We start from the raw sequence: 57,490 nt of genomic DNA, 5'->3' as shown, positions 1-57,490 counted from the left end.
CGTTGGCGGCCACGGTCTGCGAGCGCCGGGAATATTCCATAGAGTGACCTTATGGATCAGGTCTCTCCGGCACCGGAGCCCAAGCCCGAACACACCACTGACCTGACCATGGCTGACTTCCGAGCAGCCACCGCCACCCAGTGGCGAGACTCGGTGCTCCGCGGGGAGGTCTCCTGCGTGGAGCTGACCACCACTGCGCTGACCGCCGCGGTCACCATGCCCGGACTCGGCGCCTTCTTGAACCTGGACCCCGAGTTTGCGCTGGCGCGGGCCGAACAGCAGGACGCCACACTGAAGGTCTTGGCGAAGACAGCCACCCCTCAGCAGCTGACAGCTGCCGCACCCCTGCTCGGTCTGCCCACCGCCTTCAAGGACCTGGTGCCGGTGGCCGGGCTCCCGCTGACCTTCGGCACTCGCTCCGCCCCGGCCGTGTTGCCGGCCAAGGATGCCCCGCTGGCCCGCAGAGTGCACCGGTCCGGGGCGATCAGCGTGGGCAAGACCCAGGTCCCGGAGTTCGGCCTGCCCTGTTATTCGGAGAATCAGCTGGGCGAACCGGCTCGCAATCCCCTGGATCTCAGCCGGACCTCAGGCGGCTCCACCGGGGGCAGTGCCACTGCCGTGGCCGCGGGGATCTTGCCCTTCGCCCCGGGCAATGACGGCGGAGGTTCGGTGCGGATCCCTGCTGCGGCCTGCGGACTGGTAGGCCTGAAACCCGGGCGGGGACGGATCCCGGACGACGACGCCGCCCCCTCAGTACGCAATCTGCTCACCTCCGGCCCCATCGCCAGTACCGCCGAGGATGCCGCCCTGCTCTTTGACGTAATGGCTGGTCAGCGGGGCGAGCGCAGTGGCAGCGCCCAGCAGACGGTGCATCGGGCCCTGGCTTCAAGCACCGAGCCGCTGAGTGTGGGGGTGACCACGGAGTCGCCCTTCTCCCCTGATCTGGACATTGTGCTGGCCGAGGACGCGCTGCTGGCCGTGGAGAAGGGGATCTCCGCTCTGGCGAGGGCAGGCCACCATATCCAGGGCTCGGTGGACTGCACCGGTCCGGAACGGTTCTGGGTGCAGAACTACCACCAGGATTTCCAGGCACTCTGGACTGCGCGGCTGGGTGAGCTGGAGTTCGCCGAGCATCAGCTCGAGCAGATGGAGCCACTGACCCAGTACTTTGTGGAGCTGGCCCGCTCCCGGCCGCCGGAGCAGACTGCGGGAGCGATCGCCTCGCTTCAGGACTTCTCAGACCATGCGCTGGCGATCTTTGGCCCTTGGGATATGCTGCTGACTCCTATGCTGGCCACTGCGCCGCCGGAGATCGGTTGGTTCGCCGGCTTGGATCCGGAACAGAACTACATCGAACAGTGCCGCTTCACCCCGTACAGCTCAGTGGTCAATGTGCTTGGCCTGCCGGCGCTCAATGTGCCGGTTCACACCTCGCAGGACGGGTTGAGCTGGTCGGTGCAGCTGATCGGCAAGCCTGGCACCGAGGAGCAGCTGCTGGCCTTGGCCGCCACTATGCTGCGCGGCTGATTCGGGCTGGCGCGGGGCAGCCGGCACCGGTTTTGTTCCCCCGATTAACGCACTGATGCCGGGTGCACCCAATAGCGGAATGCACCCGGCATCAGTACGTGAGGCAGCTGCTACCGCCCGTCGTCCTTATTTCCGGTGAAGCCCTTGATTTGGTCCTTGGCGTCGGAGGCCGCGTCCTTGACAGACTCCTTAGCGTCTTTGAACTTGCCCTGGGTCTTATCGGCCTTGCCCTCGCCCTCCAGCTGAGAATCGCCGGTGGCCTTGCCTGCGGTCTCCTTGGTTGAACCGCTGACCTTGTCCTTGGCAGCGTCAAACTTTTCTCCGAGTCCCATGGGGAACTCCTTTCTGGTTGGGAAACCTTCCGTATCTGACACTACCGAGGACAGGACCCCATGTCACCAGGCTTCCGGGGAACTCCCAGGGATTCGTTACGGGGCACTCAGGCCCGGTAGCCCTGCGCTGAGAACTGCCCGAGCCTCGGTAAGCTCAGAAACATGCTGATCGCTGCGCAACGGGCACTGAGACCCGACGGGAGCATCGGACCGTACTGGCTGCGGACTGCGGGTGAGCTGATCACCCAGTCCGGTGCAGGCCCAGCCCCGCAGGTTCCGGACCTGCAGCTGGCTGATGACCAGCTGCTGAGCCCCGGGTTCATTGATGTGCACTGCCACGGAGGCGGTGGGGCCAACTTCTCGGCGGGCCCTGAGGCGGCGCGCACCGCTATCGCCACGCATCGGGCACATGGAACGACGACGCTGCTGGCTTCCCTGGTCACCGATACCGTGGCTGCCCTTGGCGCCCAGATTGAGCAGCTGCGCCCGCTGACGGATTCCGGGGAGCTGGCCGGCATCCACCTGGAGGGCCCCTGGCTGAGCCGGGAGTATCACGGGGCCCATGATCCACAGCTGCTGCAGAGCCCGAAGACCGAGGACCTGGCCTTCCTTCTGCAGACCGGAACCCTCAGGATGGTCACCTTGGCCCCGGAGCTGCCGGGTGGGATCGAGGCCGTAGGCAAACTCCGGGCCGCCGGGGCGGTGGCTGCCCTGGGCCACACCGCCGCCAGTTATGAGCAGACTCGGCAGGCTCTGCAGGCCGGAGCAGCTGCGGCGACCCATCTGTTCAACGCGATGCGCCGCTTCGATCACCGGGCGCCCGGTCCGGTTCCTGCACTTCTTGAGCACCCAGAAGCGTTCCTCGAGCTGATAGCAGATGGGGTGCACCTGCACCCGGCGGTGCTGCGCAGCACCTTCACCCAGGCTCCGGGGCGGGCGCTCTTAGTCTCTGATGCGATGGCGGCCGCTGGCGCCGGGGACGGACACTACCGGTTGGGCCAGCTGGAGGTGCAGGTCAGCGGCGGAACCGCCCGGATCCTTGAAGAGGATGGCACCCTGGGCCCGGTGGCCGGCTCCACGCTGACCCTCCAGCATGCCGTGCAGCACGCCGTGCAGCAGGCCGGGGTCCCCCTGGAGCAGGCGCTGGCGGCAGTCACGCTGAACCCGGCCCGAATGCTGGGTGAGCCCAGCATTGGCCACCTGGGGGCAGGGGCGCGGGCAGACGTCGTCGTACTCTCCGCGGGTTTGGAAGTCACCGCGGTGCTGCACGGCGGCTCGCCGGTGGCACACGCCGGGCACTGACCCGCTGCGGGACTATCTGCCGGAGAGGTCGTCGTCGAGGCTGCCGCCTGATTCCAGGTGGTCGATATCCCGGCGGTTGATCGGGGTGGCGATGGACTCGGGGTCAGTGTCCGCATAGCCGGCGTCGGTACCGCGCCAGCGGGCGATCGCGCTCATCCCATGGTGGATGGCCAGTGCGGCGAAGCTGCCGATGGCGATACCGGTGAAGATGATCTGGCCGAAAACCATGGTGTAGTCCGCGATCGCGATGATCAGCGGCACCCCGGCCACTGCGAGGTTGACCGGGTTGGAGAAGTCCACCGAGTTCTGCACCCAGATACGCACCCCGAGGATGCCGATCATCCCGTAGAGCACGGTGCCGGCCCCGCCCAGCACGCCTTCGGGGACGGTGTTGACCAGGGCGCCGAACTTCGGCAGCAGTGCCAGCAGGATCGCGAAGAGCCCGGCCACCCAGTAGGCGGCGGTGGAATAGACCTTCGAGGAGGCCATCACCCCGATGTTCTCCGCGTAGGTGGTGGTGCCGGAGCCTCCGCCGGCCCCGGCGAGCATAGTGGCTGCCCCATCAGCGATCAGGGCCCGCCCGGTCACCGGGTCCAGGTCCCGCTTGGTCATCAGGGCCACCGATTTCACATGCCCGACGTTCTCGGCCACCAGCACCAGCACCACCGGAATGAACAGCGCGACCACCCCAAGGTGGAAGCTCGGGGCCGTGAACTCGGGCAGACCCACCCAACCGGCCTCGCCGATTTCGGAGTACTCCACCTCACCGCGGACTGCCGCGAAGGCATAGCCGATCACCACACCGACCAGGATCGAGAGCCGGCCGAGCATGCCGCGGAAGAGCACCCCGGCCACCAGCATCGCCACAATGGTCACCGTGGCAGTCGCTGGGGCGGCGTTGACGTTGTTCCAGGCCGCCGGGGCCAGGTTCAGCCCGATCAGCGCGACGATGGAGCCGGTCACCACCGGGGGCATCAGCCGCTGGATCCAGCGCGCTCCGGCGAAGTGTACGACGACGCCGAGGATGGTCAGGGCCAGCCCGGCCAGGAAGATCCCGCCCAGCGCCCCGGACATCCCATATTGTGCGGTGGCCGCGCCCACCGGGGCGAGGAAGGCGAAGGATGAGCCCAGGTAGCTGGGTACCCGCCCGGCGGTGATGATCAGGAACAGCAGGGTGCCGATCCCGGAGAACAGCAGGGTGGTCGAGGGCGGGAAACCGGTAATCACCGGCACTAGGAAGGTCGCCCCGAACATGGCCACCACATGCTGCATGCCCACCCCGGTGGTCTGGAACCAGCTCAGTCGCTCATCGGGGGCGACCACAGCGCCGGGTCGGATGGTCTTGCCGTCTCCGTGCAGGCGCCAGCCGAAGCCGGGCAGGATGCGTGATGTCATGGACAAGTACCTTATCGGCATCCGGGCCCGATTCCGGCAACCCGGACCCGGTGCCCCCTATACCTGGCCGGTCCGCCTCAGGCAAGCTTAAGGCAACCCCCGGGGTGCCGGGAGCTTGAGCTTGCTAGTGTGGAGAGAGATGACTGAGGAACTGATCATTCTGCGTGCGCCCACAGTGGCCGACGGTGCTGACCTCTGGCGGATCGCCAAGGGGACCGGGGTGCTGGACACCAACACCCCCTATGCGTATCTGCTCTGGGCGCGGGACTTCGCCGCCACCAGTGTGATCGCCGAGGTGGAGGCTGAGCCGGCCGGGTTCATCTCCGGCTACCTCAAACCAAGCGATCCGGAAACGCTCTTCATCTGGCAGGTGGCGGTGGATGCGAACTTCCGCGGCCGCGGGCTGGCCAAGAAGATGCTCTTCGAGCTGGTGGAGCGCGCCGGCGCCGCCCGCCTGGAGACCACCATCACTGAGGATAACGCCGCCTCGATCGCACTGTTCACAGCCCTGGCGCGGAAGCACGGCACCGAGATCGCGCGCCGGCCGCTCTTCAGTGCAGACCTGTTCCCCTCCGCTGAAGAGTCCGGCGAGGCCCACGCGGCCGAGGACCTCTACGTGGTGGAGCCGCTGGCCCGTCAGAGCGCCTGATCCCCCAGCCCTGTCCCATACCCAACTGTTCACCCCAAGCAATCGCAAGGATAAGAAACCCCCATGGCTACTGACATTTTTGAGACCCGCGAGTCCCAGGTACGCAGCTACTGCATGAACTGGCCGGCAGTATTCGAGCGCGCCGAAGGCCCTTACCAGTACACCGAGGACGGCTCCCGGTACCTGGACTTCTTCTCCGGAGCAGGTGCGCTGAATTACGGGCACAACCATCCCGAACTGCGTGACCTGGTGGTCGAGTACGTGGCCAACTCCGGCGTGACCCACTCCATGGATATGAAGACCCCGGCCAAGCGGCGGTTCCTGGAGACTTTCGAGCGGATCATCCTGGAGCCGCGCAACCTGGACTACAAGGTGATGTTCCCCGGCCCCACCGGCACCAACACTGTGGAGGCCGCACTGAAGCTGGCCCGCAAAGTCACCGGCCGCCAGCACATCCTGTCCTTCACCAACGCCTTCCACGGCATGACCCTGGGTGCACTCTCGGTCACCGGCAACTCGATGAAGCGCAAGGGTGCGGGCATCCCGCTGACCAACTCCTCCAAGATCCCCTACGACGACTACTTCGACGGTGATCTGCCCGACTTCATCTGGTTGGAGAAGGTCCTGGAGGACTCCGGCTCCGGTGTGGACAAGCCCGCCGCCGTGATCGTGGAGACCGTACAGGGAGAGGGCGGGCTCAACGCCGCCCGCATGGAGTGGCTCAAGGAGCTGCACAACCTGCTGCGCCGGCACAAGATCCTGCTGATCGTCGACGACGTCCAGGCAGGCTGCGGCCGCACCGGCACCTTCTTCAGCTTCGAGCCGGCCGGGATCACCCCAGACATCGTCTGCGTCTCCAAGTCCATCTCCGGCTACGGTCTGGCCATGGCGCTGACCCTGTTCAAGCCCGAGCTGGACGTCTGGGAGCCCGGGGAGCACAACGGCACCTTCCGCGGCAACAACCTCGGCTTTGTCACCGCCGCCCGGGCCCTGGAGCTGTTCTGGTCCGATGACAGCTTCCAGAAGGAGCTGGCAGGCAAGATCGAGGCCCTGCATTCCGGTATGGAGAAGGTCACCGAGCATGTGAAGGGCTCCTATGTGAAGGGGCGCGGGTTCCTCTCCGGAATCGCCTTCCCCGAGCCGGACACTGCGGGCAAGGTCGCCGCTGAGGCCTATAAGCGCAACCTACTGGTGGAGACCTCCGGCCCGCAGGACGAGGTGGTCAAGCTCATGCCGCCGCTGAACATCCCGGATCAGGACCTGCTGAAGGGCCTGGGCATCTTGGAGGAAGCGGTACTGGCAGCCACCGGGCAGCTCGGTGAGCCCAGCCGCCTGCGCCCACCTCACTGACAGTGCTGATCCCGGCGGCGGGCAGAGCCCGCCCGCCTCTCGGAACCCCTCACGAGGGCGTAGGATTGTCAACAATGCGGACTGTGGTCGCGCATACTCTGACTGAACTCAGGAAAGCGAGCTTCTATGTACACCCTGCACATCGATGACCTCAACGGTACCGACCGCGACGTCAAGGACGGCCACTGGCGCTCACGCCGGATGATCCTGGCCAAGGAGAAGGTTGGCTTCTCCCTGCACGAGACCACCCTCTACGCCGGGCAGACCTCCGAGTTCTGGTACGCCAACCATGTGGAGGCCGTGTACTGCGTAGGCGGCAAAGGCACCCTGACCAACCTGGAGACCGGTGAGAAGCACCAGATCACTGACGGGTTCCTCTACCTGCTGGACGGTCACGAGAAGCATCGCCTGGAGATCGAGGAGGAGTGCCGGATGATCTGCGTGTTCAACCCCCCGGTCACCGGCCGCGAGGTCCACGACGAGAACGGGGTCTACCCCGTCATCATCGAGGATGATGACGCCTAAGCAAGCGTGCGGGGGCGGGTTCCCTGTGCAGTGGGACAGGCCCCGCTGCACAGGGCCGCAGGCGAGCGTCATCGAGGATGATGACGCCTGACTTTCCGACATTTCGACCTTAACTTGGGCCCGATCACCACGGTGACCGGGGCCAAGTCGTATCGTAGTGCTCGTGCCACAAGGGGACGCCGTGCCGAAGGCCGCTCAGCAGACAACGCTGTGGGGTGCCTTCAAGCGTGCCATCAGCACGATGGCCCAGTCCTCCCCACCACGGCTGGCGCTGATCATCTTCGCTGCGGTCATCGCGTTGTTCACCACTCTGCTGATGATGCCCTGGGCCACGCCTGGCGGGAGATCTGCGGCATTCCATGACGCCCTGTTCGTAGCCACCTCTGCGGTGACCGTGACCGGTCTGACTCCCGTCAACACCGCAGACGACTGGTCCCTGGCCGGCCAGATAGTGATCCTGATCGGTATTCAGGTCGGCGGACTGGGCATCATCACCATGGCGGCGCTGCTCGCAGTCTCGGTGACCCGCCACCTGGGCCTGCGCACCCGTCTGGTCGCCCAGGAGGGTATCTCCACGGGCCGCCTGGGCGAGGTGGGGCATCTGCTCAAGACGGTCATCATCTGCTCCGTTGTGGTGCAGGCCGCCCTGGCTGCCGTCCTCATCCCCCGTCTGATAATGCTCGAGGGTGACGCACTGCAGGGCGCCTGGTACGGGCTCTTCTATGCCGTGAGCTCCTTCAACAACGCCGGCTTTGTCATCCACTCCGATGGGCTGGCCGGAGTGGGGAATGACCCGGCAGTCGTGTGGACTGTCATGATCGGAGTGTTCCTGGGCAGCCTGGGCTTCCCGGTCCTCTATGTCCTGTGGAAGCACCGCTGGCACATCAAGCAGTGGTCTCTGCACTCCAAGCTGACCATGGAGGTCACCACCATCCTGCTGTTCGCAGGGGCCGCGATCTACGCCTTCATGGAGTGGAACAACTCTTCGACCATCGGCGAGATGGACCTCTGGGAGAAGCTGCAGAATTCACTCTTCGCCTCAGCCAATATGCGCTCCGGCGGGTTCTCTGTGGTGGAGTCCAACTTGGAGCACTCGGAGACGATGCTGGTGTCCGACGCTCTGATGTTCGCCGGCGGCGGTTCAGCCTCCACCGCCGGGGGCATCAAGGTCACTACGCTGGCAGTCATCTTCCTGGCCTTCCTCGCCGAGGCTCGCGGACACGAGGAGTCCTCGGCCCACGGCCGCACCATTCCTGCCCAGGCCGTGCGCGTGGCCGTCTCGGTGGTCGCCATGGGCGCCACCGCGGTGCTGCTGTCCACCCTGGCGCTGATGACCATCAGCGACCTGGACGTCGGGCGCCCGCTCTATGAGTCCATCTCCGCCTTCGCCACGGTGGGCCTGACCTCAGGGCTCACCGCTGAGCTTCCACCTTCGGGACTCTATGTCCTGACCCTATTGATGTTCACCGGACGTGTCGGCATCATCACTTTCGCCGCTGCTCTGACCGTGCGTCAGCGCCGCGTCCGCTACCGCTATCCAGAAGGAAGGCCGCTCATTGGCTAAGAAACAGCAGACCAATAAGCCCGTTCTAGTGGTCGGGCTGGGCCGCTTCGGCATCGCATTGGCCCAGCAGCTTGTGGACCAGGACAAAGAGGTCCTGGCGGTGGACAGGCACCGCAGTCTGGTGCAGAAATACGCCGACGCCTTCACCCACACTGTTGAGGCCGATGCCACCGATATGGAGGCGCTGCGCCAGCTCGGCGCCGAGGAGTTCGACGCCGCAGTGGTGGGTGTGGGCACCTCCATCGAGTCCAGTGTGCTGGTGGCAGCGAACCTAGTTGATCTCGGGGTCAGCCAGGTCTGGGCCAAGGCCATCAACCCCACCCACGGCAAAATCCTCACCCGTATCGGCTGCCACCACGTGATCTATCCTGAGCATGACGCCGGAGTGCGTGCCGCACACCTGGTGAGCGGGCAGATGATGGATTTCATCAAGTTCGACGACGATTTCGCGATCGTCAAGATGCGCCCGCCCAAGGCCCTGCAGGGCAAGTCCATCGACCAGTCCCAGCCGCGCAAGCGCCACCAGGTCAACGTGGTGGGCGTGAAATCACCGGGCAAGGAGTTCGTCTACGCCCAGCCGGACACCGTAGTCAATCCCGGGGACACGATCGTCGTCTCCGGCGACGTCTCCCAGCTCGAATGGTTCGCTGACCACGCCTAGGGGGAACTCGCACGCCTGGCGGTGGCCAGGAACGCCTGGCCGGCCCCGTGGAATGCCAGCGGACCCGGGCTGGTGTGCAGGAGGAACTGGCCGCGGCTGGCAGTCTGTGCCGCGGCGTCGTCGTTGTCTGTGCTGAGTGTGAACTCTCCCTGCATCACCGCAACCACACTGGGGCTCTGGGTGCTGATCTCGGCATCGCCCGTGATCTCCAGCAGCTCGAAGGGTGCCCCGCGGTCATCCGGTCCCGCCTCGGTGCGGTAGCTGCGCAGCGCCCCCTGCTGCGGCTCAGGCTGCAGCCGTTCCGGGGCACCGAAACTGATGTCCAGGACGTTCAGCAGCTCGGGAACATCAATGTGTTTTCCGGTCAGCCCGCCACGCAGCACATTGTCGCTGGGGCCCATCAGTTCAATTCCAGTCCCGTGCAGGTAGGCGTGGATGTTCCCTGCGGGCAGCCATAGGGCTTCCCCGGCGGCCAGCACCTCGTAGTTGAGCATCAGGGCCACTGCCGCCCCCGGGTCCCCCGGGTACTGAGCCAGCAGCCGGGAGGCCAGTCCCAGCTGCTCAGGGTGGCGTTCGGCCGCGGCTCCCAGCTGGTCCACCAGCAGAGGAATCTCCGCATCCTCGCCGAGCAGCCAGCGCACAGTGCGCGCGATCCCCTGCTCCGCCAGGGTATAGGCCCAGGTCCGCAGCAGAGCCCCGGAGGAGCCTGCACCCTGAGCCACCTGCTCCAGCAGCTCCACGGTCTCTGCCGGGTCACGGAATCCACAGAGCGCCTCGAACCCGTCGGTCAGCGCAACAATCATCTCCGGTTTGGGCCGGGGGTCGCGGTAGTTCCGGCGCGGGGCATCGATCGGAATGCCCGCACTCTGCTCACGCTCAAAGCCCTGTACCGCCTGCTGGGCAGAGGGGTGGGCCTGCAGCGAGAGCGGAGCGGCGGCGTCGAGGATCTTCAGCAGGAAGGGCAGCCGCTGGCCGGTCTGCTGCTCCCACTGGTGCAGATCGTCCCATTCGGACTGCTCATTGAGCACGCGGCTGGGCGATTTCGGATGCGCGCCGAGCCACAGCTCAGCCTCCGGCCCGCCGCTGGGTTCGCGTCCCAGCAGCGCGGAGATGCCGCCCGCTGCGCCCCACGGGTAGGGCATGGAGGCGTTATCGATTCTGATCAGAGCGCTCACTGAATTCATCATCTCATCCTGGGCTGCTGCCCGGTATCGGCAGCCGGTAGGCTTGAGAATTGTGACCCGCCCCTCCCCTGTGCCGCCGCCCACCACAGTGGTCTGGGATCCTGCGCTGCTGGGATACCGGTTCACCGCTACCCATCCCATGGACCCGGTGCGCCTGGAGCTCACCGAGCGGCTGGCCCGTGATCTGGGGGTCTTCGATGCGCCAAACCTGACTGAGGTCTCCCCGGAGATCGCTGAGGACACCGCCCTGGCCGCAGTGCACACCGAGGAGTACATCTGCGCAGTGCACGCCGCCTCCGAGTCTGGCACGGCCTCCCTGGAGCACGGTCTGGGCACCGAGGACACCCCGGTGTTCGAAGGCATCCACACCGGGGCGGCCCGGATCGCCGGCGGCACCCTGCACCTGGCTCAGTCGCTGGTGGCCGGCACCGCGGTGCGCGGGGTGAACTTCGCCGGCGGGATGCATCACGCCGGAATCGCCAAGGCCGGCGGGTTCTGCGTCTACAACGATGCCGCCCTAGCCATCCAGCACCTCCTGGACACCGGTACCCGAAAGGTGGTCTACATCGATGTGGATGCCCACCACGGCGACGGCACCCAGGAGATCTTCTACTCTGATCCCCGGGTGATGACCATCTCGGTCCACCAGTCCGGCACCACTCTCTATCCAGGAACCGGTTTCCCCAATGAGATCGGCGCAGGGCCCGCCGATGGCACCGCAGTGAACATCTCGCTGCCGCCGGGCACCGGCGACGCCGGGTTCCTGCGCGCCTTCCACGCGATCATCCCTCAGGTGGTCCGGACCTTCGAGCCGGAGGTGATCGTCTCTCAGCACGGCTGCGACTCCCATGCCGATGATCCGCTCAGCGATCTGCAGCTGAGCATCGAGGGGCAGCGTCAGCTGGCCCTGGACATCGGGCACCTGGCCGAGGAGCTCACCGAGAACCGCTGGATCGCCACCGGGGGCGGGGGCTACAGCATCCACCAGGTGGTGCCGCGGGCCTGGGCACACCTGACTGCGGTGGCCGCCGGCTCACCCATTCCGCTCAACACTGCGGTCCCAGGCAGCTGGCGGGAGTATGTCCGCAACACCTATGAGGTCAACGCCCCGGAGCAGATGCACGATGATGCCGAACTGTGGTGGAGGACCTGGGAGCTGGGCTACGATCCCGAGGACGCGGTAGACCGTGCGGTCATCCAGACCCGCAAAGAGATCTTCCCGCTCCATGGATTAGACCCGTGGTTTGACTGAGCTTGTCCCACCGCGGCGCGCTCCGCTTGCCGCTGAACCCGCCAGTTCGCCGTCTTTCCGCAGAATCGGTAGACTCTTCCAAGACCTTTTTGGCCTATCCCCTATAGACAAGGACTGTGACCCTATGGGTTCTGTGATCAAGAAGCGCCGCAAGCGCATGGCGAAGAAGAAGCACCGCAAGCGTCTTCGCAAGACTCGCCACCAGCGGCGCAACAAGAAGTGACCCACTTCTTGCACGTACAGTGGACCCCGGTTCTGATACCGGGGTCTTTCTGTGTCCGGAGGAAAAATGTCTGATCATGTCCACGTTGAGGTGCTCACCAAGCCCGGCTGCCACCTGTGCGCCGAGGCCCTGGCCACCACGGAGGCTGCCTGCGCCGAGTTTGGCCTGAGCTACACCGAAACCAATATAGAGAACGACGCCGCCCTCCTCACCCAATTCGCCGAGGAGATCCCGGTGCTGCGCATCAACGGCACCGTCCGGGACTTCTGGAAGTTCGACCCAGCCCGGCTGCGCCGGCTGCTGGCGGAGGCTACTGGCCCCTCAGCTGGCCGGTGATCTCGGCAGCACGGGCCGCGGCCGCCGCGGCGCCGGCCCGGATGGTCTGGCCCATATCTGCGGCATCGAAGGTGCTGATCGCCTGCTCAGTAGTGCCATTGGGGCTGGTGACGTTTCGGCGCAGCTGGGCGGCATCGGCCTTCCCCTGGTTTTCCAGAAGCATCTTTCCGGCACCGTAGATCGTCTCAGCGGCCAGGCCTGCCGCCAGCTCGGGATCCAGGCCCAGTTCAGCCCCCGCTGCGGCCATCTGCTCGGCGAGGTAGAAGGCATAGGCGGGCCCGGAGCCGGCGATGGCGGAGAGCGCATCGATCTGCTCCTCCGGGATCACATGCACCGAGCCTGAGGCGCCGAGCAGCTCGGCCACCAGTTCTACCTGCTGCTGGCTGGTGTGGGTGCCCGCGCTGAGCCCCACCACGCCGGCTCCTACGGAGAGGGGAGTGTTGGGCATAGTGCGGATCACCGGCTGGCCCTCTGCGAGCGCGGCTTCCATCATCTCCAGGGTCACCGCAGCAGCCACCGAGACCACTACCGCACCGGGCTTGAGCGCGTCCTTGATACCGGCACACAGATCGGTGATCTGATAGGGTTTCACGCCCAAAAACACGATCTCAGCCTGGGCAGCTGCGGTGCGGTTGGCGGCGTCGTCGTTCTCCTCAGCCAATACCTGCACACCGTAGTGCTGCGAGCGTCGCTGCGCAGACTCCGAGGAGCGGGAGGTTGCCACGACCTGCTCAGGGCTCACCCCGGAGCTCAGCAGCCCCGTCAGAATGGCCCCGTTCATGGAACCCAGGCCCAGCATCGCAATCTTCGGTCCGGTCATGATCCTCCTTGATTGGCGGCAGTCAGCTGCGCCTGTTCCAGCACCAGCTCAATAGCCTGTTCCTGATGGTCGGGCGGGTATCCATGGATGGCCAGAAGTCTTCGCAGCCTAGAACGCATGCCGGCCTTCACTGAGTCTCGGCTGTGCCAGTCGATGGTGACGGAGTTCTGCACGGAGTGGACCAGATCTACTGTGATGTCGCGCAATTTCTGGTCGCCCATCTCGGTCACAGCGGCACCGTTCTGGGTCAGTGCGTCGTAGAAGGCCAGCTCCCCGATAGAGAGGTTGAGGTCCTGAGCACGCTGCTGCTGGCTCTTCATCTCTTTGGCGACCTTCACCAGCTCAGCGATCACTTCGGCTGCGGTGAGCGCCTGGTTGGTGTACTTCTTCACCGCCGAATCCAGCATTTCGGAGAACTTTTTGCCCGTGACCACATTGGTGCGGCGCACGGTCTTGATCTCATCGTTGAGCAGCTTGCGCAGCATCGCCAGGTGGATGTGCTCTTTGTCTTTCTGGGCGGCGAGCCGGTTGAGGAATTCCTCGTCCAGCAGGGAAAGCTCCGGTTTCTCACGGCCTTCGAACCCGTAGATGTCAATGACCTTATCCGCAGTGATGGCCTCGTTGACGATCTGGCCGATGGCGGTATCCATATCTACTGCCCCGGACCCGCCGTCGCCGGACTCGGGGGCCTGGAATTTGAGGATGGCGGTGCGCACAGCGGTGAGGAGCGCGACGTCGTCCCGAATCTTGGCTGCCTCGTCAGTGGCTCCGCACAGAGCGAAGGCTTTGATGAGAGCCAGGGTCTCATCGAGGAACCGGTCGGTGAGGCTCTTACCCTCCGAGGCGCCATCAGCACCCTGCTCGAGCACATGGTTCATGACGTTCTGGTAGACGCTGATCCGCTCAGCGTCACTCCTCTCCGGGGTCACCCGGTGGTCCACTCCGTGCAGCATGGCGGTGACCACCTCGTACTTCTCCTGCATCACCGCGACCATCTCTTCGATGGGCACCCCCGTAGTGTCCCGGTCAGAGGGAGAGTACTCAGCGAGGGCGTCCTGCAGCCGGGTGAAAATGCCGATGTAGTCCACGATCAGCCCGCCGGTCTTGTCCATGTACCGCCTGTTGACCCGGGCGATGGCTTGCATGAGGCCGGCTCCCTGCATGGTCTTGTCCACGTACATGGTGTGCATGGAAGGAGAGTCGAAGCCGGTGAGCCACATATCCCTGACAATCACCAGTTCCAGAGGGTCAGCGGGGTTTTTGGCCCGGGCTTTGAGCTGATTGCGCTGCTTCTTGTCGTAGAGGTGGGGTTGGAATGCTGCCGGGTCGGAGGCGGAGCCGGTCATCACTACTTTGATTCGGCCTTCGGTGAGGTCCTCGGAATGCCAGTCCGGGCGTAAGGTGGTGATCTTGTTGTAGAGCTCAACGGCGATCCGCCGGCTCATGGTCACAATCATGGCTTTGCCGACCAGCTCGGCGCGCCGGGCCTCCCAGTGCGTTACGATATCCGCGGCGACCAAGTTCAACCGGGCGTCGGATCCCACCACTGCTTCCAGGCGCGCCCACCTGTTCTTGGCTTTCTGCGCCTCGGTCTCCTCTGCCTCACCCACAGCTTGGTCGGCGAGTTTGTCCAGCTCTTCAAGGTCGTCCTTGTCCAGGCCGATCTTCGCCAGCCGGGATTCGTAGAAAATCTTGACTGTGGCACCATCATCCACCGCCCGGGAGAGGTCATAGACGTCGATGTAGTCACCGAAGACCGCTTTGGTGGACTTGTCAGTGGATTCGATCGGTGTGCCGGTGAAGCCCAAGTAGGTGGCGTTGGGCAGGGCATCTCGCATGTACTTGGCGAGCCCGCCACGCAGCTGACCGTCTTTGGTGAACGTGGTCTCCAACCCGTACTGGGAGCGGTGGGCCTCATCAGCGATCACCACCACATTGCGGCGGTCGGTAAGCAGCCGGTCTCCTTCGACGTTCCCGCCGAACTTCTGCAGGGTGGTGAAGATAATGCCCCCGGAGGTCCGCCGTAGCTTATCCCGCAGGTCCTCCCGGGTCTCGGCCTGGATGGGCCGTTCGGGCAGAACAGAGGCCGGGGCGAAGACCTCCTCGTAGAGCTGGTTGTCCAGATCCTGCCGGTCGGTGAGGAACACCAGGGTGGGGTTTCCCATCCGAGGGTCGGTCATGATCTTCCCCGCGAAGAAGACCATTTCGAAGCTCTTGCCTGAGCCCTGCGTGTGCCAGACCACGCCTCCGCGCTTATCGCCTTCAGGGCTTGACGCTGTCACCACAGACTCCACTGCCTTGTTGACCGCCCAGTACTGGTGGTACTTCGCCACACGCTTCACGATGACGTTCTTGGCCTGGCCGCTGGCAGTGGTGGTGGATTCCTCAGAGAACACGATGAAGTTGGCCATCAGATCCAGGAAGCGCTCCGGGGCGAAAACTCCTTGGATCAGCACATCGAGTGAGGGCGTGCCTTTGACGGTGTCGGTGCCGTCGGTGGTTTTCCACGGGGCGTAGTGCTCGAATCCTGCGCTGAAGGTGGCCATCGCGGAGGAGGACCAGTCACTGAGTACTGTGAGCGCGTTAGTCGCGAAGAGCGAGGGGATGTCCTGCCGGTAGGTCTGGACCTGGTTCCAGGCTGATTTGAGGCTGGCGCCAGAGACCGAGGGGCTCTTGAGCTCGAACAATGCCACGGGTATTCCGTTGATGAAGGTCAGAATATCCGGGCGGCGGTCCCGGTTCTCGATGACAGTGAACTGGTTAGCTGCGGCCCAATCATTGATGCCCGGGGTGTCAAAATCGATGAGCTTCAGCCGCTTGGTGCGCTGCTGGCCTGAGTCGCTGTAGGTCACCGGGACCCCGTGGATGAGGAACTCGTGCCGGCGCATGTTCTCCAAGAGGATGTCCTGGTGCTCGGTGCGCTGGAACCGTTTGACTGCCTCGGCCTGCTGTTCGGGGTCGGCGCCGGGGTTGAGCCGAGCCACGGCATCGCGGAGTCGGCCGGTCAGGAAGCTCTGGGACCAGTCTTCACGTTCACTTGTCGGGGAGTCAGGGGCAATATCGGGACCATGCAGGATCTGATAGCCGAGTTGGCGGAGGTGATCCAGGGCGGCCTTCTCTATCGTCTCCTCATCGAATGCCAGCACAGCAGGCCCTCCCTCAACCAGCGCGAGCGATATCCCACCACCCTACAAGCTGGCGGGCCGGGACCTTACAATCGGTCCTCCAAGCGAAGCCTGATCTCGACATCACTCATCGAGGAGTGGTGTACCTCTAGTACGGTAACCACGCCTTCTGAGTACCGATAGACCACCTGATAGCGCTTTCGGAATGTACGCACCTGGAGTTCAGCCCCAGCAACTCTCTGAGACCTCCCGGCGTTGGGATAGACGCCGATGTCCTCGCAGAACTCAATGAGCTCGTCCAGATACATGGCGGCCGCGTTGGCACCCATGTATTCGCATTGGAAAGCTTCGATCTCGGCGAGGTCGTCTTCGGCATCCTCATGGAACGTCACCGGCACCATGATTACGCCGCCTTGACCCGTGCCTCCCTGCGCTGTTGTAGGCGCCGGCGCATCTCGTCTGCAGAAATAGCCTTGGTGGGGTCTTCGTCAAGCTCTTTGAGCCGAGGAATGATGATGTTCTCCACGCGGCGTTCGAAGTCCAATTGTTCGATCACTACGTTGCGGTAGCCGAGCTCGATGGCGTGCTCCATGCTGTCGACAGTGTTGCTCTCCACCGCGCGTTCAAGGACCGCCTGGTCCTCCGGCGAAACCTCGACGGTGTGCTTATAAGGGACTGTCATGGCTGCACCTCCTGCAATTCAGTGTACGACCAGCCCCGGACATGCGGAATGTCAGCCACTTGCCCCGGAGGAGGGCTACCCGCTCCGAGGCGGTTATAGCCGCCCGCTGATCCGTTTCTCGACGCTCTCCTCGCTCATCCACGTTGCGTGCACCTCCAGGACTTTGACGACAGCGTCCTCGTGAACGTAGACCACCACGTGCCGCTTCCGGAACGTGCGCGTCTGCACTTCGACCGAACCGTACCGCCTGTTGCGGCCAGCCTCCGGACAAACACCGATGTCATCAATGAAGTCGTAGATGCTCTCGCCCTAGGCTTCAGCAGCTGCCACTCCGCTGACCTCTGCTCGGTAAAGGACAACATCCCGGAGGTCACGATGGACACCGGGGTGGTATTCCACCGGTGTCATGGCCAGGCGGCTTCTGCGCGCCGTGCGTGCAATTCCTCCCGCATCTTGGCCCGCATCTGCTCTGAGGTGAGAGCGATGGAGGGATTCTCTCGCATCTCCTGGAGCCGGGGAATGATCTTCTCTTCCATACGCGCTTCAAAGTCGAGCTGCTCGGCAACCACGTTCTCGAATCCGAGGTTGGCCGCTTCTGCAAGGTCCTCCACCGTTCCACTCTCGACGGCGCGGTCCAGCACTTCAGCGTGCTCCTCTGGAACCTCGACAGTGATCTGCTTGGTGGTGCCCATAATTCAACCTCCTAAAACTCAGTGTACGCCGCAGCCCGGACACAGGGATCGGCACCCAGCGACGCCGACTCGGCACCCGCTGGGCAGTCGCCTACGACAAGCCGCAGCAAGTACGGTCACACCGTGCTCTACTGCCCAGTCATCGCGCCGCATCCGTCAAACTCGGGCAGTTCCCTACGATGGCACACCCCGTAATCCAATTCGTCGACACGTATTGCCCAGTAAGTCCGGACATGCGAAAAAGGTAGAGGCGCACCCCAGTCGAACGCCCGACACGCCAAACGTCCCGCTCACTCCCGAAGAGTCTCCGCATCGGGAATCCTGCTCAGGAGAGCGACTCAGGCAGAACTGACCACCTCTGCAGCTTCGGGGACCCGGATGCGGCCGGAGAGCAGCTCCGGTAGGAGCGCATCGCGCAGAGCCGCCAGCTTCTGGTTCTCGTCGGTAAGTTGATTCATGCGTTCAATGAGGGGGTTGCACCGCTCGGAGAGACCCTCGCGCTGTCCCAAGGTCAAGGCTGGAACTGGCCATTCAGAGAGGTCCTTCCACGACGCGCGAGGCATTCTCGTGCCAGTGGCCGATGCGGAAACGGAGTCGATCAGCTCCTGGGAAGATGCCACGGTGGCCACTAACGCGAGATCGATGGTCTCGTAGGGACGCAAAACAAGTATGTCCGTGGAACAGACTCCGTCCAAAGGCGCGATTCCCACCTTGCGGAAGTAAGGACGGAGCTTCCCGAATAACACGTCATTCTGCTCAAACGCCGCTTTCTGACTACCGACGTCTTCTGCGGAGTCCCAACTGTCTAAGGCGATCGAACCCCGTGGCATATGCTCCAACCCGATATATGCGTCCTCGGCCGACATCTGTTCCGGAGCAACCTTGTCCTTGACCAGGAAGCACAAATCCCCCAGCTTCATGTCATCAGGGAAAGACGCCTGTAGCTCTGCGTTCACCGTGGCGCGCAATAGTTCTTGAGACAGATGTTGAAGGCGGCGGTTTGAGTCGATCTTGTCGTCCAGGGCACCCAGCGTTGCTGCGATCCCCCGCTGCTCCTCGAGGGGTGGGAGACGCAAGGGGAACTCGGGGAACTCTTTGAGCATGATGCGGTCAACTGTCGAGCCATGCACTGTGCGTTGCCGAATCTCTTCTTGAAACTCTGGCCCCAGATAGGCGAAAAGGAGGAACTGCGGGTCGACTAGTTGTGTATTCGGTCGAATCAGTGCGAGCCTACGCCCGAGGCAACACCGCAACCCCGCAGGAACGATAGCCGCTTCACCAATCCTAGTCTCGTAGGAAAACACCACGTCTCTCGCTCGCGGAGTCACCCGCCGAGTCCACTGGGCGAAGTCCTCTTCGCTAAGGTGAGCACTCTTCGCGAGGTCAAGACGCCCATTTTCTATACTCGAGATGCCTAAGAAGACTGGTCCGCTCGTCGCAGTCTTAGTGGATTTTGGAGTGGCGTGAGGACCATCGAATACTTCGCCGATTTCACCAATCGGCACTGTTCGCCAGTGACCACTCACCCCAGACCCTCCAATCTCTCCCGGATGGTCTGCTCCAGTTCGCGGCCGCGGTCGAACTCGGCGTACAGCTCCGCGGTAAGCCGTTCAATCTTCTCCTGGATCGGTTCACCGTCGTCCTCGACCTCCTCGGCACCCACGTACCGACCAGGGGTGAGCACAAAGTCGTGGTGGGCAATCTCCTCAGCTGTTGCCGCTTTCACGAAGCCTGGGACGTCGCGGTACCCTCCATCCTTATTCCTCCAGGCGTGGTAAGTATCCGCGATCTTGGCGACGTCGTCATCATCTAGCACGCGCAGCTTGCGGGACTCCATGCGGCCCAGCTTGCGGGCGTCGATGAACAGCACCTCGCCCTTGCGCTCCCGGTGCCCGTTGCCGTGCCGGTTGCGGCTGAAGAACCAGAGGCTGACCGGGATGCCGGTGTTGAAGAACAGCCGGTCGGGCATCGCCACAATACAGTCCACCAGGTCAGCCTTCACCAGGTTCCGGCGGATCTCTCCCTCGCCCCCGGACTTGGAGGACAACGACCCGTTGGCCAGCACAATCCCGGCCGTGCCGTTGGGCGCCAGGTGGTGGATGAAGTGCTGCACCCAGGCGAAGTTGGAGTTCCCCTTGGGCGGCAGGCCGAACTCCCAGCGGGGGTCGTCAGCCAGTTTGGCATCGAACCAGTCGTCCTGGTTGAACGGCGGGTTCGCGATCACGAAGTCCGCCTTCAGGTCCGGGTGCAGGTCCTCGGTGAAGGAGTCCGCAGACTTGTTCCCCAGGTCGGCCTCAATGCCGCGGATGGCCAAGTTCATCTTGGCCAGCTTCCATGTGGTGTGGGTGTACTCCTGGCCATAGATCGAGATGTCAGTCTGCGCGCCGCCATGAGCCTTCACGAACTCAGCCGACTGCACAAACATGCCGCCGGAACCGCAGGCAGGGTCAAACACCCGGCCCGCGTACGGCTCCAGCATCTCCACCAGGGTCTTGACCACCGAGCGCGGCGTGTAGAACGCCCCGGCGTCCTTCCCGGTCTCCTTTCCAGCGAACTGGCCCAGGAAGTATTCATAGACCCGGCCTAGCACGTCGTCGGACCCGTGGTCATCGGTGGTGGTAAAGCCGATATTGCCGACCAAGTCCACCAGCTGCCCGAGCCGCCCCTGGTCCAGACCCTCACGGGCGTAGTTGCGCGGCAGCACTCCGCGCAGGGTGGGGTTCTCCTTCTCGATCAGATCCATGGCCGAGTCGATCAGTTCGCCAATTGCCGGGGTCTTGGCCCGTTCCTGAAGGAACTGCCAGCGAGCCTCCTCCGGCACCCAGAACACATGGTGGGAGGCATACTCATCCCGGTGCTCAAGGAACTGGGGGATCTGCTCCGCGGGGATGCCCTCGGTGCGCAGTTCAACCTCAAGCTGCTCACGGCGCTCGGTGAACCGGTCGGAGATGTACTTCAGGAAGATCAGGCCCAGCACTACGTGCTTGTACTCGCTGGGCTCCTGGTTGCCGCGCAGGAGGTCCGCGGCCTCCCAGAGCCGCTGCTCCAAGGTCTTCTGCTTGGCCGCGGCAGACTTCTTGGCCCGTTGTGCGGTGCCGGGGGCAGAAGGTGCTGGTGCGGTTTCAGTGGTGTTTGGCGGCGGCGTCCCCATGAGTGTTTACCCTACCGGGCGGCAGGGAGTTCCTCGGAATAGCCGAGGAACCGGGACCGGGCGTCGAAGATCGCTTGGACAACTGCTGGCCGCAGGGAAGCAGGCACCCGGTGGGCATCCTCCCCGCCCTGAAGGATGCCCAGGCGGGCGAGAGCAGCCATCAACATCCTCGGCCGGACAGCCAGCAGGTTCATCTCAGGAGGTGCAGTCTCTGCGGCCGGGTCATCCTCCCGGTGCAGAGCATCCACGAGCAAACCGATGATGACCGGAATGCTGCGCTGCCCCAGCATGGCAAGGAAACCATCCCGCTGGAACGGTTCAGCCTCCTCCTGCAGAGCTGCACCAATGAACGCAGTGACGAAGTCCTCCCGAAGCTCCAGGGCCACCAGCGGATGAGAAGACATCCAGTCATCGGCGGCCGGACCCGGATAGACCTTAGTGGAGCCCAGTTCAATGATCTCCATCTCCAGGAGCGCCTTCCACCAGGCCGCCAGCTCCGGGAGCTCCCACATGCTCAGCACCTTGGTCTTCGCCGTGCTCTGCTGGATAGTGAGCCCCTCGCCGCTGAACAGGGCACCTTCGGTAACTTCCGGCGGGACGGCGTCGTCCCTCTTGTTGACCCCTTCAGCAGGAATGCCCAGCATGGCGGCAACCGGTTCGACATCCTTCCTGCGCAGCCCGCCCTTCTGGGTCGCCGGGGCGCTGGGGCCCATCCAATAGAGAAAACTGTCTACTGCGGACACCACTGTGGTGGCACGAAGGTCCTGAAGGCGGGTTTCGGCGCTGGGGCGTGAGTCCTCTGCGAGGAACCGGGTGAGCAGGAAAGCGGGGTCGTGGATCCGGTCCAGCTCGTCATGCACCACTGACATCGCCTGGATCAGCGCCCCAGAATCTACGGCTGCACCCGGGTATTCCTGGAGGAAGTGCAGGTAGTCATGGAGAGTTTCGACTACTGGCAGGTAGATGTCCTCCTGCTGCTCCCGGCTGCTGCCCAGCATCTCTGCCAGAAAGTCAGGGTCCGGTGGAAGGACGGGCGTGGCACCGTTGGGCGATCGGGCCTCCAGCAGCATCTGCAGCACGGCCACGACGTCGTCCGGCTCACCACCGGCACTGCCATGCCCCTCATGGAGCCAGGTCCTGAAATCCAGGAGAAGGTCGTCGACCCTGCGGCGCGAGGCGGACTTTGCGGAGGCCTGACGAGCTGGGTTGCCTCGAGACTTCTTCCTACGCTTCGACATACGCCTAGCCTATGCGGCATTCCGGTCGGCGTGAGCCAGGACGTGCATCAGCATGAGTGGACGTTCAGCGTCTCCGGGGGTGCCGCTAATGTGAGTTTATTCGGACAGGAAGGACCAGACAGCTGAGGCAAATGCAAGGAGGGCAGTCTCAATGCTGGCAGGCATGAATGCAGCCACTTATGCCACCCCGGAGGATCATGCTGACCTGCTGCGGCTGCGTGGACTGCGGGATGTGGAACAGCACCTGGACCAGGTGCGCGGCACCGGATGGTTCAGGCCCAGCCGGTACTGGCGCGCCTAGAAGCTTGATGCCGACACCACTCCCGACGGCACCTCACTATTCCGTGACGGGGCTACGTTGGGAGACGTGCTGGCGCTGAACCAGTTCGACCAGCAGTTGCGCACCGCACTCGGCGGACTGTTCGGCAGTGTAGAGATTGCTCAGCGTGCACGGATCGGTGAAACCTTGGGGCGGCGCGATCCGCAGGCCCATCTGCGCCCTGATTTCCTCCAGGGCGGCCTGGATCCTGCTGCCCATAAGCACTTCCACACGGAGTACAAGAACGTGGTGAAGTGGACCAAGGACCCTGTGATCCAACGCTACGCCAAGGAATACGGGACTGACGAGCTGCCGCTCTGGATTGGGCTGGAGGGTCTGAACCTGGGGCTGCTGATACAGCTGTACCGTTTCATGTCGCGGCCATTGCGGCAAGAAGTCGCTGACGCCTTCGACGCCTCAGCCAAAGAACTGGGCTCCTGGCTCCGGCGGATTCGTGAACTGCGCAATCTCAGCGCCCATCACCAGGTGATCTGGAATGCACGGACGCCGTCACCGGTACGCACCACGGAACGGCGGCACTGCTTGGTGCTCCAGCACCTGGAGCAGGGAGACACCCGCACCTACCTCACAGTGGCTGTGGCCAACTTTCTGGCCAAGCAGGTCCAGGACTTCGCCGCCGTGGAGGCAACCCGCTCTGCGCTGCTGCAGTTCCCCGATGTACTTCAGTTCGACGTGCACAGCCTGGGCGCTCCCTACGGCTGGGAACATACGAGCCTCTGGCATGTGTAAGCTGTGTGCCGACGGCTCATTGCCTGGGGATTGCTGCATCGGATCGGGAGCATGTCCGGACCTAATCCTAGAATGGGAACATGACTTCGAACACAGTCTCTGCGACCCCGGCGGCACCGACGGATAAGTCCGCACCCGCGGTGAGCGCTGAGCCCGTGACCGCACCGGTGCTGCCTGAGGCGTATGAGGACCTGGCCGGGCAGCCGGAGCTGGCCGCCGCCTGGGAGGCGGAGGTGGCTGCCCGCCGAGCGGAGGCTGTGAAGCTGCAGGCTCTGTTGGAGTACCAGGAACGGCGGCTGGCCGAGGAGGACACTGAGCGTCCCTTCGCCAAGGAGTCGCTGCTGAAGCGGATTCGCCGGGATGCTGCGCTGATGCTCGGAGTCCCTGAGGCTGAGGTGCGGCGGTTGCTCTCAGCTGCTGCCACAGCCCTGGACTGGGTGCCGAGGACATGGGAGTTGTACCGGGACGGGCAGATCGATTTCACCCGACTTGCCAAGGTCGCCTCCGGAGCCTCAGCGCTGGTGGAGACCAACAGCGGGCACCAGGAGCTGCAGAAGCAGCTCACCTGCGCCTTGGACCAGTCCGCGGCAGCCGCAGCACCGCAGGAGAACGTCAATACTCTGGGCCGGATTGTCCGCGACACTGTCAACCACTTGGACGCTGAGGGGCACCAACGGCGCTGCGAGCGAGCCCGGGGACTGCGGTCCGTGACGGTCACACACCATGACTATGGGATGTCCACGCTGCGCGCATATCTGCCCACCGAGGTGATCGCACCCCTGGAGGAGGACCTCCACACTGCGGCGAAGTCCATGTCCCGCCGGCCGAAGCCTACTCCTGCACTTCAGGACGATGAGACTCCGCCAGCTGGTCTTGACCAGGCAGGTTCCGCCGATGCTGACGCTGCAGGCCCGGAACCGGCCGGGGCTGCCTACGGCAACCGGATGGCCGACGCGCTGGCGGCCTGGCTGAGCGATGCCGCGGCCGCCCAGAGCAGTTCTGCAGCCCGCGCCGTTCAGCCTCCGAGCACTGCCGCCGCAGAGGGAGCTCGCAGCACAGTGCCGCCGCGGGCTGGTGCCACGATCAACATCACTGTTCCCCTGGACACTGTGACCGGTACTGGCGATGCTCCGGCTGTCAGCGTCGATGGGCGGTTCTCAATCCCGGCCTCTCAGGTCCGGGCCATGGCCAGCGACTCAGATGCCCAGCACTGCTATTACCTCACCGGAACAGAAACCAAGGGCGAGGATGAGTCCCCGAGGGTTGTGCGGATAGTCAAAGCAGGCAAGACCAATCCGGTGGCCGCCGCGATCCGGAAGCTCGGCACCGGTTCCGCGGAGAGGGCAGAGCCGGAGCTTCTGCACCAGCAGCTGGTGGAGCAGATCATGGCCGGGACCAACCTGTTGGAGAACAGGTCAGGGGCGCGGTTCGTCACCGGGCGCCTCAGGGAGGGTATCCTGCTGCGTGATGGTCAGTGCCAAGCCGTCGGATGCACTGCACCCGGATACGCCTCCGAGATCGACCACAAGACCAGTTTCGAGTCCGGCGGGAGCACTGACGCCGCGAACTCCTGGGTGCTGTGCCGCACTCATCACGACCTCAAAGGCCGCGGGCTCCTGCCCGAAGCCGGAAACTCCTCCGGAACAGCAACAGGCAGTGGTTCACCGGAACCTGACCCGCCCGGCAGCTCCTCGCGTGGACAGCGGCGCCCACCACAGCGGGCCCGCCTGCCGGACTTCGACTCCGCCCCACCACCAGCGTGGGCCAGCGGAGGCGAACCCTGAGAGCCCGCAGGTGCGACCCCTGAGAGTCCACAGCCGAACCCTAAGAGCCATCGGTGATCAGGCTGCCCGGCAGCTCCTCGGCCCCCTCAGAGATGAAGCTCAGCGCTGGGCAATAATCAGAGGCCGGCAATGACAGAGCTGGGCAAAAATCAGAGCTGAGCAATGATCTCGGCACGCTTGGCCTGGTACTCGGACTCCATCAGCATGCCCTGGTCATAGAGCTCCCGCAGGGCTCTGAGCCGCTGGGCGGCATCGGGGTGCGGCTCTGCACGTGACATCCCGCCGTAAGGCGCGGGGGCATCGGCGTAAGGCAGCGGGGACCCGTGGCCGTATTGGCCGTATTCGGCGTCATCACCCGGCCAGGCCAGAGCCGCCCGAATCCGGGCCTCCATCCGCGCGGCGTCCTCGGCCTCCATTGCGCTGAACTTCAGGGAACCGGTCAGGCTTTCAATGGTCAAGGTGTTGTTGATCCAGCCACGCTTACTGTGAACAGCGGTGATCGTCTCCGCGGGCCGTTCCTGGAACTCCCGGCCACCCATCCCCGCACGCAGGCCGAAGACCCGATGCGTGGTCAGCACCGCGATCCCCTGCCCGCCATTGAAGGAGGCCGAGGCGATCTCCAGGACGGCCTCCTGGGGCTGCAGCACCTTCGGCAGTGCCCGGAACTCCGCCCAGGTCCAGAATCGGCTGGCCATCCGCTCTCGCGCCTCGGCGATCTGCTGCTTGTGACCCATAGGTCCAGAATATCCTCAGCCCTGCTGGCCCAGGTGCTCGCGGGCGAAGGCCAGGGACTCCGCGAGCATCCGCTCCCGCTCGCCGACCTTATTGCGGGCGGCACGGGTGGATACCTCCACAGCCACCGCACCCTGGAAACCGCCGTCACCGAACTCCGGGTCGGCGATCAGCTGCATGGCCTCCTGAACCCGCTGGTTGCCGTGGCCCGGTACCAGGTGGTCATCCTTGAACCCGTTGGACCAACCGTCGGTCAGGTGCACATGCCGCAGCCGGGAGCCCAGGGCTTTCATGTTCTCGTAGGAATCGTCCTCCGCGGTGGCAGCATGGGAGAAGTCCCAGGTCACATGGCGGTAGCCGAAGGGCACCGGGTTCCAGTGCGGTAAGTACATCTTGGCCTCACGCCCGCCGGCCCGCCAGGGGTACATATTCTCCACCGCGATCACCACGCCGGTGCGCTCCTCGATCTCATCCACCAGTTCGGGGAACCGTACGGCATAGTTGCCCTGCCAGCGGAAGGGCGGATGGGCTACGACGACGCCGCACTCCACTCCCCGTGCCAGCTCGGCTGACTTCCAGAGCTTGTCCTCCGCGGAGCCCCAAACCTGCTGGGTCAACAGCAGGGTGGGTGCGTGGATGGAGAGCACCGGCAGGCCGAACCGCCAGGAATGCTCGTTGAGCACACTGGCCTGCTGAGTCTCAGCACGGTGGGTGACCATGATTTCCACCCCGTCATAGCCGAGGTCCTCAGCCGTGGAGAAGGTCTCCGCCACGCCCAGGGGATAGACCGATGACGAACTCAGCGCCACCGGGATTCGCGGGAGGTGATGCTCAGGCACGGGCATGCTCCACGTGGATGGCCTTCACATCCTTATGGGTGGGCCGGCGCAGCTCGCGGGCCAGGTCTACCTGCCCCACCGCAGGGGCGTGGGCGATCTCCACTGACCCCTCCCGGGAGAGGGTGTCCAGTCTGCGCAGGATCAGGCCCTCCCGCAGCGCCCAGGGGCAGATGGTCAGCTCCTCGATCCCGAAGGTCTTCATGGCTGTCTCTGCCACCAGGGCACCGGCGAACACCTGCGCAGCGCGCATCTCGGAGACTCCGGGCAGCTTGGCCCGCTCGTTGGGTGAGATCTCGCCCAGCTGTTTGACCAGGGGTTTGAGGTCCTTCAGGCTCAGCGTGCGCTTCACATAGGGGCCCTCCGCCGAGGGCGCCGAACCGGTCAGCCGGGCCAGGGACCGGAAGGTCTTGGAGGTGGCGGTGACCTCCAGCTGCTCCTTCAGCTGCGGGAACTCCCGCCGAGCTGCCTCGATCTCCTCGCGCACATAGGACTTCAGCTCCTTGATCTCGGTCTTGGCCGGAGCTGTGTCCTCATCCAATGTGCTGGGCAGGAAGTCCCGGGTCAGGCGACCGGCACCCAGCGGCACCGAGAGCGCGGTGGAGGGCAGCTCGTCCTGGCCGTAGGCAAGCTCCAGAGAGCCGCCGCCGATGTCGAAGTTCAGGATGTGCCCGGCGGACCAGCCCCGCCAGCGGCGCACCGCGAAGAATGTCATGGCTGACTCCTGGGCCCCGCTGAGCTCGGTGAGCTCCACCTGGGTCTCGGACTGGACCCGGGCGATGACCTCGGCCCCGTTGGCGGCGTCACGGACTGCGGAGGTGCAGAAGCTGAGCATGTCCTCGGCCCGGTGCCGGGCGGCGAACCGTACCGCCTCGGAGATGAACCCGATCAGCTCATCCTGGCCGGCCTCGGTGATCGCGCCCTCGGAGTCCAGGTACTTCACCAAGGACAGCGGGCGCTTATGAGAGGCGAAGGCTTCCGGCTTGGCCCCGATGTGGGCATCCACCAGCAGTAGGTGCACTGTGTTGGAACCGATGTCCAGAACGCCTAGGCGCATGGGACTCCCCCTGTCCGGCTATGCCTTCGACGCGGTCTTGCGCCGCCCGCCGGACTTCTTGGGAGCGGGCCCCTTGGCACGCTTCTCCGCCAGCAGGGAGAAGGCCTGTTCCTTGGTCAGCTGCTCCAGGGTCACCGAACGGGGCACGGTGACATTGGTCTGCCCGTCGGTGATGTATGGGCCGAACCTGCCCTCCTTGACCACTACCGGCTTCTCGGTGATCGGGTCGGTGCCGAACTCCGCAAGCGGCGGCTTGGCCGCCCCCCGTCCGCGCTGCTTGGGCTGGGCGTAGATCTTCCGCGCCTCCTCCTCGGTGATGCTGAACAGCTGCTCCTCATCCTGCAGCGGACGAGTGTCAGTGCCCTTCTTCAGATAGGGCCCGAACCGCCCGTTGAGCGCCAGGATCTCCTCGCCGTCCTCACCAGTGCCCACGGTGCGGGGCAGCGAGAGCAGCTTGAGGGCATCCTCGAGAGTCACCGTCTCCAGGGACATCGACTTGAAGAGGCTGCCGGTGCGCGGCTTGGGCTTGGGCGGCTTCTTCTTGGGCTTGGGCTTGCCGTTCTTGTAGTACTCGGTGGGCTGAGCGTCCAGATGGGCCTGGATCTCCTCCTCTGTGGGCTCCGGAATCACCTCGGCGACGTAGGGGCCGTAGCGGCCGTCCTTCGCCACGATCTCCCGGCCGGTCTCCGGGTCAGTGCCCAGCACCCGCCCGGAGAGGGAAGCCTGTTCGAAAAGCTCCTCGGCCTTAGCCTTGGTCAGCTCGTCGGGGGCCAGCTCGGCAGGGATATTGGCCCGGTCGAGTTTGATCTCACCGTTCTCATCGGCCTCGCCATCGGGGTTGGGGCGCTCCAGGTAGGGACCGTAGCGGCCTACCCGGACCTCCACGCCCTCGGTCACCTCAATGGTGTTCACGGCCCGGGCATCGATCTCCCCGAGGTTCTCCACCACGTTCTTCAGGCCCTCCTCGGCGCTGGAGGCGCCCAGGTAGAAGCCCTGCAGCCAGGCCTCACGCTCGATCTCACCGCGGGCGATCTGGTCCAGATCATCCTCCAGCCGGGCGGTGAAGTCATAGTCCACGTAGCGGCCGAAATGTTCCTCCAGCAGACTGATCACACTGAATGCCGTCCAGGATGGCACCAGGGCGGAGCCGCGCTTGGTGACATAACCGCGGTCCATGATCACTGAGATGGTGGGCGCATAGGTGGAGGGCCGGCCGATCTCCCGCTTCTCCAGTTCGGCCACGATGGTGGCCTCGGTGTAGCGGGCCGGTGGGGAGGTCTCGTGGCCCTTGGCCTCGATGTCCTCACCGGTCAGCGCGTCGCCCTCAGCCAGCTTGGGCAGCCGCTTATCCGAGGCCTTCTCCGGTTTGTCACTGGAGCCGGCGTCGTCGTTGTCTCTGATCTCCTCATAGGCGGCCAGGAACCCGGGGAAGGTGATCACCGTGCCGGAGGCCCCAAAGGTGGCCTTCCGCCCGTCGGATGCCTGCCCGGTCAGCCGCACACTGGCGGTGAAGCCCTTGGCATCGGCCATCTGGGAGGCCACCGTGCGCTTCCAGATCAGCTCGTAGAGCTTGAACTCGTCAGCGGTGAGTTCGTTCTTGACCTGGCGCGGGGTGCGGAAGGAGTCCCCGGCCGGGCGGATCGCCTCATGGGCTTCCTGGGCGGTCTCATTGCGCCGGGCGTAGAACCGGGGCTTCTCGGGCACCGACTCGGCCCCGTAGAGCTCACTGGCCTGTTTGCGCGCGGCGTTGAGCGCCTGGCTGGAGAGCGTGGTGGAGTCGGTACGCATATAGGTGATGTAGCCGTTCTCATACAGCCGCTGCGCCACCTGCATCGTGGTGCGGGAGGAGAAGCGCAGCCGGCGGGCCGCATCCTGCTGCAGGGTGGAGGTGATGAACGGCGGCTGCGGGCGGCGCGAGTACGGCTTGTCCTCCACTGAGTCCACACTGAAGGCGGCACCGGTGAGCCCTTCAGCCAGCGACTCTGCATCCTCCTTATCGAGAACGACGACGCCGCGGCGGGACTCTTTCAGCTCACCTTTGTCCGTGAAGTCGGAGCCGGCAGCAATCCGCTGCCCGTCGACCGAATGCAGCTTAGCGGTGAAGGTCTCCTGGGATTCGGTGGCGAAGCTGCCGGTCAGATCCCAGTAGCCGGCGGGAATGAACGCCATCCGCTCACGCTCGCGGTCCACCACCATCCGGGTGGCCACCGACTGCACACGGCCGGCCGAGAGCCCCTTGCCGACCTTGCGCCAGAGCACCGGGGAGATCTCGTAGCCGTAGAGCCGGTCCAGGATGCGCCGGGTCTCCTGGGCGTCCACCAGGTCATTGTCGATCTCCCGGGGGTTCTCCATGGCCCGGGTGATGGCCTCTTTGGTGATCTCAGTGAAGCTGAGCCGGTAGGTGGGGACCTTGGGCTTGAGCACCTCATAGAGGTGCCAGGCGATGGCCTCACCCTCGCGATCGGCATCGGTGGCCAGGTAGAGCTCGTCGGCTTCCTTGAGCTGCCTCTTCAGCTCACGGACCTTGGACTTCTTGGACTCGGAGACCACGTAGTAGGGCTCGAACCCGTTGTCCGGGTCCACTGCGAACTTGCCGAAGGGGCCCTTCTTCATGTCCGCGGGCAGATCCGAGGGCTGCGGGAGGTCACGGATATGGCCCGCGGAGGCGTCCACGATGAAGTCATCGCCCAGGTACTTGGCGATGGAACGGGACTTGGCCGGGGACTCAACAATGACCAACTTCTTGCCTGACACGGAACTCCTTGGGCTCTACAGTGCGGTGCGGTGCTCACTATAACAGCGGCACGACAGCCCACGACGCCGCCCGTCTCGCCTTCGGCGGCTGCGGGAGCCGCCGCGCAGCCCTAGCGCCATGCCCTGAGGTGGCCCGCACAGTCGCCAACGCCTCTGCCTGGGTCCCTGAGGGCACAGTTCCTTGGGTCGCCTGAGGGCATAGGTGCCTGAGCTCACGGTTCCCGAAGCTCACCCTTCCCTGAGGGCACAGATCCCTGAGGGCACAGTTCCCTGAGCTCACGGTTCCCCGCTCGCGCTTACCCGCACACCGTTCCCACCTACACGCCAGGTGAACCTCGGCTCCGCGCACTCCTCCGTGGCCTACTGCTCCACATACCCCTCCACATACCCCTCTATATAGAGGTCCAGGACCTCCTGGGTGAGGGTGTCCTCCTCGGTCTCAGTGAGCGAGCACACGGCGGTGATGAGCTGGGCGGCGGTGAACTCACCGTCGGCCGCGGCAAGGAAGCCGGCTGCGGCCGAGCTGATCGGGCGGGACCGGCGCAGGCCTGTGCCCTGACGGGCGATGATCACCTCGGGGTGCTCGGCGCCGAAGCGCTGATAGCGCTCCTCGGTGATGGTCTCCGGTGTGTGCAGCGCCTTCTGGAGGACGCCGGCCTCATCGGTGTGCGCTGCCAGCGCCCGCTGTACGGTCTGCCCGATCACCGGGCCCAGCGGCTGCTGGATCTCCCCGGTGAGCTGTTCGAACCGCAGCCAGGGGGTAGTGTCTTCCTGCTGCTCCGCAGGCTTCTGCAGCCAGATCAGGCCGAAGCCGATCTGCTGCACCCCGCGGGAGGCGAAGTCGGCGATGTACTGGCCATAGCGGCGTCGGTAGTCCTGGATGCTGCGTTCCTCGGATGCATCGCGCAGCCAGGTCTCGGCGTATTCGGCGGGGGTCTGCTCATCGCGCTGAATGAACCAGGCGCTCAGGCCGGCCTGGGATACCCAGCTTCGCGGGCGGGCATCCCAGGCCTCATCAGCAGAAGATTCCCAGTTGCCCAGCATCTGGGCGGTGCCGCTGGGGTTGAGCACCGCGGGCAGCCCGGCGATCAGCTCCTGCATCAGCGCATCACCTTCCCGGCCGCCGTCGCGGTAGGTGTACCGGTCGGACTCGGTCTCCCCGGCCTGCCGCGGGGTGATCACGAACGGCGGGTTGGAGACGACCAGGTCGAAGGTTCGCCCGGCCACCGGCTCCAGCAGGGACCCTTCCAGCAGCTCCACTCGGTCTTCCAGGTTCCGCGGATCCAACTCCAGGGCGGGGGCGTTGAGCAGCAGGTTGAACCGCGCGAAGTCCAGGGCTCGCGGGGAGAGGTCGGTGCCGGTGACATGTTCTGCGTGGTCCAACAGGTGCAGCAGCTGAATCCCGCAGCCGGTGCCGATGTCCAGTGCGGTCTGCACTGGCCGGCGGTGGGTGATTCCAGCCAAGGTCAGGCTGGCCTGACCCACCCCGAGCACATGATCCTTGGGCAGGGCACCGGTGACCTGATGCGAGGAGAGGTCGCTGGTGACCCACAGGTCCCTGCTGCCGGCCCTGGTCTCCACCAGGTAGGGGCGCAGATCGCAGGCGGGCCAGACGGCCTCCGGGCCCAGGACTGCCAGGCCGAGCTGCCGCAGGCCTTCCACCCCGGTGCGCGGCAGAGCCTTCTGGACCTGGTGATAGGTCACCGGCACCGCGACCAGCCATAGCGCGGTCAGCACTGCACAGCGCTGGCTCTGGCTGAGGGTTTCCGCCTCCGCTGCAGGCCCTCCCGTACTGTCGGCTTCGGCACTGGGCATCTGCTGAGAGAGTTCGGACTGCACCCGCAGCTGACCGGGTACCACCTGCTCCCGGTCCAGGGCTGCTACTGCCTCAGCACCGAGCAGCTCGGCCACCCCATCATTGGTGAACCCGGCCTCGATAAAGTCCTCACGCAGTGCCTCGATCAGCTCAATGTTCTGCGCGGAGGGTGGGCCAGGGACGGGCGGGAAAGCAGTCATGACCCCCAGCTTAGAGGCCCGCCACTGGGCCGCAGTCACCCCAGCACAGGGAACTCCCCACGGTGCACCCCCATAGACTGGGTGCCATGGCATTGCACGCGGCGGTGGTGGGCTCGGGGCCCAACGGCCTGACTGCTGCCTGCCGGCTGGCCCGCGCTGGTTGGCAGGTCACCGTCTATGAGTCGGCCGAGGCCCCCGGCGGCGCGGCCCGCTCCGCTGAGGTGTTTGGACCCGGGCTGATCAGTGACCTCGGGGCAAGTGTGCTGCCCTTTGCCTCCCCCGCCTATGAGGCGCTGCTGCCCGCCGATTCCCTGGAGTACGCGCAGCCGCCGATCCCTGCCGGACACCCCCTGGAGAACATCCCTGACTCAGCCCCGGCCCTGCTGCACCGCAGCCTGGAGCAGACCGCAGCTGAGTTGGGCCCCGACGGCGAGCTCTGGCGCTGGGTCATCGGCCCCCTGGTGCACAACTGGGATGCGGTGCGGCAGACTTTCCTCAGCCCCCGGGGCCTGCTGGAAGGCATCGGCAGTGCCGACCGGCCGGCAGATGCGCTGCGCGGGGCGGCGCGGCGCGCGGCATCGTTGCTGCAGATCGGTGCACATGGATCGATGCCGGCCCGGAACCTGATGCGCAGCTTCCGGACTGCCCGGGCCCGCGCACTGTTTGCCGGACTGGCGGCACATTCCACGGGGCCGCTGAGCCATCCTCTGACCTCTGCCTTCGGAGTGCTCTTTGCGGCAGCCGGCCATGCCGGCGGCTGGCCCGTGATCCGCGGCGGCACCCAACAACTGGTCAACGCCCTGGTGGCGGAGCTCGAGGCACATGGGGGGCAGGTCGTCACCGACTTCACCGTGGCGGGCCTCAAGGAGGTCCCACTGCCCGGGCTGCGGCAAGGGGTGCGGAAGAGCCTGAAACGCCGCGGCTACCGGATCGACGGGCTCCACCACCGCAGCCGGGGGCACCGGCGTCGCTTTGGTGATGAGGTGGCTGACGTCGTCGTACTGGATCTGACCCCGGCGCAGCTCCTCCGGCTTGAGGGCCTGCGGCTCACCGAGCGGGCACGGAGCCGGATGGCGGGTTGGAGCTACGGCCCCGGTGTGGTGAAGATCGACTACCTGGTGGACGGGCCCATCCCCTGGGAGCAGCCGGAACTGGCCCGCGCCGGGACCGTGCACCTGGGCGGCAGCGCCGAGCAGATCACCGCCAGTGAGGCGGCCGCAAACCGGGGGGTGCTGCCCGGGCGGCCCTATGTGCTGCTGGCTCAGCCCAGCGCCGCCGATGAGACCCGAACCCCGGACCACCGGACCCTCTGCTGGGCCTATGCCCATGTTCCCTTCGGGCTTGATGCCTCCGGGACGGCGCGGGCGGCCAAGCTCATCGAGGCGGAGATCAGCAGGTTCGCCCCGCAGTTCCGCGAGGCGGTGCTTCAGCGAAAGGTCTGGGGCACCGCAGAGCTGGAGACCTGGAACCCCAATCTGGTGGGAGGCAGCCTCAGCGGTGGGCTGGCCACCCCTAGCCAGATCTTCGCCGGGCCGGCACAGCTGCGCAGACCCTACTCCGTAGGCCCGGAGGGGATCTACGTGTGTTCTGCGGCCGCACCGCCCGGCGGCGGCGCGCATGGGATGCCCGGCTTCAACGCCGCTGCCGCTGTGCTGCGCGACTCCGAAGCGCGGTGAGGGTGATGGTGAGGCTCACCCGGCACCCTGATACTGCCCCCTGCCAGCTCCCGGCAGTTTCGCGTAGTGCTCTGCGCTCTGCAGCGCGTTATTTCCCTATGCGATGCGCAAAGGACTACGCACAGTGGATCCGGAAGACCTGGCTCCCCCGCCGACCCGGGTAGGATCCCCGGGCGGCAGGAGTACGAGTAACCCCGGAGGACTTAGCTCCCCCCGCCGGTCCGGCTGAAAACGGAGTCAGGCTCAGAACCCGCTGAAGGCGAGCACTCCGGCAACAATCAGCATGGTCACACCGACCACGATGTCGATGATCTGCCAGGTGCGCGGCTTATTGAGCACCTTGGCCAAGACCGCTGAGCCGCCGGCCAGGGCCGAGAGCCAGATGACCGAGGCCAGCACTGCTCCGAGGGCGAACCACCATTTCTCCGGGCCGAAGGCATTGGCCATAGTGCCCAGCACCACCAGCGAGTCCACCCATGCGTGGGGGTTGAGGACAGAGAGCATCAGTCCGGTTCCCGCCACTGTGGAGATCTTGGAGACATTGGTGACCTTGACCTGCTGCTTGGTCTTCACCGCGGCGGTCTGCTCCTGCGGATCCACCACGGGCAACTGGGAGGTCATGGCCACATGGACGGTCTCTTCAGTGCGCCGCTCAGGCAGCACTTCGCCACCGCCCCCGGGGAAATGCGGCCCTGCGGCCTCATGGTCTTTTGCCCCGCTGAGCACCGCAGTGTTCTGCGGACGGGCCGCGGAGCGGAAGGACTTCACGGCGAACCAGGTCAGGTAGGCCACGCCCAGCCAACGGATCACATCCAGCAGCCAGGGCGCGTAGTCCAGGATGGCCCCCACTCCGGCCACCCCAGCGGCGATCAGCACGATATCGCCGATCAGGCAGCAGGAAGCGGCCAGGACCACCCGGTCACGGCGAAGTCCCTGGCGCAGCAGGAAAGCGCTCTGCGGGCCGATGGCAACGATGAGCGCCATAGTGGTCAGCAGTCCGGTGAGCAGCACAGTGAGCATGTACCTCATTCTGTGCCGCCAGCACCTGTCCGCACCAGCGCATGATTCTTCACTCTGTGAAGGTATGCTTCAGATATGGCGGGGTACGACGACGCGGCACCACACTGGGTCACAGAAAGGGCACCTCGGATGAACACTGATCACCTCAGAGCGTTCGTGCTGGCAGTGGACGAGGGAACCTTTGAGGCCGCCGCCGCCCTGCTGCGGATCTCCGGATCCGCCTTCTCCCAGCGGATCAAAGCTCTGGAGAAAGAGGTGGGCCAGGTGCTGCTGACCCGTACCATTCCGGTGAAGCCCACGGAGTCGGGTGAGCAGCTGCTGCGAATTGCCCGGCAGACCATACTGCTGGAGGATGAGGCCCGGCGCAGCCTGGGCTTCCGCGGCTCGTCCGTGAACTTCCGGCCCACCATCACCCTGGCAGTGGCGATCAACGCCGATTCCCTGGCCAGCTGGTTCATCCGGGTGCTGCAGGAGGCCGCCACCTGGGACGACGTGGAGATCCACGTGCACGCCGAGGACCAGCAGCATACTGATGAGCTGCTGCGCAACGGCACAGTCTCTGCGGCGGTGACGGAGAATCCGGCGCCGGTGACCGGCTGCCGGGCCGAGCCCCTGGGCGTGATCCGCTATTGGCCAGTGGCCAGCGCCGAACTGCTGGACCGCCACCGTGACGAGCAAGGGGCCGTGGACTGGCAGCGGGTGCCGCAGATCGACTACAGCATCCGTGATGCCACCCAGCGCACCGCGCTCTCCCGGCTGGGCGTCAGCACACCCACGATCACCCACCTGCTTCCCTCAGTCCAGGCGTATAACGCTGCGGTGGGCCACGGGCTGGGCTGGGGGCTGATCCCAGAGTTCATGCTCCCGGAGGGTGTGCTCGGCGGCCAGCACCCGGATCTGGTGGTGATCTCCGAGATCGGCCCTGAGGACATCCAGCTGCACTGGCAGCACTGGAGCACCACTACCCCAGCCCTGGACCGGCTCACCGAAGCAGTGCACCGGGCCGCCAGCCGGGATCTGCTCTGAGCCGGGCAGTCACCCCTCCTGAAACTGCTTGACCCGCTCCACCAGGGCAGCGATGTTCCGGATGAACACCACCAGCCAGGCAAACAGGATGGCGGCGCCGATCAGCTCCAGTGAGGTGAGGTTCCAGTAGCCGATGGGCATCCAGAGCAGAAAACTGAACACCAGTGCGCAGGCGGCCAGGAAGCTCAGCAGGTAGAAGGAGCGCGGGAAGCCGGGCAGCAGGTAGGGCACAGCCAGCAGGATGAGCAAGAAGCTGAGCCCGAACATGGCGGTGACCAGAGTGTGCAGGTCATGGTGCAGACTCATCGGAATCAGCCCCACTGCTGCCAGGGAGAGTCCCATGACGATCATCGTTACCCGCACCACCATGATCCGCGGGGTACGGAAGTGCCCGGCAAGGGCATTGACCAACCGGATGCGCACCGGCAGCCGGCCGCTGGAGGTCCTCCGCTGCTCGGCCCGTTCCGACAGCCGATCAGCGACCCGGCCGCGTTCGAACTCCCCCCAGATCTCTAGGTCACGGGCTATGAATGCGGTCAGCGTGGTGATGATGACCCCGGAGACCACCAGGGTGGTGTTGAAGGTCCAGAAGCTGGTCAGCCCGGCCTGCCCGGTGCCCAGCTCGGAGAACATCACATGCCACCAGAAGGGGTTCTCGGCGAAGATCATCGAGACCAGCACCCCGGAGGCCATGAAGATCGCCAGCAGGGTGGAGAGGCTGAAAGCAGTGATTCGGGCTCCGGAGTTGAAGCTGAAATAGGCGGCCACCCCGCCCACGATGGCCACCAGCACCGATCCGGCTATATGGTCCACGGTCAGGCCGATGAATGCTTCCTGGAATACCCGGAAGATGCCCAGAGTGCCCATTACCGCAATGGAGGAGTGCACCACCAGCAGGGCCATGGTGTCCACCAGCTGGCGCAGCCGGGGCCGCTGGCCCAGCCAGATATTCGCCATCCGGGCGTTGAGCGAATAGCCCAGCAGAAACGCTATACCGGCGGTGACTCCGCCGACCACGGAGCCGTAGAACTGGATGGAGTCATCCCCGGCCAGAACCGGCCGCTGCTGGTAGAACACCACCAGCCCCACCAACAGGCCCAGCAGCCCCCCGCCCAGGGCGGACCAGATGGCCCTGGACTCCACCATCACCTGCAGCCGGGCCAGGCTCTGCACCTGGTGCGGGGTGGTGGTACTGGGGTGGGCAGCCTCCTCCTGCGCCACGGTGGCGGCCAGCGTCCTTGCGCGGCCTGGTCTGCGGATGCTGCTCACACACCAGACCTATCAGATTGACGCCTGAGTTTTAAGCCCAGCATTCAGCTGCCGGTTAGGCTTCAGATGACCTCAGGTTACCGCCGTTGACCCCGCTCAGACCGCTTCTCCCCAGGTCAGCGCCGCTAAGGCTACACTGGGAGACCTGAGCGGCTGACACTGTTGTCCATCCCCACGACCGTGTAGAGTGCCGCTCAACGTTGCACCCACCCACGCCTTCAGCTGCCGTTCCAGTATGAGGGCGTGAACCAAATTCGGCAGGAGAAACTGCATGTTCAACGCAGAAGTCAATCGTGCTCTGATATCGGCCGCTGATCTGATCAACACGGCCGGAGGGCTCAAGAGCGCCAAAACCACCCCGGATGTCCTGGACTCCGTAGAAGGTCTGAAGGCCTTTCTGGCCCAGCGCGAGCCTGAGCTGGAGTGGCCCAGCAGCAAGGCTACCCGCAAGCAGCTCGAGAAGGTGCGCGAGCTGCGTGAGGCGCTGCACAGGGTCTGGCAGTCGGCCCCGATCACCAAGCCGGAGGAACTGGCCCTCATCAACGACCTGCTGGAGGGGGTCGGCACCCGGCTGGTGCCTGCAGAAGAGGGCGAGACCGCCTTCCGGGAACGTCCCATCCCGGTTTCGGACCAGATCAGCGATCTGATCACCGCCACAGTGGCTGCGGCCCTGGCCCATCTGGTCACCCGAGATGAGACCAGCCGGCTGCGGATCTGCCGCGGGGATGACTGTGAGGCTGCGATTGTGGACCTCACCCGGAACCGCTCCAAGCTGTTCTGCGACTACGGCAACTGCGCCAACCGCGCCCATGTGCGGGCCTACCGTGCCCGGCAGGCCGCCAAACGCAACGGCAGAACCAACGACGCCGCCGGCTCACCAGAGAGTTCGGCACCACGGCTGACTAAGCCCTCTGCCGCGGAGAAGGCCGATCAGCTGAACCGGCCCACCTCGGCCTCAGCGATCGCGGCCAAGGAGTTCCGCGACCGGATGCGTGCCGAGCTGATGGACAAGCGGCAGAAGAAGGCCAAGAAGTAGTAGTTCAGCGCTAAACCATCGTGAGGACGAGTTTGCCGGTGGTACGGCCAGTTTCCCCGGCCTCGTGGGCACGGGCAACCTGAGTCAGAGGGAAGGTATCCGAGACCTCCGCCTTCAGCCGGCCCTCATTCACTAATTGAGTCAGCGCCTGCATGCCTGCCTGGTCGGCCTCGACCAGGATCAGCTCGGCGCGCACCCCCAACTCCGCCGCGCGATCCCACAGCCCTTCGGCGGGTCGCGGCAGGGTGGATACCAGAACACCCCCCGGCCGGAGGCTCTGCAGTGAACGGAGCTGGTATTCCCCTCCGATGGTATCCAAGACAACATCGGCACCTTTGACTGCCTCGGTGAAGTCGACCTCGCGGTAATCGACCATCTCATCGGCACCGAGGTTCTGCACAAAGCTGTGCTTGGCCGCGCTGGCAGTGCCAATGACATAGGCGCCCCGAGCCTTGGCTATCTGAACTGCGGCGTGGCCAACTCCCCCGGCGGCAGCATGGATCAGCACACGATCACCGGCGCTGATGCCGGCGGTGTCCACCAATGATTGCCACGCTGTGAGCCCAACGAGGGGAAGCGCACCAGCCTGGACGTGGCTCAGCGCAGCAGGCTTGGGCACGAGTGCGCGGGCCGGAGCCGTTACATACTCCGCATGGGACCCCGCCCCATATGGGTATGGAAGCATACCGTAGACCTCATCACCTGGCTTGTGCAGGGTGACTCCGAGTCCTACCTCCTCCACCACGCCAGAGACATCCCAGCCCAGGGTGTAGGGAGGATCTCCGAGGAACCGGCGTCCGGCGCGGTGCTTCCAGTCCGTCGGGTTGACCCCGGCCGCGTGCACCCGGACGAGAACCTCTCCGATATCAGGCCGGGGCCGCGGCACCGTGGTAATCCGGAGCACCTCTGGGCCGCCGAACTCCTCCTGTCTCACAGCCTGCATCAGAGGCTTCACCGAGGATTCTGCATTGCTGTCTGACATGTGCCATCCTTTCTCTGCCGCAGTGCCGCTCAGTATCTCACCTGGGTTTACATTCTCACTACCGTACGACCGTAGCCACGCTCGGGACCTGCCGGATCCAGCGCTGCCGGTGCCTCGCCGAGGCTGATGGTCCGTCCGATGGCCTGGTCAGGGTTCAGCTTCCCCTCCGCCATCTTCTGCAGGACGTAGGAGATGTCCTCATCAGTGAAAGCGTAACTGCCAGTGACTGTCTTCTCGTCGCGCACTAGGGAATTGTCCATCTGAACAGTCATCGGTCCGCCTAGCCCGACAACGCTGAGCTGACCCCCGGCTGGCAGCAGCTCCAACAGGCTGCTTATCGTCTCCGAGATACCTACGAAGTCGAAGATATGCGGCAGGAGCGGCGGGTCCTGGAGCTCACTTACCTTCGCCGACACATTGTCGGCACCCGCGTCCACCGCTGCCTTCCTGGCCTCAGGCCTGGGGTCCACCACGGCGATTGGGCCGACGCCCAGAGCTGAGAGCAGTTGCACGGCAGCCAGCCCCAGACCTCCTGCTCCGTTGAGCAAGCACCCCTCTCCGGCACTGATGCCGGATTTTCGGATGGCGTGCCACGGAGTGGCGTAGGCATCAGTGGCAATAGCCGCGTGGTCGAACGGCACCCCGTCCGGAATCGGGATGATGTTGCGAGTGGGCACTACCACGTACTCGGCAAGTCCACCGTGGTGGACGATGCCCAAGCCCTCCCGGCGCTGGCACAGCGAACTGCGTTGAGCCGCACACTGGCGGCAAGTGCCGCAAGTGATGAGAAAGTTCACCGCCACTGGCATCCCAATGAGCCCCTGGTCCTCCTCGGACCCTGCTTTCTCCACTACTCCTGCGATCTCGTGTCCCAGAATGAGCGGGAATCTGGCTGCCGGGTTTGCACCGTGGACGATATGCGTGTCTGAGCCGCAGATCCCCGCCGCCACCACCCGAATCCGAACCTGACCGGGTCCCGGCAGTGGAGCGGGGATGTCCCGCACCGCGGGTGCTTGGTGGGGTGCGTGCAGGTAAAGCGCCTCCATCAGCGAACCGCGTTGAGGTCGATAGCTTTAGTCTCCGGGAGCAGCCGAACCGCGATGAGCGTAACCACGCAGAGCAGTACCACATAAAGGTTGGACATCCACTGCATCTCCAGACTGTTGAAAAGCTGGTTGAGATATGGGGCGAATCCCCCGAAGACCGCCACCGAGATGGAGTAGGCCAGCCCGATATTCCGGGTCCGCTGGGCGGTGGGGAACACCTCTGACATTACGCAGGAGAGCAGGGCGCCTGCGGCGCCGACGATCAGCAAGGCCACCATAGAGGCGACCAGCAACGTCCACGGCTGAGCAGAAATCAGTCCCATGAGGGGAAACTGCAATAACGCCATGCCGAAGCCGAATGTGTACAGCACCGGTTTGCGGCCGATTCGGTCTGAGAGTCGGCCCCAGAGCGGCAGGGCGCACAACGCCACGAACTGTGCGGCCACAGTGACCCAGTAGGCACTGTTGGCGGCCATGCCCTGTTCGACGATCGCGTAGGTGGACACATATGACGTCCAGGTGTAGTGGGCTGAGGTGACTCCGGAGACCATTGCGATGATCAGGAGAATCGCTTTCCATTGGGTTTTGGGCCGGACGGCCTCGACAACTTCGGGGTCGGCGGCCTGTACCGCGTCCTCGAGCACGTCCTCTGGGGTGATGTCCTCCTCGAGGACCTCCTCGAACGTGGCGGACTCGGCCATACCCATGCGCATCCACAGAGCCACCACAGCGAGAAGGGCGCCCAGCCAGAACGGGATTCGCCAGCCCCACTCTAGGACGAAGGACTCATCCGCATTGAAGGTGATGGTTCCACCTACGGTATAAGCCATCACCGAGCCGCCGAAGATGGCGATGAATACTACCGAGCCCCATTGACCGCGGCGGTGTCGCGGGGCAATCTCAGCGACATAGCTGTTAGCTGCGGCTGATTCCCCACCGTGTGCGAAGCCCTGCACGATGCGCAGCAGTAGGAGGAGCAGCGAGGCCCAGATCCCGACCGTCTCGTAGGTCGGAAGCAGTCCGATGGCCACGGAGGCGATCGCCATGGTCATCATGGTGGTGATCAGGACGAACTTTCGGCCCTTTCGGTCAGCAATGTGGCCGAAGACAACTCCGCCCAGGGGCCGCATGAGGAACCCCACGGCGAAGACTGCCAGGGTGGACAGCAGCGCTGAGACCGGGTTGTCAGGGTTGAACATCACTTGGGCGATGAAGGGAGCGAAGACCGCGTAGGCGGACCATTCGTACCATTCCAGCAGCTGGCCGGCGGTACTGGCGCCGAGGGATTTTCGCTGAGCCTTCTGCTGTCTTCGGGCAACGGTGCCCGCGGGGGAGTATGCCATGGGAGTTCTCTCCTTCGAGTGCTCGGATACGGAATGAGTCGGTGTGCCAGTCAGCAGCCCGAGCCCGTTTTGACGCGAAATTTTCGGGAATAGTTCAGAGCCTGTTCCAGCAGTTCGGGAATGCCCCGTTCGAGGCTTTGGGCGAAGCTGTCGCCGGGACGTTCGCCCTTGAGCCAGCGGGTGTACATGGCCTCGCAGAAGATTGCTGCCTTCCACAGCGCCATCGTCTGGTACCAGGGCAGAGCGTCAAGGTCTAGGGAGCTCTGCCCCGCATAGGCCTCCACCAGCTCATCCCGGCTGTGGAAGCCCTCCTGCCGGGTGACTGAGGTCAGCTCCAGCACGGTCCCTGGCTCACCAGCCTGTGCATAGGTGGCAGTGAGATAGCCGAGATCTGCCAGTGGGTCCCCCAGGGTGGCCATTTCCCAGTCGAGTACCGCTTCCACCCGGGGAAGCGACGTCTTGCCTGGCTGGGGAGGGCTGTACATGAGGTTGCCCATTCGAAAGTCGCCGTGGATCACCGTATGCCGTTGAGTCGTTGGGAGGTGATCGCGCAGCCACCGTGAAAGCTCGTCAACCAGCCGGATCTCCCTCCGGGTGTTCATCGGCCAGAGCTGAGCGAATCGGTCCACTTGCCGTTGCAGATACCCTTCAGGCCGACCAAGAGCCGCCACCTCTGGGTGGCTGACGTCCACCGAGTGCAGCTGCTGAAGGGTTTCCACCATGGCGGAGGAGAGCTGCCTGCGGGATTCGGGCGTGCCGTACGCCGGTGCCAACGAGTCAGTGATGACGTCGCCAGGGATGTAGTCCATCACGTAGAAAGGCACACCCAGCAGACTCTGGTCTTCGCAGACCGCGCGGATTCGGGGCACCGGAAAGCTGTGCCCTGCCAGAGCCTGTTGCACCCGGGCCTCTCGGAGCATGTCATGGGTGGATTTGGGCAACGGGGGCCGTGGTCCCCGGCGAAGCACGAGGTCGGTGCCCTGCCGAAGGATCCGAAACGTGACGTTCGACTGGCCCTCCCCGACCCGGAACACTTCCAACTCGCCGGTGCCCAGTCCGTGAGCGTCCAGGAACTTCTGCACCTCCTCGACGATGAGCAGCGGGGGCATTTGCAGCTGACGGGCCTCATGCGTGCTCTGAACGATCTCCGCACTCATCAGGCACCCCCGGAGTATTCCGCAGACTGCTCCATGCGGCGTTGCTGCCGGTGCACAGCACGTCGGGCGATGGCCCAGCGATGCGTCTCGGAGGAGCCGTCGTAGATGCGGAAGGGTCGCACCTCATTGAGGTACTGGGCCAGAGGGAGGTTGGTGGAGACCCCGTCCCCCCCGCAGAGCTGGACCGCCCGGTCAATAATCCGGTAGACAGCTTCCGAGCAGTGCACTTTGGCGATTGAGGAGAGCCGGGAGCCGGCCTTCGGGTCTCTCTCCAGCAGATGGGCAGTGCGCTCGATGATCGACCGGGAGGTCTCAATGTCGATCTCACTGTCAGCAATCATCGCCTGGGCGATGCCCTGCTCAGCCAGTTTGGCGCCGAAGATCTCCCTCTGATTGGCTCGCTTCAGAACGATCTCCTGCGCCCGGGAAGCCAAACCCAACCAACGCATGCAGTGTGTCAGCCGCGCCGGACCGAGCCTGACCTGGGCGTACCGGAAGCCCTGATGAGGCTCGCCGAGCACGGCTTCGTCGTCAACCCGTACATCCTCCAGCACCACATGGGGGTGCCCGCCTCCGATGGATCGGTCAATGGTGTGGATCTGCCGGGGGATAGAGATTCCTGGGCTCTCCATGGGCACCAGGAACATGGTGGCGCCAGAGGCCTCTGCGCCCTCGGGCTGCGTTCGGGCCATCACGATCATGAATGATGCAGTGTTGGCCCCTGAGCTGAACCTCTTCTCGCCCGTGATGATCCACTCACCGCCCTCGCGCCGCGCAGTAGTCTGCAGCTGCGAGGGGTCGGACCCGGCTCCCGGATGCGGTTCGGTCATCCCGAAGCAGGAAGTGGCCTCACCGCTGGCTAGAGGGGCCAGGTACTGCTGCTTCTGCTGTTCGCTGGCAATCTCGCTGAGCATATGCATATTCCCCTCATCGGGAGCCATGCAGTTCAGCGCCGTCGGTCCCAGCGGCGATCGGCCGGCTGCTTCGAAAATCTGTGGCCACTGCGAGATGGGCAGACCCAGCCCACCCCATCTCCGGGGGACATGGGGGGCGAAGATCCCTGCATCACGGGCGGCCTGTTGAAGCTCCTTGCGCAGGGCGGGGTCAAGATGGTCCCCAGGGGCAGGCTCCCGAGGGATGACAACCTCGTCTACAAAGCGCTCTATGCGGGAGCGCAGCTGCGTCAGCTCTTCCGGACTGCGATGCTCAGCTACTCCACTCATGCGGTGCCTCCTGCGACGGTCAGGCCACCATCCAGAGTCAACACTTGGCCGGTAATCCAACCAGCCGAGTCCGAGACCAGGAACTCGACAGCACCGCTGACGTCTTCGGGCACCCCGAGGCGCTTGAGCGGGTAGTCGGCGGCGACCTGGTCCTCTTTGCCCTCGTAGAGCGCCCGGGCGAAGGACGTCTTGACCACCGCGGGGGCGACGGCATTGACCCGAACCTCAGGTCCCAGCTCCACCGCTAGGGTGCGGGTCAAATGGGAGACCGCAGCCTTGCTGACCCCGTAGATCCCGATGCCATTTGAGGGGACCTCGCCGGTCACCGAAGAGAGGAAGACTACCCGTCCACTGTGCTCGCGGAAGCCGAGGCGGGCATGGACCAGGGCACGCTGCACCCAGCTGAGTCCAGCAAGCACATTGACCTCCAGCACTTTGCGGGCGGCATCCAAGTCAACTTCCGCCACCGGTCCGTAGACCGGGTTGATGCCGGCGTTGTTGATCAGTATGTCGAGCCGACCAGTGCGCGCGGCGATAGTCTCAAGCACCTCCTCCTGGTGTTCGACGGAGTCGGCCTTGCCTGCGATGCCGAGGGCCCCTTCCGGCAGCTGTTCAAGCGCCGCGTCGAGCCCCGCCTGCTTGCGGGCAGTGATCACCACCGTCGCCCCTGCTGCTGCCAGACGCTGAGCGATGCTCAGCCCGATGCCACGGCTGGCGCCGGTGATCAGCGCGGTTTGGCCGGTCAGATGTTCTATGGTCTGCTCTGTCATTAGTGCTTCACGCTTCCTGGTTACGCAGTTTTCGACGTTGGATCTTGCCGGTGGCGGTCTTGGGGAGGTCGTCAATCACGGTGACCTTCTTGGGACATTTGTAGGGTGCAAGTCTGCCGCGCACGTAGTGGCGCAGCTGCTCCGGGTCAACGGTGCCACCCTGCTGCAGGGACACGAAGGCGACCACACGCTCGCCGCTGTAGGGGTCAGGCTCGCCCACCACAGCGGCTTCGCGGACAGCCGGGTGCTCATAGAGGATGTCTTCGACTTCACGGGGCCAGACCTTGTAGCCGGACACGTTGATCTGATCCTTCTTCCGATCCACCAGGTAGATCCACCCTTCGGAGTCCATGATGGCCACGTCCCCGGTGCGCAACCAGCCGTCCACAATCGTCTGTTCGGTGGCCTCGGGCTTATTGAGGTATCCGCTAGTGATCTGAGGCCCGCAAAGCTCGAGCTCACCGGCCTCACCCGGTGCCGCCGGTCGGCCGTCAAGATCAGTCACACGGGCCTCCATCCCGGGCAGCGGAACCCCTATCGAGAGAGTCCCGGAGGGTTCGTGGACCGGAGCCTGAGCACCAAGCGGCACGGCGATCACCGCGGATGCGGTCTCGGTCATCCCGTAGATGTTGTGGATGTAATGCCCGTAGCGGCTGCGAAACTTCTCCACTGTGGCTGGCGGCACCGGTGCACCCCCGGAAAAGACGGTGCGCAGGCTGGCCAGGTGTTCGGGCCCACCGTCAGGAAGGTCCAGCAGGGCGTTGTAGACAGTGATGGACCCAAGAATGTGGTGAATCCCGTGCTCTGCGATGGTTTTCAGCATCAGATCAGCGCGAATGCGGTTGACAAAGACATACTCGGTTTGACTGATCAGCGCCGTGACCGTTGTGGCCACTGCTCCGGTGATGTGGAACAGGGGAGCCACGGCCAAGATCTTCTGCCCGGGCTGCACGTGGTACCAGTGCGCGTTGCTCTCCCCGACTGCCAGCAGGTTGCGGTGGGTACCCACCGCGCCCTTGGGCGGGCCGGTGGTGCCGGAGGTGTAGGTGAGCAATGCCGGGGAGTCCGGCGTGTTGGTGACCGGCTCCGGACACCGATTCTGGTTCGGGACGAGCTGCAGCTCTTCCTCCTGGACACTGATCGCCCAGGCGAGTCCAGCCGCTGCGCGGATGTCCTCAGCCTCCTCCGCCAGGGCGATGAGCCCTACCGGACCGGCATCGTTGAGGATGTGCTGCAGCTCCCTCTCCTGGTACATGGGGTTGAGCACCAGGGCGACGCCGCCAATCTTCCACAGGGCCAGCATGCACAAGGCAAACTGGGGGATGTTCTGCAGCCGGATGCCGACACGATCTCCGGGAGTGACCCCACGGGACTGGAGCTCGGCGGCAAGTGCGTCACTGAGTTTGTCAGCCTCATGAGCAGTGAGCGTCTGCTCGAAGTACGTCAACGCTGGGCGGTCCGGTCCGGCGGCCACGCGGTCGCGCCAGACGGCATCCAAGGTGGTAGTCAGCAGGTTCAGCTCAGCCGACACATGATCCGGGTACAGCCGGTGCCACGGTTTGGCTGTGGTGGTCAGCGCCACGAGAACCTCCATAGTCTTCGGTTTGCAAGAAGCGGGTTGGGATACCTCTCGGTACCGACCGATCAATCGCTCGGTACTACCGAATGTAAGGCAGGTCACTGTTTCGCGCAAGAGGTTTGCGGAGAATTTCTCAGCAGGGCTCCTCGGCGTCCGGATAAGATCAGGCCAGACATGCCGTGTGAGCAACTAAGGAAGTGGGGCAGCTGCCAGGTGAGCGAACTGCCAGAGTCAATGCCGCTGGGCAAGGTGCGCCAGGCGGCTCTAGAGTGCTTTGCCGCCAACGGTTTTCACGGGACCTCCATCCGTCAGATCGCTGGGGCCGCGGGCCTCTCGGTGCCCGGCATGTACCACTACTACACCTCGAAGCACGAGATTCTGGACTCGCTGTGCGAAGTGGCCATGGAGACGCTGCTGACCGCCTCTCGAACAGCGGCTGAGCGGCCTGACACTCCTGTACTGGAACGCTTCGACAGCCTGATCCGGGTGATGGTCCTCTTCCACGCCCGATTCTCCGCCATCGCCTTCGTCACGCTCAGCGAGATTAGGAGCTTGCAGGGGGAAGCCAGGGTCCGGCACATCGCTGCGCGCAATGAACAACAAGCGCTGCTGAACCGACTGATCGAAGAAGGCTGCGCCGAAGGAGTGTTTGGCACTGCCCATCCGCGCCATGCTGCTCGGGCGATTACGGCAGCATGCCTGGGCGTGTCCCGCTGGTTTCGCCCCGAGGGCCAGAACACTCCAGAGGAGCTTGCGGAAATCTACGTAGACATCTGCCGAGCTGCCGCCGGGGCCGCCTGACTCAGCTTCCTCGTTCCGACCCAGGGCCCCTATCCTGCTCGGGCTTCTGCTGCTCGGCCTGTTCGCGGCGGGCCTTCTCCCGCCGCTGGGCCACCTGCTGGCGATAGAGCTCCTCGGAGTTGCGGTTGACCCCGGCACCCCGGGAGAGTTCCTCCGGGTTCTCCCGGGAGGCCAGCTGCAGCATGGAGACGATCAGCAGGCTGGCGATAAAGGCGATGCCGAAAGCCAGCAGCGCTAAGTTGATCGGGTTGTCCAGACCCGCAGAATCGTGCTCCACCCGTGGGTTGTCTGATCCTCCGGAGGAGACGATCAAGGTCACAAAACCGGCCACGAAGCCGAGGCCGAAGGAGAAGATCAGCGGTGCCTTCACCGTCTCCAGCACAGAGCGCCGCTGCTGAGAATCCTTGGGCACGTGGGTGAACTTCCTTCGAAAGTGGTGGGGCGACGTCGTCGTAGCTATTCTACGCCCCGTAGAAGATGCTGTGCTAGCTGCCTCGGCGGGCCTCGTGGGTCAGCCCGCCTGCGCTGATGCCTAGCAGCACTGCCATGATGATCACTCCGGTGCCGGAGATGCCCAGGATGCCGTGCGGATCCAGGCCGGCCCCCAGGAAGAGTCCGAGACCGGTGAGGACTCCGACCACCCCCAGGATCACATGGTCGCGAGAGGGCAGGAACTCACCGCGCACCTTCAGCGCTCCGTAGAGTTCGCAGGCGCCCATCAGGGTGAAGCCGATCCCGGCGATGACGGCCAGTGCGGCGGTGGAGGTCGCGAAGAGCGCCGCGATCCCGGCGAAGACCCAGCTGGCCGATCCTAGGGCCATGGCACCGGTCAGGGCCGGCGGGACCTCCTCGGACTTCACATAGTCCCAGACCGCGGTGGCGGCCAGGATGAAGAAAGCCGCCAGAGCGATCCGGGCCACGGTCATGGTGTCTTCAGTCCAGAAGATGGTGAAGGCGGCAAAAATGGCCGTGATGCCGGCCCGCACCCAGGCGGGGCGGACAAGGGCTGCAGCGGTCCGGGGTTCCATACGGGTCAGTGGCACGGGGCCGAGTTTATCGGGTTTGGCTGATCAGCGGGACTCGCCCAGCACCATCCAGCGGCTGCTGCCGTGGGTGCGCGCCCCCAGGGTCGCTGCACGGGCGGCCATGAACAGCACCGCGAAGGCCAGCCAGAGCAGCAAGATGGACTCGCCACCGGCGGCACCCCGGCCGGCAATCCACGCCAGAGCCGGCAGGTAGATGATCAAATTCACCACGCCGGCCACCGCCAGGTAGCGGACATCGCCGGCTCCCATAAGCACGCCGTCGAGCACAAACACATAGCCGGCCAGCGGCTGGGCCGCCGCCAGGACAAACAGCGCCACAGTGATCATCCCGGCCACCTCCGGGTCCGGGGTGAACAGGCGCGGAACCCAGGGAGCGGCCACTGCGGTGAGGGCACCCACCACGGCGCCGAAACCGATTCCCCACCAGATCATGGTGCGGATCATCCGCCGGGCCTGGGCCTCCCTGCCGGCACCGAGCTCCCTGCCGATCAGCGCCTGGGCGGCGATCGCCAATGCGTCGAGCACAAAGGCCAGGGTGGAGAAGAAGGTGAAGGCCACTTGGTGGGCGGCCAGGGTCTCAGGGCCCAGGCCGGTGGCCACCACCACCGTGGCGACCAGGGCTGCGCGCAGACTCAGTGTGCGCAGGAACATCCAGCCGCCGACCCTGGCGGCGTAGCGCAGAGCCACCGGGTCTGCGCCGAGCGGCACCCCTGCGGCCCGCATTCTGGGGACCAGGATCAGCAGGTACGTGATGGCCATGCCCCACTGCGCCACCGAGGTGCCGATGGCCGCACCGGCAACTCCCAACCCCAGCGGGTGGACCAGGATCAGGTTGAGCAGCGCATTGCCGCCGAAGCCGGCAGCCGCGACCACCAGCGGGGTCCTGGTGTCCTGGAAGCCCCGCAGCGCGCCGACTGCGGCGAAGACCAGCAGCATGGCGGGCAGCCCGGGCAGCGACCACAGCAGGTAGTCGTAGGCATGCGGATGGATCTCACCGGTGCTGCCGAGAGCCTGCAGCACCTGTTCGCCTGCGGCCAGGCCGATCAGCGCCAGCACGGTGCCCAGGGACAGGGCCAGCCAGATGCCGTCGCGGCCGGCTGCCAGTGCCTTGGCGGTCTTACCTGCTCCCACATAGCGGGCCACCGCAGGGGTGGTGGAGTAGGCCAGGAAGATCATCAGGCCCACTACTGTGTGCATCACCGTGACGCCCAGGGCAGCCCCGGCCAGCTCGGCGGTGCCCAACCAGCCGATGATGGCGGTATCGGCCATCAGGAACAGGGGTTCGGCCACCAGTGCACCGAGAGCCGGCACCGCCAGTGCCAGAATCTGCTTGGCCAGCGGCCGGGGGTCGTGGCTGGGAGCTGGCCCAGCGGTCTCCTGACTCACCCGATCAGGTTGGCCAGCCAGTACAGGCTCTGGTACGGCTGCCCGAAGTCCTCGGCCCAGGGCAGCACAAAATAGCTGACCAGCAGGGACATGAAGTTATTGAAGAAATGCAGCACCCAGGCGTAGAAGAGATTGCGCCCGGTGACGATATAGCCCACGCTGATCAGCACGCCCATAGTGAGGTAGGGGACCAGGGAGACCAGGGTGAGGTCATCGGCCAGGCCGAAGAGTGCTGGGATGAAGTGCAGCAGCGGGAAGGCGATGATGGAGACCGCACCGCAGATCCACACGTTGATATAACGGGAGAGCTTACCGATGAGCAGGTGCCGGAAGAAGTACTCCTCCACAAAGGGACCCAGCACTGCGATGACCGCCACCGCGGCCAGGAACGGTACCGCCTGCAGCATAGTGTCGATGGCCTCCTGGTTCTCGGAGGTCTCGGGATCTGCTCCCAGCACCACTACGATCAGCACAAAGTTCAGCAGCAGAGTGGCCAGCCAGGCGAAGGGCACCAGCAGCAGCTTCAGCCACCAGAGGTAGGCGAAAGCTCTGACCGAGCGCCATAGGGCGGCGGCGGAGACAGACATGGTGATCGCCGCCAGCACGCCGTAACTGATCGCGTTGATGGTGAACATGCCCTGCTGCTGCTGGATCTCATCACCGGCCATCAGGGCGTTGACGGGCGGCAGCAGCGCCAGGAAGCTGACCAGCCCGGTGAGGAAACCGAGCACGTAGAACAGCGTGGCGCCTAGATCCCACCAGGTGAACCGGCCCGGCTCCGAATCCTGCTGACGCTTCCGAGGCGGCCGCTGGCCCCAGCCCGAGGGCGGCCCGGCATGGAACTGCGCTGGGGGGCGCTCTCCGAACAGGGGATCACCCGGCTTCCAACCAGGCGGCGGGCCGCTCAGTACGTTGCGCTCAGGGAACCCCCCGGGTACCGGACCGTAGGGATTGGACACAGGAGGCGGCTGCTGGCTCATTGCCTCCAGCCTAATGAATTCCACCAGGGGAAGCATCCGCCTGGGGGATGACTAGGCAGATGGGTGCACCCCGGGGCCGCAGACGCTGCGGCGTAGTTGTTTGTCCGGTTATGCGGTCCGAATCGGGGCCTTTCCCGGACAAACAGCTACGCTCGTGGGTTCGGTGAGACTCAACCTGGATGAGCCCCAAGGATCACAGCGGAATCTACTGGTGGGACTCGGGCCGCTGCTGGCCGGGTTCGCCGGGCCGCTGGCCGAACTGGCCGGGCTCGTCCGGCTGCGGTTGCTGGCCGGGTTCGCCAGGCTGCTGGCCGAACTGCCCAGGCTGGCCCTGCTGGCCCGGCTGCTGGTACTGGCCGGGTGACCACGGCTGGCCGCCCTGAGCGGACTCCGCCGAGGGCGCCTGTTGGGCGGACTCTGCCGAGGGGGCGGTGGACTGCTGATAGGACTCAGCCGAAGGCTGCTGGTAAGGCTGGTGCTGTGCCGGGGCACCAGGAGCACCAGGAGCACCAGGCTCAGGTGAGGAGAGATGCGGTGCCCCTGCCCCGTACTGCTGAGCAGGCGGCGTCGTACCCTGCTGGCCCCCGTACTGGGTGCCGTACTGGGGCTGCTGCGGTGGCTGGCCAGGCTGCTGATAGCCCTGGTACTGCGGCTGCTGGCCGTACTGCTGGGGCTGCGGCTGGTACTGGCCATAGGGTTGGCTGCTGTTGCCGCCCTGGCCGGAGCGTTTGGCCTTCTTGCGGCGCGAGGAGCCCATCACGATGCCGATGATCAGCAGCACCAGGCCCACCAGGGCCAGGAAGCCGCCCACCAGAAATATGCCGACGCCGCCCAGGATCCCACCGAGGAACCCGCCCATATCGCCGCCCTCGGTCAGGATTACGGTGATCTCACCGGTGGCCGGCGGGGTATCGATGGAGTATTCACCGGACTCCTCCGGGGTGAAGGTCCAGACTGATTCGGCGATAGTGCCGCCCTGCTCCGCCGTGGCCTCCACCTGGGCCCAGTTGGCGATCTCCTGCTCCCCGGAGGGTGAGATGATGTTGGGCCCACCTTCGAAGGTGCCGCCGCCGCCCCGGGGGTAGGCGCCGAAGAACGTGTAGGAACTGCCGGAGTCCAGATCAGCGGTGAAGGAGCCACCGGCCTCGGTATGGCCGATCGCGTCCGGGCCTGGATTGCCGCTACTGTCGAGGACATCAGTGGGCAGCACACGCCAGAACAGCAGGCCGCCGACTACCAGCAGAACGATGCCGGCCAACAGGCTGATCGCGCCCAGCACAGTGAGGACAGTAGGGGCCTTGCCCTTCTTGGCCTTGGCCGGTGCTGCGCTCTGGCTGCCACGGGCAAGATAGTCAGGCTGCTGGTAGGGCTGGTGACCCGGCTGCTGCGGGTACCCGGGCTGCTGGCCCTGCTGGTATCCACCCTGCTGCGGATAGCTGTGCTGGGAGGCCTGCTGGTACGGCTGGCCGGGACCCCCACCCTGGCCAGCGGACTCAGCATGCGGTGCGCCATGGGGGTACTGCCACTGCGGTGCACCCTGCGCAGGGGCTCCCGGAGCGGACTGACTGGGCGGCCGGTTATACGAGTTTCCGTTCGGGTCCTGCTGACCTGGCTGATCGCTCATAGCCACTAAACTACCTGACTACTGGCCGACTGTCTCCATGTCCACTACGCCTTCGTTAGGCCCTGTGTAGGGCGAAGGAGTCAGCAGAGTGGCATTGCGAAGGTCCCTGATCCGGCGGGCCTTCTCGGCGACTTCGTGGTCCTCCTCGCTGATCGGCTCCCAGCGCACAATCCGCCGGGCGGCCCCGGTGCCGTCTGGGGAGACCATCACCGGCAGCCCGTAAGCCACCACTTCTGGGTGGCGCTCCCAGCGGTCTCCGGCACGCACCCGGACCAGCACGTGCATGGACTTGGAGCCGGTGAGCACCAGCCTGGCGTCCACCTCCACCAGATCTCCGATGGTGATGGGGCGGTAGAACCGTACACCCCCAGACAGCACAGTGAGCACGTCATAGCCGCAGTAGCGCTCCGCGCAGATCTCAGCGGCCTGATCGATCCACTTCATCACCGCCCCGCCGCGGATCCGCCCGTCGGGGTAGCGCTCATCGGTCTGCACCAGGAAGCGTAGGGTCAGCGCCTCGGAGGAGCCGAAGGATTCCGGCAGGGACTGGATGGTCTCCTCGACCTGTTTGCGGTAGTCCATCCGGCGGGCGGCATCCACATCCCGGCGGGCCTGCAGCTCGGTCTTGGGCTCAAAGGGCAGCACCTCCATCGGTTCACCATCAGCCCCGATGGCCACATAGATCATGAAGCACTCAGTGCAGGTCTGCCAGCCGCCCTCCTCCTTCTGGATGAGCACCCGGGTCTGCACATGCACACTGGTGCGCCCGGTGTGCACCACCCGGGCCTGCACGGTGACCGGGGTCTCGCGCGGCACCGGCACGGTGAAGTGCATATTGCCCACATAGGCGGTCACACACTGTGCCCGGGACCAGCTGGCGGCGCAGGCATAGGCGGTCTTATCGATCCAGTCGACGACGACGCCGGCGGCCACTGTAGATTCCCGTGAGGTACCGGTGACCTCACGGAAGGTCAGTTCAACACTGGAGCGGCGCGGCATGTACTCAGACTACCGGGCTGGTGGACCATTAGGTGTGAAGGCCAGAGCCGCTGCACGCGCCCCGAGAGGAACCACGACCTGTGGAACTGTGCGGCATGACACACAACCGAAAACCTCGATTCTTTATGGTGATGACAGCTGCCCGGCCTACTATGGAGCGGCATGCACAGCGACATGTCGCCTATTTGACCTGACCACCCGAAGTCCTCGACCCAGCGAAGACCGTGAGGTAGCAATGCATCCCTTCGAAAACCCCTTCCGCCACAGTGCCGAGGCCAAGCGGCACGCTCTGCGCCACTTCCGCGCCGTGCTCTTCGACATGGACGGGGTGGTCACTGACACCGCCAGCGTGCACTCCACCGCCTGGAAGGAGCTGTTCGACGCCGCCCTGACTGAAATCGCCGGGGCGCCGCAGCCGGAGTTCACCCGGGAGGACTACCTCAACTATGTAGACGGCCGCCCCCGGGAGGAGGGGGTGCGCGCCATGCTGCGCGCTCGCGGGCTACAGGTTCCGGAGGGGCAGCTGGGCGACGGGCCCGAGCAGCTGACCATCTACGGTCTGGCCGCCCGCAAACAGGGGTACTTCGAGGCGGTGCTGAACCGGGACGGCGTCGAAGTTTTCCCCACCACCGTGGAGCTGATGAGCCAGCTGCGCGCCGACGGGATTCCCACCGCCCTGGTGACCTCCTCGCGCAATGGCCGTGAGGTGCTGCGCCGGGCTGACCTGCTGGAGGCTTTCGACGTCATAGTCGACGGTACCGATGCGCTGCAGCTGAACCTGCCGGGCAAGCCGGACCCGGCGATGTTCCTGCACGCCTCCGCCCAGCTGGAGGTGGAGCCGCAGGATGCGATCGTCATTGAGGATGCGGTCTCCGGGGTCCAGGCCGGCCGGGCCGGGGACTTCGGCATGGTGGTGGGGCTGAACCGGGGGGACGATCCGCGCCGGCTGAAGGAGGGCGGGGCCGATATTGTGGTCACCGATCTTTCGGTGGCCCGTCTGCACACCCGCACCACCCGCCCATATGACCCCAACTGGGTACTCAGCTATGACTCCTTCGAGCCGCTTCAGGAGCCCACCCGTGAGGTGCTCTGTCATATGGCCAACGGGTACTGGGGCACTCGGGCCAATTATCCGGGCACCTCTGCTGATGCCACGCACTACCCGGGCAACTACATCGCCGGGGTCTTCAACCGGCTGAACACCGACATCATGGGCAAGACCGTGGAGACCGAGCATATGGTCAACATCCCGGACTGGACCTATGTGCAGATCACCCCGGAGGCCGGCAACCCGCTGCTGCCCGGCTCCCCGGAGCTGATCGACTACTACCAGGAGCTGGATATGCGCCGCGGGCTGGTCACCCGGATAGCCCGCTACCAGGACCTGCACGGGCGGCGCACCAAGGTCACCTTCCGGCAGTTCCAGACCCTGGCCGGGGTGCACCTGGCGGCCATGGAGGTCAAGATCGAGGCGGAGAACTGGTCTGGCAACGTCAATGTCCGGTCGATGATCGAGGGCCGGGTGGCCAACCGGAATGTGGCTGCAGACCGTAAGTTGGCCGGCAACCACCTGGAGCCGGTGGACTCCCGGGAGGTCGATGGTGAGACCGTGCTGCTGGAGACCCAGACCAACCAGTCCAAAGTGCAAATCGCAGTGGCCACCCGCACCCGGGTGATGACACAGAGCGCCCCGATGCGCCGCCCGGTGATGGAATCGGATCTGGTGGCCGGTCATGACATCTCACTGCACCTGGCACAGGGGGAGCCGGTGATCCTGGAGAAGATCGCGGCGGCGTCGAACTCTCATGACCATGCCATCTCCACGGTGTGGCACAACGCGGTGAAGCGGGTGCAGCGGGCCACCGGCTTCCGCCAGATGCTCACCTACCACGAGGAGATGTGGGGAGCGATCTGGCACCGGTTCGCCGTCTCCATCGGGCCGGGCCACTCCCGCCAGCAGCTGGCGCTGAACCTGCACACCTTCCATGTGCTGCAGACCGCTTTCGGCGCCCGGCGCGACCTGGACGCCTCACTGCCGGCCCGTGGGCTCTCCGGGGAGGGCTACCGGGGCCACCTGTTCTGGGATGAGCTGTTCATGTACCCGATGCTCACCCTGCGCCGCCCGGAGCTGACCCGCGGGATCCTGATGTACCGGTTCCGCCGGCTGGGCGAGGCCCGTGCTGCAGCGCGCGCGGAGGGCTACGCCGGGGCGATGTTCCCCTGGCAGGCCGGTTCTGACGGTCGGGAGGAGACACCGTCTGAGCTGTGGAACCCGCGGTCCCAGATGTGGATGCCGGATAATTCGCACCGGCAGCGGCATGTCTCCCTGGCCATCGCGTACTCGGTGCTGCAGTACTTTGAGGCCACGCAGGACTACACGTTCCTCTCCGACTACGGGGCGGAGATGCTGGTGGAGATCAGCCGCTTCTTCGTGTCCATGACTCGGTATGACGCCGCAGCGGAGAGGTACCACATTGAGGGGGTGATGGGCCCAGATGAGTACCACGACGGCTACCCGGAGACCCCCGGCTCGGGTCTGAGGAACAACGCCTACACCAATGTGCTCACCTCCTGGATGCTGCGCCACACGGCTCGTCTGGTGCGCGAGCTGGACTCCCGGGACGACCCGCTGAGTGAGTGGCTGGACATCTTCGAGGACGAGCTGGACCACTGGGAGCATATCTCCGCCCGGCTGCAGGTGCCCTTCCACAAGGACGGGATCATCAGCCAGTTCGAGGGCTACGAGGATCTGCTGGAGTTCGACTGGGAGGGCTATAAGGCCAAGTACGGCAATATCGGCCGACTGGACCTGATCCTGCAGGCCGAGGGCGATGCCACCAACCGGTACAAGCTCTCCAAACAGGCCGATGTGCTCATGCTCTGCTACCTCTTCAGCTCCGAGGAGCTGTTCGAGACCCTGGCACATATGGGCTATGAGATCACCGAGGAGGACTTCAGCCGCACCATCGAGTACTACCTGGCGCGGTCCTCGCACGGCTCCACGCTCTCGCGGGTGGTGCACGGCTGGGTGGCGGCCCGCTATGACCGTGCCGGCTCCTGGAACCTGTTCAAGGAAGCCCTGGAGGCTGACCTCTCCGACACCCAGGGCGGGACTACGCGTGAGGGCATCCATCTGGGTGCGATGGCCGGGACGGTGGATATGGTGCTGCGCTGCTACGGCGGAGTGGAGACCCGGGCCGACGCCCTCTGGCTGCACCCGCTGCTGCCGGATGAGGTGCCTGAGGTGACCTTCCGGATGCGGTACCGCAACCAGCCCATCCTGGTGCGGATCAACCACAACCACGTCACCCTGAACCTCTCTGAGGGCTCGGCGAAGCCCATTGATGTCAACGTGGAGGGCAAGCACAAGCTGATGGAGCCCGGGGAGGTCTGGACGGTGAGGCTGGAGCACCATGCCCGGGCGCATGAACGCCCCCGTGCTGCTACGGCCGCCCGGGAGAACGTGGAGGAGGCCAACGACGCCGCCCAACCCCAGTTGGAGCCCCGGACTACCCCTTCTGCCTGAGAGCGGAGCTTTGGGGGCTCTCCCAGCTTGAGTTCAGTCGCTATCTCCCTCAGAACTGAACTCAACACCAACAACCCCAGTGCCCTGGTTCAGGTCGGCTATGCCGGAGACCCTGAGCCGATCAGCAATCCGTTGCGCTTCGTCTTCCACGCTGTCAGGTACCGCGAACATGGACCATGGAATGCCGATGCCCAGGATCGGGCAGCCCCGACCATCTCCGCGAGCCACTCTGTTCTTCAACTGCACGAAGTTGGCTGTAGTTGACGTCCCGTATGGGTCTTTGGCCAGCCTCTTAATCCGTCTGTTCCACTCCTCAAATTCTTCTCCAAGCTGGAGCGCTTTCAGCCGTTCGATGAGGACACGACTCTCACTCCTGAATTCATCCCCACCATCGCGAACAAGCAAAACTCCTGCATCGATGACGCCGCCCTCGTATAGGGAGACATAGTTGCCAAAATCTCTATCGAGGTTCCCATCCTTGGGGTTCCATTCAACATCGACGACTGCACGGTCTTTGACGTTGTCCACCCAATGCCCGCCATAGTTGTTGGTGGACTCACGCACCTGCGACTCACGTAGCTCAGGGGATTCTGCGTCTTTCCAGCCTTTCAAGGTCAGCCTCGTGGTGAGATCCTGTTCAAACTTGGCCTCTCGCCACCCTCTTCGCCGAAAAGAATCGTCGAGCTCTTTGGGGATCGGCCCCTTATTACCTCCCGGTTGCGCCAGTTTCTCCAATGTCAACTCG

Annotated in this window: 49 protein-coding genes and 1 pseudogene (1 of these 50 running past the window's edge); 18 read left to right on the top strand and 32 right to left on the bottom strand. The window is 64.9% G+C overall.

Annotated features, from left to right (window positions below):
• Positions 1–51 precede the first annotated feature (51 nt).
• Positions 52–1,527 carry an amidase gene (locus GNZ21_RS01280; RefSeq protein WP_229659471.1) on the top strand — a complete coding sequence of 492 codons (1,476 nt, stop codon included), beginning with the start codon at positions 52–54 and terminating at the stop codon, positions 1,525–1,527.
• Between the two features lie 110 nt (positions 1,528–1,637).
• Here GNZ21_RS01280 and GNZ21_RS01275 read toward each other — a convergent pair whose 3' ends face one another.
• Positions 1,638–1,859: a CsbD family protein gene (locus GNZ21_RS01275; RefSeq protein WP_157320605.1), complete on the bottom strand. Its 222-nt coding sequence runs from the start codon at positions 1,857–1,859 to the stop codon at positions 1,638–1,640.
• Positions 1,860–2,021: 162 nt separating this feature from the next.
• On the opposite strand from GNZ21_RS01275, the gene GNZ21_RS01270 reads away from it, so the two are divergent.
• Positions 2,022–3,161 carry an N-acetylglucosamine-6-phosphate deacetylase gene (locus GNZ21_RS01270; protein WP_157320603.1) on the top strand — a complete coding sequence of 380 codons (1,140 nt, stop codon included), beginning with the start codon at positions 2,022–2,024 and terminating at the stop codon, positions 3,159–3,161.
• A gap of 12 nt (positions 3,162–3,173) precedes the next feature.
• Here the strand turns inward: GNZ21_RS01270 and GNZ21_RS01265 are convergent, their stop codons facing one another.
• Entirely contained in the window at positions 3,174–4,556 is a 1,383-nt protein-coding gene (locus GNZ21_RS01265) for a uracil-xanthine permease family protein (protein WP_157320602.1), read from the bottom strand.
• A 139-nt stretch (positions 4,557–4,695) separates the two neighbouring features.
• On the opposite strand from GNZ21_RS01265, the gene ectA reads away from it, so the two are divergent.
• The 5 genes from ectA (at position 4,696) to GNZ21_RS01240 (ending at position 9,305) form a co-directional block, all read left to right on the top strand.
• A complete protein-coding gene (ectA, locus tag GNZ21_RS01260; RefSeq protein WP_157320601.1) occupies positions 4,696–5,205 on the top strand; it encodes a diaminobutyrate acetyltransferase in 510 nt (169 codons plus the stop codon).
• 63 nt (positions 5,206–5,268) lie between these two features.
• Positions 5,269–6,555 (top strand): diaminobutyrate--2-oxoglutarate transaminase, encoded by a 1,287-nt coding sequence (gene ectB / locus GNZ21_RS01255; RefSeq protein ID WP_157320600.1) that lies wholly within the window; start codon positions 5,269–5,271, stop codon positions 6,553–6,555.
• A 126-nt stretch (positions 6,556–6,681) separates the two neighbouring features.
• A complete protein-coding gene (locus GNZ21_RS01250; protein ID WP_157320599.1) occupies positions 6,682–7,080 on the top strand; it encodes an ectoine synthase in 399 nt (132 codons plus the stop codon).
• Between the two features lie 163 nt (positions 7,081–7,243).
• Entirely contained in the window at positions 7,244–8,644 is a 1,401-nt protein-coding gene (locus tag GNZ21_RS01245) for a TrkH family potassium uptake protein (RefSeq protein WP_229659470.1), read from the top strand.
• Complete coding sequence (locus GNZ21_RS01240) at positions 8,637–9,305, top strand: potassium channel family protein (RefSeq protein WP_157320598.1); 669 nt, start codon at positions 8,637–8,639, stop codon at positions 9,303–9,305. The genes GNZ21_RS01245 and GNZ21_RS01240 overlap by 8 nt, the downstream gene beginning before the upstream one ends.
• Here GNZ21_RS01240 and manA read toward each other — a convergent pair.
• Positions 9,302–10,489, bottom strand: coding sequence for a mannose-6-phosphate isomerase, class I (gene manA / locus GNZ21_RS01235; protein ID WP_198345936.1), 1,188 nt, complete (start codon positions 10,487–10,489; stop codon positions 9,302–9,304). The genes GNZ21_RS01240 and manA overlap by 4 nt on opposite strands.
• Before the next feature lie 139 nt (positions 10,490–10,628).
• On the opposite strand from manA, the gene GNZ21_RS01230 reads away from it, so the two are divergent.
• The 3 genes from GNZ21_RS01230 (at position 10,629) to GNZ21_RS01220 (ending at position 12,300) form a co-directional block, all read left to right on the top strand.
• Positions 10,629–11,741, top strand: coding sequence for an acetoin utilization protein AcuC (locus GNZ21_RS01230; RefSeq protein WP_229659475.1), 1,113 nt, complete (start codon positions 10,629–10,631; stop codon positions 11,739–11,741).
• 124 nt (positions 11,742–11,865) lie between these two features.
• Entirely contained in the window at positions 11,866–11,964 is a 99-nt protein-coding gene (locus tag GNZ21_RS01225; RefSeq protein WP_081652675.1) for a 30S ribosomal protein bS22, read from the top strand.
• A gap of 66 nt (positions 11,965–12,030) precedes the next feature.
• The gene (locus tag GNZ21_RS01220) at positions 12,031–12,300 is read left to right on the top strand and encodes a glutaredoxin family protein (RefSeq protein ID WP_157320595.1); all 270 of its coding nucleotides are present in this window, start codon (positions 12,031–12,033) and stop codon (positions 12,298–12,300) included.
• Here GNZ21_RS01220 and proC read toward each other — a convergent pair.
• From proC to GNZ21_RS01180, 8 genes are all read right to left on the bottom strand, one after another.
• Positions 12,275–13,120 (bottom strand): pyrroline-5-carboxylate reductase, encoded by an 846-nt coding sequence (gene proC, locus GNZ21_RS01215; RefSeq protein WP_157320594.1) that lies wholly within the window; start codon positions 13,118–13,120, stop codon positions 12,275–12,277. The two genes, GNZ21_RS01220 and proC, sit on opposite strands and share 26 nt — an antisense overlap.
• Positions 13,117–16,266: a type I restriction endonuclease subunit R gene (locus GNZ21_RS01210; RefSeq protein WP_188503600.1), complete on the bottom strand. Its 3,150-nt coding sequence runs from the start codon at positions 16,264–16,266 to the stop codon at positions 13,117–13,119. The genes proC and GNZ21_RS01210 overlap by 4 nt, the downstream gene beginning before the upstream one ends.
• Before the next feature lie 65 nt (positions 16,267–16,331).
• Positions 16,332–16,646: a type II toxin-antitoxin system RelE/ParE family toxin gene (locus tag GNZ21_RS01205; protein WP_188503599.1), complete on the bottom strand. Its 315-nt coding sequence runs from the start codon at positions 16,644–16,646 to the stop codon at positions 16,332–16,334.
• A 2-nt stretch (positions 16,647–16,648) separates the two neighbouring features.
• Positions 16,649–16,927: a hypothetical protein gene (locus GNZ21_RS01200; protein ID WP_157320591.1), complete on the bottom strand. Its 279-nt coding sequence runs from the start codon at positions 16,925–16,927 to the stop codon at positions 16,649–16,651.
• Positions 16,928–17,331: 404 nt separating this feature from the next.
• Complete coding sequence (locus GNZ21_RS01195) at positions 17,332–17,619, bottom strand: hypothetical protein (protein ID WP_157320589.1); 288 nt, start codon at positions 17,617–17,619, stop codon at positions 17,332–17,334.
• 338 nt (positions 17,620–17,957) lie between these two features.
• Complete coding sequence (locus GNZ21_RS01190; RefSeq protein WP_188503607.1) at positions 17,958–19,124, bottom strand: restriction endonuclease subunit S; 1,167 nt, start codon at positions 19,122–19,124, stop codon at positions 17,958–17,960.
• A 17-nt stretch (positions 19,125–19,141) separates the two neighbouring features.
• Entirely contained in the window at positions 19,142–20,770 is a 1,629-nt protein-coding gene (locus tag GNZ21_RS01185) for a class I SAM-dependent DNA methyltransferase (RefSeq protein WP_157320587.1), read from the bottom strand.
• Positions 20,771–20,781: 11 nt separating this feature from the next.
• Positions 20,782–22,008 carry a hypothetical protein gene (locus tag GNZ21_RS01180; RefSeq protein WP_157320585.1) on the bottom strand — a complete coding sequence of 409 codons (1,227 nt, stop codon included), beginning with the start codon at positions 22,006–22,008 and terminating at the stop codon, positions 20,782–20,784.
• Between the two features lie 163 nt (positions 22,009–22,171).
• Between GNZ21_RS01180 and GNZ21_RS01175 the strand changes: the two genes are divergently transcribed.
• From GNZ21_RS01175 to GNZ21_RS01165, 3 genes and pseudogenes are all read left to right on the top strand, one after another.
• Positions 22,172–22,309, top strand: a complete 138-nt coding sequence (locus tag GNZ21_RS01175) for a hypothetical protein (RefSeq protein WP_157320583.1) — start codon at positions 22,172–22,174, stop codon at positions 22,307–22,309.
• Between the two features lie 45 nt (positions 22,310–22,354).
• Positions 22,355–23,077, top strand: a pseudogene (locus tag GNZ21_RS01170) (Abi family protein); the annotation flags it as partial.
• 80 nt (positions 23,078–23,157) lie between these two features.
• Positions 23,158–24,861, top strand: coding sequence for an HNH endonuclease signature motif containing protein (locus GNZ21_RS01165; RefSeq protein WP_157320579.1), 1,704 nt, complete (start codon positions 23,158–23,160; stop codon positions 24,859–24,861).
• Between the two features lie 149 nt (positions 24,862–25,010).
• On the opposite strand, the gene GNZ21_RS01160 is transcribed toward GNZ21_RS01165, so the two are convergent.
• The 5 genes from GNZ21_RS01160 to GNZ21_RS01140 all read right to left on the bottom strand — a co-directional run bounded on the left by GNZ21_RS01160 (position 25,011) and on the right by GNZ21_RS01140 (position 32,256).
• A complete protein-coding gene (locus GNZ21_RS01160) occupies positions 25,011–25,595 on the bottom strand; it encodes a PH domain-containing protein (RefSeq protein WP_157320577.1) in 585 nt (194 codons plus the stop codon).
• 15 nt (positions 25,596–25,610) lie between these two features.
• Positions 25,611–26,432: a sugar phosphate isomerase/epimerase family protein gene (locus GNZ21_RS01155; protein ID WP_229659469.1), complete on the bottom strand. Its 822-nt coding sequence runs from the start codon at positions 26,430–26,432 to the stop codon at positions 25,611–25,613.
• Positions 26,425–27,486 carry a Ppx/GppA phosphatase family protein gene (locus tag GNZ21_RS01150; protein ID WP_157320573.1) on the bottom strand — a complete coding sequence of 354 codons (1,062 nt, stop codon included), beginning with the start codon at positions 27,484–27,486 and terminating at the stop codon, positions 26,425–26,427. The genes GNZ21_RS01155 and GNZ21_RS01150 overlap by 8 nt, the downstream gene beginning before the upstream one ends.
• Positions 27,487–27,504: 18 nt before the next feature.
• Entirely contained in the window at positions 27,505–30,240 is a 2,736-nt protein-coding gene (topA, locus tag GNZ21_RS01145; protein WP_188503598.1) for a type I DNA topoisomerase, read from the bottom strand.
• A gap of 360 nt (positions 30,241–30,600) precedes the next feature.
• On the bottom strand, positions 30,601–32,256 hold the full coding sequence (locus GNZ21_RS01140) for a DUF7059 domain-containing protein (RefSeq protein WP_157320571.1): 1,656 nt from the start codon (positions 32,254–32,256) through the stop codon (positions 30,601–30,603).
• An 86-nt stretch (positions 32,257–32,342) separates the two neighbouring features.
• Here GNZ21_RS01140 and GNZ21_RS01135 point away from each other — a divergent pair, with 86 nt between their 5' ends.
• Entirely contained in the window at positions 32,343–33,932 is a 1,590-nt protein-coding gene (locus GNZ21_RS01135; RefSeq protein ID WP_157320569.1) for a phytoene desaturase family protein, read from the top strand.
• A gap of 243 nt (positions 33,933–34,175) precedes the next feature.
• Here GNZ21_RS01135 and GNZ21_RS01130 read toward each other — a convergent pair whose 3' ends face one another.
• Positions 34,176–34,952 carry a LysE/ArgO family amino acid transporter gene (locus GNZ21_RS01130; RefSeq protein ID WP_157320567.1) on the bottom strand — a complete coding sequence of 259 codons (777 nt, stop codon included), beginning with the start codon at positions 34,950–34,952 and terminating at the stop codon, positions 34,176–34,178.
• Between the two features lie 129 nt (positions 34,953–35,081).
• On the opposite strand from GNZ21_RS01130, the gene GNZ21_RS01125 reads away from it, so the two are divergent.
• On the top strand, positions 35,082–35,978 hold the full coding sequence (locus GNZ21_RS01125) for an ArgP/LysG family DNA-binding transcriptional regulator (protein WP_157320565.1): 897 nt from the start codon (positions 35,082–35,084) through the stop codon (positions 35,976–35,978).
• 9 nt (positions 35,979–35,987) lie between these two features.
• Here the strand turns inward: GNZ21_RS01125 and GNZ21_RS01120 are convergent, their stop codons facing one another.
• Positions 35,988–37,247, bottom strand: a complete 1,260-nt coding sequence (locus tag GNZ21_RS01120) for a hypothetical protein (protein ID WP_157320563.1) — start codon at positions 37,245–37,247, stop codon at positions 35,988–35,990.
• Between the two features lie 271 nt (positions 37,248–37,518).
• Between GNZ21_RS01120 and GNZ21_RS01115 the strand changes: the two genes are divergently transcribed.
• Positions 37,519–38,283 carry a CGNR zinc finger domain-containing protein gene (locus tag GNZ21_RS01115; RefSeq protein ID WP_157320561.1) on the top strand — a complete coding sequence of 255 codons (765 nt, stop codon included), beginning with the start codon at positions 37,519–37,521 and terminating at the stop codon, positions 38,281–38,283.
• Between the two features lie 10 nt (positions 38,284–38,293).
• Here GNZ21_RS01115 and GNZ21_RS01110 read toward each other — a convergent pair whose 3' ends face one another.
• From GNZ21_RS01110 to GNZ21_RS01080, 7 genes are read right to left on the bottom strand one after another with little or no spacing between them, the layout of a single operon-like run.
• Positions 38,294–39,265, bottom strand: coding sequence for an NADP-dependent oxidoreductase (locus GNZ21_RS01110; RefSeq protein ID WP_198345934.1), 972 nt, complete (start codon positions 39,263–39,265; stop codon positions 38,294–38,296).
• A 47-nt stretch (positions 39,266–39,312) separates the two neighbouring features.
• Positions 39,313–40,311, bottom strand: a complete 999-nt coding sequence (locus GNZ21_RS01105; RefSeq protein ID WP_157320559.1) for a zinc-dependent alcohol dehydrogenase — start codon at positions 40,309–40,311, stop codon at positions 39,313–39,315.
• Positions 40,311–41,654: an MFS transporter gene (locus GNZ21_RS01100; protein WP_157320557.1), complete on the bottom strand. Its 1,344-nt coding sequence runs from the start codon at positions 41,652–41,654 to the stop codon at positions 40,311–40,313. The genes GNZ21_RS01105 and GNZ21_RS01100 overlap by 1 nt, the downstream gene beginning before the upstream one ends.
• 50 nt (positions 41,655–41,704) lie before the next feature.
• Entirely contained in the window at positions 41,705–42,811 is a 1,107-nt protein-coding gene (locus GNZ21_RS01095) for a phosphotransferase family protein (RefSeq protein ID WP_157320555.1), read from the bottom strand.
• Complete coding sequence (locus tag GNZ21_RS01090; RefSeq protein WP_157320553.1) at positions 42,811–44,034, bottom strand: acyl-CoA dehydrogenase family protein; 1,224 nt, start codon at positions 44,032–44,034, stop codon at positions 42,811–42,813. The genes GNZ21_RS01095 and GNZ21_RS01090 overlap by 1 nt, the downstream gene beginning before the upstream one ends.
• A complete protein-coding gene (locus tag GNZ21_RS01085) occupies positions 44,031–44,804 on the bottom strand; it encodes an SDR family oxidoreductase (protein WP_157320551.1) in 774 nt (257 codons plus the stop codon). The genes GNZ21_RS01090 and GNZ21_RS01085 overlap by 4 nt, the downstream gene beginning before the upstream one ends.
• 7 nt (positions 44,805–44,811) lie before the next feature.
• Entirely contained in the window at positions 44,812–46,386 is a 1,575-nt protein-coding gene (locus GNZ21_RS01080) for a class I adenylate-forming enzyme family protein (protein ID WP_198345933.1), read from the bottom strand.
• A 210-nt stretch (positions 46,387–46,596) separates the two neighbouring features.
• Between GNZ21_RS01080 and GNZ21_RS01075 the strand changes: the two genes are divergently transcribed.
• On the top strand, positions 46,597–47,184 hold the full coding sequence (locus tag GNZ21_RS01075) for a TetR/AcrR family transcriptional regulator (protein ID WP_157320549.1): 588 nt from the start codon (positions 46,597–46,599) through the stop codon (positions 47,182–47,184).
• A gap of 1 nt (position 47,185) precedes the next feature.
• Here the strand turns inward: GNZ21_RS01075 and GNZ21_RS15625 are convergent, their stop codons facing one another.
• The 6 genes from GNZ21_RS15625 to GNZ21_RS01045 form a co-directional block, all read right to left on the bottom strand.
• The gene (locus tag GNZ21_RS15625) at positions 47,186–47,596 is read right to left on the bottom strand and encodes a hypothetical protein (RefSeq protein WP_188503597.1); all 411 of its coding nucleotides are present in this window, start codon (positions 47,594–47,596) and stop codon (positions 47,186–47,188) included.
• A 73-nt stretch (positions 47,597–47,669) separates the two neighbouring features.
• Positions 47,670–48,227, bottom strand: coding sequence for a hypothetical protein (locus tag GNZ21_RS01065; RefSeq protein WP_157320547.1), 558 nt, complete (start codon positions 48,225–48,227; stop codon positions 47,670–47,672).
• A gap of 27 nt (positions 48,228–48,254) precedes the next feature.
• Positions 48,255–49,616, bottom strand: coding sequence for an MATE family efflux transporter (locus GNZ21_RS01060; RefSeq protein WP_229659467.1), 1,362 nt, complete (start codon positions 49,614–49,616; stop codon positions 48,255–48,257).
• Positions 49,613–50,596: a CPBP family intramembrane glutamic endopeptidase gene (locus tag GNZ21_RS01055; protein WP_157320545.1), complete on the bottom strand. Its 984-nt coding sequence runs from the start codon at positions 50,594–50,596 to the stop codon at positions 49,613–49,615. Before GNZ21_RS01055 ends, GNZ21_RS01060 begins: the two co-directional genes overlap by 4 nt.
• Positions 50,597–50,801: 205 nt before the next feature.
• On the bottom strand, positions 50,802–52,220 hold the full coding sequence (locus tag GNZ21_RS01050; RefSeq protein ID WP_157320543.1) for a hypothetical protein: 1,419 nt from the start codon (positions 52,218–52,220) through the stop codon (positions 50,802–50,804).
• 18 nt (positions 52,221–52,238) lie between these two features.
• The gene (locus tag GNZ21_RS01045) at positions 52,239–53,219 is read right to left on the bottom strand and encodes an acyl-CoA thioesterase (RefSeq protein ID WP_157320541.1); all 981 of its coding nucleotides are present in this window, start codon (positions 53,217–53,219) and stop codon (positions 52,239–52,241) included.
• 235 nt (positions 53,220–53,454) lie between these two features.
• Between GNZ21_RS01045 and GNZ21_RS01040 the strand changes: the two genes are divergently transcribed.
• A complete protein-coding gene (locus GNZ21_RS01040) occupies positions 53,455–56,745 on the top strand; it encodes a beta-phosphoglucomutase family hydrolase (RefSeq protein ID WP_157320539.1) in 3,291 nt (1,096 codons plus the stop codon).
• A 33-nt stretch (positions 56,746–56,778) separates the two neighbouring features.
• Here GNZ21_RS01040 and GNZ21_RS01035 read toward each other — a convergent pair whose 3' ends face one another.
• Positions 56,779–57,490, bottom strand: the 3' portion of a protein-coding gene (locus GNZ21_RS01035; RefSeq protein ID WP_157320537.1) for a BglII/BstYI family type II restriction endonuclease. 146 nt of this gene lie beyond the right edge of the window; only the last 712 of its 858 coding nucleotides appear in the window; its start codon lies off the right edge, out of view; its stop codon occupies positions 56,779–56,781.

Origin of the sequence: Nesterenkonia alkaliphila (genome assembly GCF_009758175.1) — a bacterium.
Lineage (GTDB): Bacteria > Actinomycetota > Actinomycetes > Actinomycetales > Micrococcaceae > Nesterenkonia > Nesterenkonia alkaliphila.
Note: the sequence above shows the minus strand (reverse complement) of the source record. Positions and strands in the feature narration are given on the sequence as shown.

Bases quoted from the DNA above. Each gene is read 5' to 3' on its own strand.
- GNZ21_RS01230 (WP_229659475.1), top strand. From the start codon at position 10,629: ATGGACCCGGTGCGCCTGGAGCTCACCGAGCGGCTGGCCCGTGATCTG.
- GNZ21_RS01270 (WP_157320603.1), top strand. From the start codon at position 2,022: ATGCTGATCGCTGCGCAACGGGCACTGAGACCCGACGGGAGCATCGGA.
- GNZ21_RS01085 (WP_157320551.1), bottom strand. From the start codon at position 44,804: ATGACAGAGCAGACCATAGAACATCTGACCGGCCAAACCGCGCTGATC.
- GNZ21_RS01175 (WP_157320583.1), top strand. From the start codon at position 22,172: ATGAATGCAGCCACTTATGCCACCCCGGAGGATCATGCTGACCTGCTG.
- GNZ21_RS01265 (WP_157320602.1), bottom strand. From the start codon at position 4,556: ATGACATCACGCATCCTGCCCGGCTTCGGCTGGCGCCTGCACGGAGAC.
- GNZ21_RS01135 (WP_157320569.1), top strand. From the start codon at position 32,343: ATGGCATTGCACGCGGCGGTGGTGGGCTCGGGGCCCAACGGCCTGACT.
- GNZ21_RS01250 (WP_157320599.1), top strand. From the start codon at position 6,682: ATGTACACCCTGCACATCGATGACCTCAACGGTACCGACCGCGACGTC.
- GNZ21_RS01130 (WP_157320567.1), bottom strand. From the start codon at position 34,952: ATGCTCACTGTGCTGCTCACCGGACTGCTGACCACTATGGCGCTCATC.
- GNZ21_RS01110 (WP_198345934.1), bottom strand. From the start codon at position 39,265: ATGTCAGACAGCAATGCAGAATCCTCGGTGAAGCCTCTGATGCAGGCT.
- GNZ21_RS01165 (WP_157320579.1), top strand. From the start codon at position 23,158: ATGACTTCGAACACAGTCTCTGCGACCCCGGCGGCACCGACGGATAAG.
- GNZ21_RS01105 (WP_157320559.1), bottom strand. From the start codon at position 40,311: ATGGAGGCGCTTTACCTGCACGCACCCCACCAAGCACCCGCGGTGCGG.
- GNZ21_RS01095 (WP_157320555.1), bottom strand. From the start codon at position 42,811: ATGAGTGCGGAGATCGTTCAGAGCACGCATGAGGCCCGTCAGCTGCAA.
- proC (WP_157320594.1), bottom strand. From the start codon at position 13,120: ATGACCGGACCGAAGATTGCGATGCTGGGCCTGGGTTCCATGAACGGG.
- GNZ21_RS01185 (WP_157320587.1), bottom strand. From the start codon at position 20,770: ATGGGGACGCCGCCGCCAAACACCACTGAAACCGCACCAGCACCTTCT.
- GNZ21_RS01195 (WP_157320589.1), bottom strand. From the start codon at position 17,619: ATGGGCACCACCAAGCAGATCACTGTCGAGGTTCCAGAGGAGCACGCT.
- GNZ21_RS01115 (WP_157320561.1), top strand. From the start codon at position 37,519: ATGTTCAACGCAGAAGTCAATCGTGCTCTGATATCGGCCGCTGATCTG.
- GNZ21_RS01055 (WP_157320545.1), bottom strand. From the start codon at position 50,596: ATGAGCCAGCAGCCGCCTCCTGTGTCCAATCCCTACGGTCCGGTACCC.
- GNZ21_RS01220 (WP_157320595.1), top strand. From the start codon at position 12,031: ATGTCTGATCATGTCCACGTTGAGGTGCTCACCAAGCCCGGCTGCCAC.
- GNZ21_RS01200 (WP_157320591.1), bottom strand. From the start codon at position 16,927: ATGACAGTCCCTTATAAGCACACCGTCGAGGTTTCGCCGGAGGACCAG.
- GNZ21_RS01125 (WP_157320565.1), top strand. From the start codon at position 35,082: ATGAACACTGATCACCTCAGAGCGTTCGTGCTGGCAGTGGACGAGGGA.
- GNZ21_RS01225 (WP_081652675.1), top strand. From the start codon at position 11,866: ATGGGTTCTGTGATCAAGAAGCGCCGCAAGCGCATGGCGAAGAAGAAG.
- ectA (WP_157320601.1), top strand. From the start codon at position 4,696: ATGACTGAGGAACTGATCATTCTGCGTGCGCCCACAGTGGCCGACGGT.
- GNZ21_RS01090 (WP_157320553.1), bottom strand. From the start codon at position 44,034: ATGAGTGGAGTAGCTGAGCATCGCAGTCCGGAAGAGCTGACGCAGCTG.
- GNZ21_RS01205 (WP_188503599.1), bottom strand. From the start codon at position 16,646: ATGGTGCCGGTGACGTTCCATGAGGATGCCGAAGACGACCTCGCCGAG.
- GNZ21_RS01140 (WP_157320571.1), bottom strand. From the start codon at position 32,256: ATGACTGCTTTCCCGCCCGTCCCTGGCCCACCCTCCGCGCAGAACATT.
- GNZ21_RS01150 (WP_157320573.1), bottom strand. From the start codon at position 27,486: ATGCGCCTAGGCGTTCTGGACATCGGTTCCAACACAGTGCACCTACTG.
- GNZ21_RS01040 (WP_157320539.1), top strand. From the start codon at position 53,455: ATGCATCCCTTCGAAAACCCCTTCCGCCACAGTGCCGAGGCCAAGCGG.
- GNZ21_RS01180 (WP_157320585.1), bottom strand. From the start codon at position 22,008: ATGTCGAAGCGTAGGAAGAAGTCTCGAGGCAACCCAGCTCGTCAGGCC.
- GNZ21_RS01275 (WP_157320605.1), bottom strand. From the start codon at position 1,859: ATGGGACTCGGAGAAAAGTTTGACGCTGCCAAGGACAAGGTCAGCGGT.
- GNZ21_RS01280 (WP_229659471.1), top strand. From the start codon at position 52: ATGGATCAGGTCTCTCCGGCACCGGAGCCCAAGCCCGAACACACCACT.
- GNZ21_RS01045 (WP_157320541.1), bottom strand. From the start codon at position 53,219: ATGCCGCGCCGCTCCAGTGTTGAACTGACCTTCCGTGAGGTCACCGGT.
- GNZ21_RS01160 (WP_157320577.1), bottom strand. From the start codon at position 25,595: ATGGGTCACAAGCAGCAGATCGCCGAGGCGCGAGAGCGGATGGCCAGC.
- ectB (WP_157320600.1), top strand. From the start codon at position 5,269: ATGGCTACTGACATTTTTGAGACCCGCGAGTCCCAGGTACGCAGCTAC.
- GNZ21_RS01100 (WP_157320557.1), bottom strand. From the start codon at position 41,654: ATGGCATACTCCCCCGCGGGCACCGTTGCCCGAAGACAGCAGAAGGCT.
- GNZ21_RS01050 (WP_157320543.1), bottom strand. From the start codon at position 52,220: ATGAGCGATCAGCCAGGTCAGCAGGACCCGAACGGAAACTCGTATAAC.
- manA (WP_198345936.1), bottom strand. From the start codon at position 10,489: ATGAATTCAGTGAGCGCTCTGATCAGAATCGATAACGCCTCCATGCCC.